At 40.7% G+C, this 57,671-nt stretch carries 34 protein-coding genes and 1 pseudogene (2 of these 35 cut by a window edge); 22 read left to right on the forward strand and 13 right to left on the reverse strand.

All coding sequences use genetic code 11. From position 1 onward, the window contains the following. Positions 1-1,598 carry the 5' portion of a U32 family peptidase gene (locus tag D0T85_RS03545; protein WP_163210312.1) on the reverse strand. It extends 226 nt beyond the left edge of the window, so only the first 1,598 of its 1,824 coding nucleotides appear in the window; it begins with the start codon at positions 1,596-1,598; its stop codon lies beyond the left edge, outside the window. Continuing rightward, positions 1,595-2,512, reverse strand: a complete 918-nt coding sequence (gene metA, locus D0T85_RS03550; RefSeq protein WP_163210314.1) for a homoserine O-succinyltransferase — start codon at positions 2,510-2,512, stop codon at positions 1,595-1,597. The genes D0T85_RS03545 and metA overlap by 4 nt, the downstream gene beginning before the upstream one ends. Positions 2,513-2,616: 104 nt before the next feature. Here metA and D0T85_RS03555 point away from each other — a divergent pair, with 104 nt between their 5' ends. From D0T85_RS03555 to D0T85_RS03575, 5 genes are all read left to right on the forward strand, one after another. Continuing rightward, a complete protein-coding gene (locus tag D0T85_RS03555) occupies positions 2,617-3,291 on the forward strand; it encodes a hypothetical protein (protein ID WP_163210316.1) in 675 nt (224 codons plus the stop codon). Positions 3,292-3,302: 11 nt separating this feature from the next. Next, on the forward strand, positions 3,303-7,262 hold the full coding sequence (locus D0T85_RS03560) for a hybrid sensor histidine kinase/response regulator transcription factor (RefSeq protein ID WP_163210318.1): 3,960 nt from the start codon (positions 3,303-3,305) through the stop codon (positions 7,260-7,262). Between the two features lie 151 nt (positions 7,263-7,413). Next, a complete protein-coding gene (locus D0T85_RS03565) occupies positions 7,414-9,858 on the forward strand; it encodes a glycoside hydrolase family 2 TIM barrel-domain containing protein (protein ID WP_163210320.1) in 2,445 nt (814 codons plus the stop codon). A 28-nt stretch (positions 9,859-9,886) separates the two neighbouring features. Beyond that, entirely contained in the window at positions 9,887-12,949 is a 3,063-nt protein-coding gene (locus D0T85_RS03570) for a TonB-dependent receptor (protein WP_163210322.1), read from the forward strand. Between the two features lie 10 nt (positions 12,950-12,959). After that, positions 12,960-14,738 (forward strand): RagB/SusD family nutrient uptake outer membrane protein, encoded by a 1,779-nt coding sequence (locus tag D0T85_RS03575; protein WP_163210324.1) that lies wholly within the window; start codon positions 12,960-12,962, stop codon positions 14,736-14,738. A gap of 311 nt (positions 14,739-15,049) precedes the next feature. Here D0T85_RS03575 and D0T85_RS03580 read toward each other — a convergent pair whose 3' ends face one another. The 8 genes from D0T85_RS03580 to D0T85_RS03615 form a co-directional block, all read right to left on the reverse strand. Next, complete coding sequence (locus D0T85_RS03580) at positions 15,050-16,201, reverse strand: leucine-rich repeat domain-containing protein (protein ID WP_163210326.1); 1,152 nt, start codon at positions 16,199-16,201, stop codon at positions 15,050-15,052. Positions 16,202-16,229: 28 nt separating this feature from the next. Then, positions 16,230-17,258, reverse strand: a complete 1,029-nt coding sequence (locus tag D0T85_RS03585; RefSeq protein WP_163210328.1) for a DUF4249 domain-containing protein — start codon at positions 17,256-17,258, stop codon at positions 16,230-16,232. Positions 17,259-17,262: 4 nt separating this feature from the next. After that, positions 17,263-19,941, reverse strand: a complete 2,679-nt coding sequence (locus D0T85_RS03590) for a TonB-dependent receptor (protein ID WP_163210331.1) — start codon at positions 19,939-19,941, stop codon at positions 17,263-17,265. Between the two features lie 62 nt (positions 19,942-20,003). Further along, positions 20,004-20,789 carry a hypothetical protein gene (locus tag D0T85_RS03595; protein ID WP_163210333.1) on the reverse strand — a complete coding sequence of 262 codons (786 nt, stop codon included), beginning with the start codon at positions 20,787-20,789 and terminating at the stop codon, positions 20,004-20,006. A 12-nt stretch (positions 20,790-20,801) separates the two neighbouring features. Next, on the reverse strand, positions 20,802-21,668 hold the full coding sequence (locus D0T85_RS03600; RefSeq protein ID WP_163210335.1) for a FecR family protein: 867 nt from the start codon (positions 21,666-21,668) through the stop codon (positions 20,802-20,804). Between the two features lie 1,105 nt (positions 21,669-22,773). After that, entirely contained in the window at positions 22,774-23,259 is a 486-nt protein-coding gene (locus D0T85_RS03605; protein WP_163210337.1) for a hypothetical protein, read from the reverse strand. Next, a complete protein-coding gene (locus tag D0T85_RS03610; protein ID WP_163210339.1) occupies positions 23,256-24,566 on the reverse strand; it encodes an AAA family ATPase in 1,311 nt (436 codons plus the stop codon). Before D0T85_RS03610 ends, D0T85_RS03605 begins: the two co-directional genes overlap by 4 nt. Before the next feature lie 89 nt (positions 24,567-24,655). After that, positions 24,656-25,204: an RNA polymerase sigma-70 factor gene (locus D0T85_RS03615; protein WP_163210341.1), complete on the reverse strand. Its 549-nt coding sequence runs from the start codon at positions 25,202-25,204 to the stop codon at positions 24,656-24,658. Positions 25,205-25,384: 180 nt separating this feature from the next. Between D0T85_RS03615 and D0T85_RS03620 the strand changes: the two genes are divergently transcribed. From D0T85_RS03620 to D0T85_RS03630, 3 genes are all read left to right on the forward strand, one after another. After that, the gene (locus tag D0T85_RS03620; RefSeq protein WP_163210343.1) at positions 25,385-25,555 is read left to right on the forward strand and encodes a DUF362 domain-containing protein; all 171 of its coding nucleotides are present in this window, start codon (positions 25,385-25,387) and stop codon (positions 25,553-25,555) included. 197 nt (positions 25,556-25,752) lie between these two features. Next, positions 25,753-26,052, forward strand: coding sequence for a hypothetical protein (locus D0T85_RS03625; RefSeq protein ID WP_163210344.1), 300 nt, complete (start codon positions 25,753-25,755; stop codon positions 26,050-26,052). Further along, a complete protein-coding gene (locus D0T85_RS03630) occupies positions 26,043-26,327 on the forward strand; it encodes a type II toxin-antitoxin system RelE/ParE family toxin (protein WP_163210346.1) in 285 nt (94 codons plus the stop codon). The genes D0T85_RS03625 and D0T85_RS03630 overlap by 10 nt, the downstream gene beginning before the upstream one ends. 252 nt (positions 26,328-26,579) lie before the next feature. Here D0T85_RS03630 and D0T85_RS03635 read toward each other — a convergent pair whose 3' ends face one another. Continuing rightward, on the reverse strand, positions 26,580-31,001 hold the full coding sequence (locus D0T85_RS03635; RefSeq protein WP_163210348.1) for a hybrid sensor histidine kinase/response regulator transcription factor: 4,422 nt from the start codon (positions 30,999-31,001) through the stop codon (positions 26,580-26,582). A gap of 71 nt (positions 31,002-31,072) precedes the next feature. Then, positions 31,073-31,993: a LysR family transcriptional regulator gene (locus D0T85_RS03640; protein WP_163210350.1), complete on the reverse strand. Its 921-nt coding sequence runs from the start codon at positions 31,991-31,993 to the stop codon at positions 31,073-31,075. A 591-nt stretch (positions 31,994-32,584) separates the two neighbouring features. Between D0T85_RS03640 and panB the strand changes: the two genes are divergently transcribed. The 10 genes from panB (at position 32,585) to D0T85_RS03690 (ending at position 44,526) form a co-directional block, all read left to right on the forward strand. Continuing rightward, the gene (panB, locus tag D0T85_RS03645; protein ID WP_163210352.1) at positions 32,585-33,406 is read left to right on the forward strand and encodes a 3-methyl-2-oxobutanoate hydroxymethyltransferase; all 822 of its coding nucleotides are present in this window, start codon (positions 32,585-32,587) and stop codon (positions 33,404-33,406) included. A 291-nt stretch (positions 33,407-33,697) separates the two neighbouring features. After that, positions 33,698-34,462, forward strand: a complete 765-nt coding sequence (locus D0T85_RS03650) for a ParA family protein (RefSeq protein ID WP_163210354.1) — start codon at positions 33,698-33,700, stop codon at positions 34,460-34,462. Between the two features lie 98 nt (positions 34,463-34,560). Then, the gene (locus D0T85_RS03655; RefSeq protein WP_163210769.1) at positions 34,561-35,448 is read left to right on the forward strand and encodes a ParB/RepB/Spo0J family partition protein; all 888 of its coding nucleotides are present in this window, start codon (positions 34,561-34,563) and stop codon (positions 35,446-35,448) included. Then, positions 35,449-36,204 carry a DUF5683 domain-containing protein gene (locus D0T85_RS03660; protein WP_163210356.1) on the forward strand — a complete coding sequence of 252 codons (756 nt, stop codon included), beginning with the start codon at positions 35,449-35,451 and terminating at the stop codon, positions 36,202-36,204. It abuts the gene before it with no gap. Between the two features lie 30 nt (positions 36,205-36,234). Beyond that, positions 36,235-37,542, forward strand: a complete 1,308-nt coding sequence (locus D0T85_RS03665) for a lytic transglycosylase domain-containing protein (protein ID WP_163210358.1) — start codon at positions 36,235-36,237, stop codon at positions 37,540-37,542. Positions 37,543-37,708: 166 nt separating this feature from the next. Next, a complete protein-coding gene (locus D0T85_RS03670) occupies positions 37,709-39,952 on the forward strand; it encodes a bifunctional (p)ppGpp synthetase/guanosine-3',5'-bis(diphosphate) 3'-pyrophosphohydrolase (protein ID WP_163210360.1) in 2,244 nt (747 codons plus the stop codon). Between the two features lie 64 nt (positions 39,953-40,016). Then, complete coding sequence (locus D0T85_RS03675) at positions 40,017-41,270, forward strand: carboxypeptidase-like regulatory domain-containing protein (RefSeq protein WP_163210363.1); 1,254 nt, start codon at positions 40,017-40,019, stop codon at positions 41,268-41,270. A gap of 171 nt (positions 41,271-41,441) precedes the next feature. Beyond that, positions 41,442-41,984 carry an RNA polymerase sigma-70 factor gene (locus D0T85_RS03680; protein WP_163210365.1) on the forward strand — a complete coding sequence of 181 codons (543 nt, stop codon included), beginning with the start codon at positions 41,442-41,444 and terminating at the stop codon, positions 41,982-41,984. Between the two features lie 91 nt (positions 41,985-42,075). Next, a complete protein-coding gene (locus tag D0T85_RS03685; RefSeq protein ID WP_163210367.1) occupies positions 42,076-42,924 on the forward strand; it encodes a FecR family protein in 849 nt (282 codons plus the stop codon). A gap of 114 nt (positions 42,925-43,038) precedes the next feature. Then, positions 43,039-44,526, forward strand: coding sequence for a carboxypeptidase-like regulatory domain-containing protein (locus tag D0T85_RS03690; protein WP_163210369.1), 1,488 nt, complete (start codon positions 43,039-43,041; stop codon positions 44,524-44,526). Positions 44,527-44,831: 305 nt separating this feature from the next. On the opposite strand, the pseudogene D0T85_RS03695 reads toward D0T85_RS03690, so the two are convergent. Further along, positions 44,832-48,773, reverse strand: a pseudogene (locus D0T85_RS03695) (two-component regulator propeller domain-containing protein). Positions 48,774-49,128: 355 nt separating this feature from the next. Here D0T85_RS03695 and D0T85_RS03700 point away from each other — a divergent pair. From D0T85_RS03700 to D0T85_RS03715, 4 genes are all read left to right on the forward strand, one after another. Beyond that, positions 49,129-52,323: a TonB-dependent receptor gene (locus D0T85_RS03700; protein ID WP_163210373.1), complete on the forward strand. Its 3,195-nt coding sequence runs from the start codon at positions 49,129-49,131 to the stop codon at positions 52,321-52,323. 12 nt (positions 52,324-52,335) lie between these two features. Beyond that, on the forward strand, positions 52,336-54,336 hold the full coding sequence (locus D0T85_RS03705) for a RagB/SusD family nutrient uptake outer membrane protein (RefSeq protein WP_163210375.1): 2,001 nt from the start codon (positions 52,336-52,338) through the stop codon (positions 54,334-54,336). A 94-nt stretch (positions 54,337-54,430) separates the two neighbouring features. After that, a complete protein-coding gene (locus D0T85_RS03710) occupies positions 54,431-56,743 on the forward strand; it encodes a family 20 glycosylhydrolase (protein WP_163210377.1) in 2,313 nt (770 codons plus the stop codon). A 10-nt stretch (positions 56,744-56,753) separates the two neighbouring features. Continuing rightward, positions 56,754-57,671, forward strand: partial view of a glycoside hydrolase family 2 TIM barrel-domain containing protein gene (locus D0T85_RS03715; RefSeq protein ID WP_163210379.1) — the 5' end (the start) only. The gene runs 2,151 nt beyond the window's last position; the window shows 918 of its 3,069 coding nt (coding positions 1-918); the start codon lies at positions 56,754-56,756; its stop codon lies beyond the right edge, outside the window.

Raw genomic sequence — 57,671 nt, forward strand, 5'->3', positions numbered from 1 at the left:
CTGGCATAAAACTTGGTTGCCAGTGTATTCGAAACATTCCCTAAATAAGTTAATGAGGTTTGTGGGTAAGGATGTGCCGATGGTTTATTAGGTGCAACTTCTTGCTTGTATGTTGTTTTACGGGCAGAGAGTAGCTTTTCTACAGCTTGGCGCCTGAGGTCGGCCAAGGCAGATGCCGGAATAAACCAGTTAGCCGAAAAATCTATATCAGTACGCTTAGCATCGAATGGGGTATTGCCCAGCTTGGCTAACTGTGTACGAATGTTTTCGGCTTGTGGGGTACGGGCTATTTCCTTTTCTTTGGGTAAAACAACGGTGATGCTGTTGTCGTCTTCGTCGGTTAACGACAGAGAAAAGCCAAAGTTGTTTTCGGCAAGTAACGCCGAAACAGCAATCTTTCTTTCGGCAGATGGGCGACTAAGTATTTTTTCGAATTCCTGATCCTGATTGCGGTATAACAATACCCCTTTACTGATAATGGGCATGGTTTGCGGATAGAGTTTATTACCGTCTACCCTATTCACCCGGAATCCCTGAAGCTTACCGGCATGATCTATAAAACAAACACCATCGCCGTTATTGAACGATTTTATTCCGGCAACGGTGAGGCATCCTTTGCGCACTTCTTTTACACGCCCCATTTCTTCCCCAAGCGATTTGGGCGTATCGAAGGAGTGTATATCAGGGGTGCGCCCATGAAGAAAGTAATTGGTAAAGCCTCTGCTGAAACTTTTATCCAATTGAGGTTTAAAAGTATATTGCGATTTCCCCGAAGATGAACGGATAAATTCCGGTCTGCGTTTCAATATCGCATCCAGTTTTTGCCGGTACACTGCGGTAACATTCTTTACATAGCTAATATCTTTTAAACGGCCTTCTATTTTAAAAGAAGTTACTCCGGCATTGAGTAATGCTTCCAGTTCATCGCTTCGGTTCAGGTCTTTCAACGAAAGAAGGTGTTTGTTTTGGGCAATCACTTTCCCCTCGGCATCGGTCATTGTAAATGCAAGGCGACAGAACTGGGCACATTCGCCACGGTTAGCACTTCGTCCGTAACAGGCCTGGCTAACATAACATTGTCCGCTGTAACTAACACACAATGCTCCATGTACAAAAGCCTCTAACTCAACATTTGCAGCATCGCGAATGGCAGATATTTGTTCTATGGACAGTTCGCGTGCCAGTATCACTCGCCTGAATCCGGCATCGGCCAGAAACTTTACTTTCTCGGGTGTACGGTTATCTGTTTGGGTGCTGGCATGCAAAGGTATGGGTGGAAGATTTAGCTTTGTTATGCCCATATCCTGAATAATCAGTGCATCAACACCTATCTGGTAGAGTTGCCAGATTATTTTTTCGGCATCTTCTAACTCATGTTCATAAAGAATGGTGTTAAGGGCTACATACACCCGGGCACGAAAGGTATGTGCATAAGTTACCAGATTGGCAATATCTTCTAACGAATTACCAGCAGCAGCACGGGCACCAAACCGGGGTGCACCTATATATACCGCATCGGCACCGTGGTCAATGGCTGCCATTCCACCTTCCAGGTTTTTAGCAGGTGCAAGAAGTTCAATCTTCCGGATAGACTTCATCGTATATCTTCAATATTATATGGGGTTTCCTGATAAACGTAATAATTCAACCAGTTAGAGAACAGGAGATTAGCATGAGCCCTCCAGCGCACCAATGGTCCTTTATCGGGATCGTTATCTTTATAATAGTTCAATGGAATTTCTATGGGGAGTCCTTTAATCAGATCGCGACGATATTCCGTATCCAATGTATTGGGCGAATATTCGGAATGGCCGGTAACAAAGAACTCGCGTCCACCACGGGCCATAACCATATATACGCCCGAATCTGTTGAGTCCGACAACAAAGTAAGTTCTTTATTTTTAAGAATATCTTCTTTGCGAACTTCGGTATGCCGGCTATGGGGTACATAAAATACATCGTCGAACCCCCGGAAAATAGGAATCAAAGCGTTGGTCATGGTATGTTCAAATATACCGAACATTTTCTTTTCTAAAGGATATTTAGGTATGCCATAGTGATGATACAGTCCAGCCTGTGCTGCCCAACAGATGTAGAGTGTTGAGGTTACATGTGTACGGCTCCAATCAAAGATTTCCTGCATCTCGGCCCAATAAGTAACCTCTTCAAAGTCCATCTGTTCAACTGGGGCACCGGTTATAATCATACCATCGTATTTTTGTTTTTTTATCTGATCGAAGTCGGTGTAAAAAGCCTGCATGTGTTCAATGGGTGTATTCTTTGATGTATGGCTTTTTATCTTCATAAAGGTTATCTCTAACTGCAACGGGGTGTTAGACAATAAACGGATCAGATCTGTTTCTGTTGTTATTTTTAATGGCATCAGATTGAGAATCACAATCTTAAGCGGACGAATATCCTGTTGGGTAGCACGCGATGCGTCTATCACAAAGATGTTTTCTTCTTTAAGAAGTTCAATTGCCGGCAGTTTATCGGGTAAATTAAGTGGCATAGAGGTTTACGATTGGTTATTAAAACTGCAAAAATAAGGAATTTAAGTGTAATCAACGGGAAATTATATCTAAATTTGTACACTACTATCAATTGAAACCTATTATGACAAAGCTAAAATCGCTAACCCTCCTACCTCTTCTTGTAGTAATTACTGTGTATGTTATGGCCTGTGAAAACGATGATGAAGAGTATACGCCATTGTCGCTACCCCATGTATATTTATCTAACAACGAAATAACGATTGCCGATATTGTTGGTATACCCAATAACGTTACTATCAACAAATTAAAGGTGGAAATCACGGGTGCCGACTGGGAGATAATTGATGTTATTGAGTCGACTTATTCCGATGGGAAGTTCGTTCTTTCGCTTCCCGATCCGTTGCCCGATAGTCAGCTCCAGAAAGTTGTACGCGATAATGCAAGTGATTATGCCGGTCACTGGCGTGCTGAAACCAACAATCCCAAAGCCAAAGTAGCAAGACTTCTGGACATTGTTGCTTATAACAACGATGAACCAGTAGGTGTATTATGCCTTACAGACTGGCCACAGGAAGGCACAATTGTAGGTAAATCGTGGATCTATTACCACTATTCCAACCAGACTTACACTTTATCGGGAACGTATGGGTCGTATGTTCACCAAGCATCATTCCAAAAAGGTTGGAATGCTTATGCCAACACCAACGTATCTGAGGAAGCCGATTACGGTAGTGTTATTTGCACTACCGAAATACCAATGGCAACAACGTATATTTGGTATTTTAAGGGTTATTGATTTTTAATATTATGAAACACTTCTTGATAATTTTACTTTTATCTTCATTCTATATTCCCCTTTGTGCACAGCATATTGTAGCCCGGCAGATGCCCTTCTTTCATGAACTCTCCTCCAACGAAATCTGGGATGTTGGTCAGGACAAAGAAGGCTATCTCTGGATTAGCACAACAAACGGATTGGCCAGATACGATGGATATAAATTACAATTCTTCCGGTCTGATTACAAATCGCCTGCTTTATTAACAAACAACTCCATTATATGCATATCCGACAATGGGCCATACGTTTGGATTGGAACCCAACGAGGCATTAACCTGTTTGATAAAGAAACCTGTAAAATACATCCTTTTCCTGACCCCATACTTCTGGATAAAAACATCAATGGCATAATTGTTGATGGTGGTAACTATACCTGGGTAGCCACCGACGGGAAGCTGTATAAGTGTACTCCGGAAGCACAAATCATAAAAACATATCCCCTAACTAATCAACAGAATCCCGAAAACCTGTTGGTTATAAACTCAATCTATGTTGATAAAAACAATCAGCTCTGGGTTATGGCCTATGATAGTGGTCCGCTCCGGTATGATGCGTTGACCGATTCCTTCGTTGCTTATCCTGGACTTGGGAATAACACTGTTTTTGTTATGTTTCAGGACCAATCAGGTAACTACTGGCTTGGCACCTGGGGAGATGGACTCTGGCAGTTCTTTCCGGAGGAGACAGGAGAACAATGTTATAGAAAACATCATATCATAAATTCTCGAACTGGACAAAGCGAATCGCTAATCTATAGCATAACACAGGATGATACATTTGGCTACTTTTGGATGCTTTCTTACAATGAGCTATATGCACTCAAACTCACAGCAGATGGTATACTGGAGCAGGTAGACATTCACGATTTGGTAGATACCCATATGATGTACACCCGTATATTCAAAGACAGGGATGGAAACCTGTGGCTTAGCTCTTACGATATGGCATACACCATCTTCTTCGATGATTCGAAGATTGATAATTATCCATTGCCTCAACTAAAAGAACGATTGGGCTGGGATGCCAACCTTCTGAACTTATGCGGCGAGGGAAATATCATGTGGATAAGTCAGGATCGCTATGGTCTGTGTCTGTATGATATGTCTCAAAACACCTTCTCTTATAATGATATACAGAATTATTCCAGTCCACTGGAAACACTCGTTATGGAAAAGTCTATTTTGAAGAAAGGAATATGGGCCAGTGATAGGAATAATTCGCGTGTAATGCGGCTCACCCAGCAAAACATGAAGATACATATAGAAGAAGATGTCTATCTGAATACGATTGTCTCCCACCCGGGAAACGTGAGCCAACTCATTGAAGACCATCAGGGAAACCTGTGGGTGTTAACCTCGACTCACCTTTTGGTTAAACCAGTTGATGGCGGAAAATGGATTGTTGCCACCGAGGAACTTCCGATGTTCCGTTTGGCAGTAGATGACAGTGGAAATGTATGGGGTGCATCTTCCAACCGGAACATATATAGTCTGGATTGCTCGACTGGCGTTATAACCTCCAGAGTTAAAACTCATGCCCCAATGCTACAAGAACAGGAAGCCATAAGCCACGCCTGTATTGACGCAGAAGGATGCATCTGGATGATAACCTCATTGGGACACATCTACAAATCGGATAAAGAAAAGCAGACATTCGAAAGTATGTCCCTCGAAGATGATATAGAAGATTGCTCCGTATTGAGTTTGCTGGCAGATAAAAACAGTGTGTGGATTGTTACCAATAAACGTATCATTCAATATGACATGGACAGAAAAACCGTACGCAACTATTCCACTTCGGACGGAAATATATTGGTTAATGTATTTAGACACAAAGCTGTAGAAACAGATGGAGAGGGAGGACTGTATGTTGGTGGGCACGGCGGATTCATCCATATCCAATCTGGTGCTGCGTCCTCGTCCGATGGAAAGTATTATCAACCTGTGGTTACTGATGTGAAAGTAGACAACAAAAGTATCTTCTTTACCGAACCTTATACGGATGATAAACAACCAAACACCATCAACCGGGTCTATCTTAAACCCGGCGACAGGAATATCGAAATATCTTTCTCCTCCCTGCGCTATACCTTGAACCCCAAATCCCGAATCGCTTATATGCTGGAAGGCGTAGATAACGATTGGGTATACCTCGATTACAATAAACATGTGGCTTTTTACAACCGGATTCCTAAAGGCACATATCGCTTTTGGTTGAAGTCGGAGTATGAATATGGTAAATGGACAGACGACGAAGTATTACTGACCATCGAGCAATACCCAGCCTTTTATGAAACCTGGTATGCTTACCTTTTCTATGTTGTGCTTGTTGCCTTGTGCATTTATTTGATATTGCGAACCTACTCACAACGCATCAAAAGAAAGAACAGCATCAGGTTCAGGGAAGAGTTGAACCGTACAAAACTTGATTACTTTACGAATGTTTCGCACGAGCTACTTACACCACTTACCGTAATTTCTACCGCTACCGACTATATTGAAGCAACAGATGAGTCCAGTAATAAACAGACTATGATATTGAAGTCGAATGTTGATAAGCTGAAACGGTTAATTCAACAGATACTGGACTTCAGGAAGATGGATATGGGAAGGATGGCGTTAAACGTATCTTATGGAAATATCAAAGACTTTATTATTGATATTTGTCAAACAAACTTTTTGCCACTTGCCCAAAAGAAGGATATAGACTTGCAAGTCAGTGTGGATGTTTGCGAACTATATGGATACATTGATTTTGATAAACTAGATAAAATCCTGTACAACCTGCTTTCTAACGCCATAAAATACACTCCGCAAAACAAGCAAATCAGAGTCATTGCCCAGCTTGAACAGAAAGACGACGGGAATGTTCTTGTTATTAAAGTGGAGGACGATGGAATTGGTATTTCACCTAAAGAAATTGAACATATCTTTACCCGGTTTTACAATAACCGGAAAAACAAAGGAATAGAATCCAACGGAATCGGGCTTTCCCTGACAAAAGACTTGGTTACCCTACATCACGGAACCATAGCCGTTAAAAGCATTCCGAATAAAGGCACCTGTTTTACTGTAGTATTACCTGTCGACAAAGATGCTTACACTGTCCAAGAGCGTCTGGATGAAATGGTAGCCGAAGAACCGGATGGTATATTCTCTAACGATACCGAACGCTCTACCATTCTTTTGGTTGATGATAACACCGAACTGTTATATGTCATGAAAGGGGTATTCAAGGATAAGTACAATGTAGTGACCGCCACCAATGGCCGGCAAGCATGGGATATGTTGAACAACACGGCCGTAGATGTAGCCATCTGCGATGTCATGATGCCTGATATGAACGGATGGGAACTGTGCAATCGGATAAAAGCTGACCTGCGTTTTAATCATATTCCTGTTATCATACTTACAGCAAAAAAAGGTATCGACGACCGTGTAGCAAGCTACGAAGCCGGAGCCGATGGGTACATTGCCAAACCATTCGAATCGAAAGTGCTCTTTGCCCGTGTAGATAACCTGTTGAAATCTTATAAGATGCGTCAGACAGCTTTCCGGAAAGAAGAAAACATCAATCTGGAAGGTTTAAACTATCAGTCGGTCGATAAACAATTCCTGCAATCCATCATCGATAGTATTGAGCAGCACCTGGAAGAACCGGAGTTTGATCTGGAACAACTTTCGTCGAACATGAATATGTCCAAATCGACTTTATACCGGAAGATTAAATCAATGACCGGACTAACTCCATTGGATTTTATCCATAACATAAAAATGAAACGGGCCTGCATGATGCTGCTTAGCCATCAAATGAACATATCGGAAGTAGCCTATGCAGTAGGTTTCAATAATCCCAAATATTTCTCTAAACGTTTCAAAGAAGAGTTTGGGGTAACTCCATCCGAGTACCAAGCTCAAAACGGATGTTAACTTCAGATTGCCATAATCCTGTCATTAGGGTATTCAATCCTGTCATGACAGGATTTTAATACCCCTGTGACCTTTTTCAACCCCTTCTTGCTGAGCAGATATTGCTTCTTTTGCTTGACTCATGTTATGATCAAAATCAAATCTTATATTCATGAAACAAGCAAAGAAATCACTTTTTGTATTCCTAATTATGTTAGCCACCATTCATGTAGCGGGAAACGCACAGATATCCGGGCGCAAAATCCTTTTTAATAAAGATTGGAAATTCCAGCTTGGAAGCGTAGCGAACGCCGAACAACCATCGTACAATGACAGCAAGTGGAGAACTCTCGAACTACCCCACGATTGGAGTGTTGAACCGCTACCTGTGCAACGCGATGGTATCACTGTGGGACCATTCTCGCGCATGAGCGAGGGGAACTGGGATACCGGACAAACCATTGGTGGTGAAGGCTGGTACAGAAAAACGTTTATCCTTTCGCCCGAAGATGTTGAGAAACGACTTATTCTCTACTTTGAGGGTATCTCCAACCAATCCGAAGTTTGGATTAATGGCAAAAAAGTCTATTATAACCCTTACGCCTATACATCCTACCGGATTGATATAACTGGTTATTGCCATGCTCCGGGTGTTGAAAATACCATTGTTGTTAAAGCAATCAATACAGGACTGAACAGTCGTTGGTATGTGGGTTCTGGTATATTCCGCCATGTTTGGCTAATCAGAACCAATAAAATTTACCTGGACGAATGGGATACTTTCTTTGATGCTTCCGAACTTAAAGGTAAAGATGCACTGGTGCAATTCTCTACAATAGTACATAATCAAAAGCAACAGCAGGCTATTGCCGATTTACAGATTAAAGTCTATTCTCCAACAGGCAAAGAGGTCGCCACTGTATCCCGGAAACTGACGATGGATGCAGAAACACCTGTTGCTACTTCTTTCACAATTAAGAACCCTGAGTTGTGGTCGGTAGATACTCCTGTGTTATACACTGCAGAAGTGACTGTTTCATCGAACGAGAAAGAATATGATAAAATCACTGTTCCTTTTGGTATCCGAACAATTGATGTATCAGCAGAGAAAGGTTTCCAGCTTAATGGTAAATCAATTAAGCTAAAAGGCGGATGTCTTCACCACGATAACGGTTTACTAGGTGCAGTAACCATCAACCGGGCCGAAGAGCGGAAAGTGGAATTGATGAAAGCCAATGGATACAATGCTGTGCGATGCGCCCATAATCAAGTGTCCGAGTATTTTCTGGAAGCATGCGACAGGTTAGGAATGCTGGTTATTCATGAAACCTTCGACCAATGGCAACAATCCAAGCGCGATAACGATTATGCTCAGTTCTTTGATGAATGGAGCGATAAAGATCTGGCAGCATCTGTTCGTCGCGACCGCAATCATCCTTCCATCATTATGTGGAGCATTGGTAACGAGGTAGCTCAGCGTGCCGATGAACCTCAGGGAGATATAATTTCTAAAAGGCTGGTAAATACCATCTGTAAGTATGATGATTCGCGCTTTACTACAATAGGTGCCAATGACTTTTGGGATAGACGCCACTTTACTTGGGATAAAGATGCTCACCGAGCATTTAAGAATGTAGATATAGCAGGATATAATTATGTATGGCGCAAATATGAAAGCGATCATGAGGCTGATCCGAAACGTATTGTTTATGGAAGCGAATCTTATCCGAAAGAAGCAGCTCAAAACTGGAACCTGGTAGAAAAGCATCCGTATATCATTGGCGATTTCGTTTGGACATCCATTGATTACCTGGGCGAAGCTGGTCTGGCACATGCATTGGAACTGGCATCGGAAGAAAGAGACCCACAATTTATGAGCTGGCCTTGGTATAATGGCTGGTGTGGAGATATTGACCTCTGCGGTGACAAAAAACCGCAGTCTTATTATCGCGACATTGTTTGGAGAGAACGTGAAATAGCTATGGCTGTACGCCGTCCGGTGGCTCAGGGGAAGAACGAAATAGTGAACGGCTGGGGATGGACAGACGAATTATTGAGCTGGAACTGGCCCGGTTTGGAGGGTCAGCCCATGCGCGTAAACGTTTATAGTCGCTCGCCTAAAGTAAGATTGTATCAGGATAACGTTTTAATTGGCGAGAAAGAGGTTCATCCCGAGTTGTACACTGCTACATTCGAAATAAACTACAAACCCGGCGAGTTGAAAGCAGTGAATGTGAACTATAAAAAGGAAACAGCATCGACCATACTGAAAACTTCTGGTGTTCCTGCTGCTATCCGGTTAACAGCAGACCGTAATCGCATAACAGCAGATAAGAACGATTTATCTTATGTCAAAATAGAGATTGTAGATAAAGATGGAAATCTAGTGCCCGATGCAACGCTTCCGGTTACCATAACATCCAGTGGAAATGGTCGAGTAATTGCTTCCGGTAACGGTGGATACGATGATATGGAAAGTTTCCGCTCATTAACACCCCGCACCTTCCGGGGAAGGGCGATGGCTATCGTTCAACCTACCGAAGAAAAAGGTCAGATTCAACTAACCGTATCATCCGAAGGACTTCCAACAAACTCAATTTTAATAGAAACATATTGATGTTATTTTAACTTTAATACTATTGCTTATGATTAATTACAAAAAATGGCCGAGGCTTCTCTGCCTCTGCATTCTTTTCGTGTTCATGACGATTCCTGTCTTTGCACAACAACAAGTGGCAACAGGTACAGTGAAAGACCCGGCAGGCGAAACAATTATCGGGGCTAGCATTCAAGCAAAAGGTACCTCTAATGGTACGATTACCGACATAGATGGGAAGTTCAACCTGTCTGTGCAGTCGGATGCGGTGTTGGAAATCAGCTTCATCGGTTATAAAACAAAAGAAGTAAAAGCTGTTTTCGGCAGAGACATGGCTATTGTTTTGGAAGAAGCCACCGAAATACTCGACGAAGTGGTGGTTGTGGGGTATGGCGTTCAGAAGAAAGCGACCTTATCTGGTTCTGTGACCAGTGTCAAAGGAACTGAAATCGTAAAATCTCCGGCAATGAATGTCAGTAACAGTTTGGCTGGACGTATGCCCGGTGTGGTTGCTATATCCAACAATAGCGAGCCCGGCTACGATGGCTCAACGCTTCGTATACGTGGTGTGAACACGTTTGGCAAAGCCGATCCATTAGTTGTAGTCGATGGTGTTCCCGGTCGTTCGCTCGAACGTATCGACCCTGCTTCTATCGAAACTATTTCGGTAATGAAAGACGCTTCTGCTGCTATCTATGGTGCTCAGGCAGCCAATGGTGTGATTCTGATTACAACGAAGAGGGGCCAGAAAGGTAAACCAACGGTTAAGTTTTCTATTAATCAGGGATACTCCCGCCCAACGAAGATACCCGAAATGGCTAACTCTGCCGAATATGGTACATTGTTGAATGAAATCGACAAATACGCCGGGCAAACCGAACGGTACACTCCAGAGGAAATTCAGAAGTTCCGTGACGGTTCCGACCCTTGGTCGTACCCCAACACCGACTGGTTTGCCGAAACATTGCGCTCGTGGTCGCCCCAAACCAATGCCAATGCAACGATTGAAGGTGGTACGGAAAATATGAATTATTTCGTTAGCTTTTCTGCCAAAACGCAGGATGGCATTTATAAAAAAGGAGCTACTTCGTACGATCAGTACGACCTGCGGGTCAACTTAGACTGGAAGCTCAATAAGTACATCGATGTCTACATGAATGCTTCGGGGCGTATGGAAAAACGTCAATATCCTATGCGTTCGGCCGAAAATATCTTCCGCATGTTGATGCGTTCTAAACCCAATATGCCTGCTTATTGGCCAAATGGTATGCCGGGACCTGATATTGAGTTTGGCGATAATCCAGTAGTCATTGTAACCGATGCTACAGGGTACGACAAGGACAAACGCTATGTGGTAAATGGCGATTTCGGCATAAATGTCAAAGTTCCCTATGTGGATGGTTTGACCTTAAAAGCAACAGCTTCATTAGATAAAACCTTCCGTTTCCGTAAAAGATGGGAAACTCCCTGGTACCTTTATTCGTGGGATGGTGCATCGCACGATGCCAACGGAGAACCGGTTTTGGTAGAAGGGAAAAAGGGATTCAGCGACCCGCGACTGACCGAGAATGCAGAGGATAACCACAATATTTTGTTGAGCGGTTTTTTGAACTACAATAAAACCATTGCTTCGGATCATTCCATCAATGTTATGGCTGGTGTTGAACGCATTACTGGAGGAGGCGATTCGTTCGAGGCTTTTCGCAGATACTTCCTCTCCACTGCCATCGACCAGTTGTTTGCTGGAGGACAGGATGAAATCAACAATACTGGAAAAGCGTATAAAGAGGCCCGTCTCAATTATTTCGGAAGGGTGAACTACAGTTACAAATCGAAGTATCTGGCCGAATTTGTGTGGAGATATCAGGGTTCGTATATCTTTGATGATGACAATAAGTTTGGTTTCTTCCCCGGTGTATCTCTGGGATATGTTATTTCGGAAGAAAAATTTTGGGAAAAACTTAAACCAGTTGTCAGCTTTGCCAAAATAAGGGCTTCTTGGGGACAAACTGGAAATGACCTGATTGATCCGTATCAATATCTCACATCGTATGACTACAATAACCTGATGTACATTACCAACGGTGGAGCGAGCAATAATCAAGCCTTGCGTGAAGGTGTTGCACCCAACAGTAATGTAACTTGGGAAAAAGCGACACAACAAAACATTGGGCTCGACCTTCAGTTCCTCGATGGTGATTTAGCTTTTACTGCAGACTATTTTATCAACAAACGTAAAGACATTCTGTGGAAGCGCAACGCCTCTGTTCCGGGAACATCCGGTTTGAGTTTGCCCGACGAAAACCTTGGTAAAGTAAGAAATAGAGGGATTGACTTTAGTCTCAGCTACCATAAACGCTTCAACGATTTAACATTAGGAGTGGGTATAAACGGTGTGTATGCCAAAAATAAAATTATTTTCTGGGACGAGGCTCCCGGTGTGCCCAACTATCAACAGTCGACCGGCAGTCCAATTGATGCTGGCTTATACTATAATGCCATTGGAATTTTCAGGGATTGGGATCATGTAAATTCTATGCCACATTGGGCAGGCGCCCGTCCGGGTGATATTATCTTCGAAGATTACGACGATAACGGTATAATTGATGGCAACGACCGTGTACGTATGGATAAAAGCAAAAATCCAACTTTCACGGGTGGTCTGACTATTGACTTGGCGTATAAGGGCTTCGACCTCTCTGTATTGTTTCAAGGAGCGGCCGGTGGCGTGTTCTATCAAAGTACCGAGTCGGGAGATTTTGGGAACTTCCTGAAGAGTTTCTATAATAAGCGATGGACAGAAGATAATCCGACCGCAAGCTTTCCACGTACATATAATCGCTCTAATGAGTATTGGATAAATCAGGAAAACACCTTCTGGGTACACAAGAGTGATTATATTCGGTTGAAAAACATTGAACTGGGCTATACACTACCTCAAATATTGACCAAGCGGGTGAATATCGAACATGTACGTGTCTATGTGAATGCTCATAATCTATTTACATTCAGTCCGGATATGAAAGACTACGATCCGGAAAACACCAGCAGTAGAGGCTACAACCACCCGCTGAATAAAATTGTGAATGTAGGACTAAATGTAACCTTTTAATACATATGCCATGAAACAAATCAATATATATATTCTGTCAATCCTGTTGTTTATAACTTCATGTAGCGATAGCTTCCTGAAAGTTGACCCGCTCGACAAATATTCGGATGCTGCAGTATGGTCGGACCCTGCTTTGGTTTCTGCCTTTGTCAATAACATCTATCTGGGACAATATTACGGCTTCCATACCCTGATGTTGTCTTCTTTGTGCGATGAGTCTATGGAAGTGTGGGCATGGGAAACCCAACCCATCCTGAAGAGTGAGATAAGTCCTAGTTATGTAGGTGCCCTTGGCCCCAATTTCTGGATTATGGCTTATCACAACCTCTCTTGGGACAAGCTGTATAAGAATATCCGCAGTTGCAATGCTTTTTTCGAAAACGTAGAGAAGTACAATCTTGAAGGTGATGAAATAAACCGTTTGAAAGGTGAAGTTCACTATCTGCGTGGCTATTTCTATTTCTGGCTGATGAGCATGCACGGTGGAGTTCCCCTGATTGATAAATCCTATACCACATCCGATGAATTGCTGGTAGCCCGTAATACACTCGAAGAAACAGTTAAATTTATTGTTGACGACCTGAATGAGGCTGCCCGAATCTTGAATACATCTACCGATAAAGCCCGCGCAAGCAAAGGTGCTGCTTTGGCTCTAAAGTCAAGGGTGTTACTATATGCAGCAAGCGACTTGTTCAATTCGAATGCTTCATGGTCGGCAGGCTATGAGAATCCTGAATTAGTGAGTTATACAAGTGGTGACCGCAGAGCCCGTTGGGAAGCAGCAAGAGATGCTGCCAAAGACGTGATGGAACTGAATATGTACGGATTGCATGGTCAGAAAGTATATACTAACCCACAAGAGGCAACTGATAACTACATCAATATCTTCCTGAATCACGGTACCAGCGAGGACATCATGCTTACTTACTACGATTATGTAAACCATGGAAGCGGTGATTTCCAGCAACCAAGAGTTGGATTATTCAATAGTCCGAATGGATTTCACGGATGGGGAGGCAATACCCCAATTGGTCAATACATTGATGCTTACGAGAATATCGATGGAACTAAATTCGATTGGAACAATCTGGCACAAAAGGCCAGTCCATACACTGGTCGCGACCCTCGTTTCTATGCCAATATATTGTATGATGGCGCAAGTTGGCGACAACGGCCCGACGACGTAATTGGTTCCGATCCTGTTGGCATTGTTCAAACTGGTTTTTACGAAAACGCAAACGGTTCATATACACCCGGCCTCGACACCCGTCAAGGGCCTATTGAAGACTGGAACGGTACATATACGGGATATTACATGCGTAAATTCCTAGACCCTGCCGTCAACCATCAATACGAGATACAAAGCTATCCCTACCGTCAGATACGTTACGCAGAAGTGTTGCTTAACTACATAGAGGCATGTTTGGAACTGGGTGAAGAAGACGAAGCTATTAAAAAGCTGAACCTTATCCGTGAAAGAGCTGGAATGCCCGATATTCCTGCTGGTGAGACGGGTGCAGCCCTGAAAGAACGCTACCGCAACGAACGCCGAATTGAGCTCTCGTACGAAGGACACCGCTTCTTTGATATCCGGCGTTGGATGATTGCACCCGATGTACTCAAAAATGCGCAAGGTATTGACATCCGTTATCCATACGGAAGTACCCAACCAATTTATACAGTGACCGAAGTTCAGGAAAGATCATGGAACAATAAAGCTTATCTACTTCCAATATTACTGGACGAAATGAATAAGAATAAATTGTTAATACAGAATCCTGAGTATTAGGTAAATCAACACCCCGGTTACTTTGCTCACCGGGGTGATTGTTTTTTTTCTATTATTTTTCATACATCAGGGAATCCCTTTGGGATTCAATTTGAATAACCCCCAGCGAAGCGACTGGGGTGTTGAATAGTATCTTCCCTGTGGTACTTTTGTATCTTGCCTAAGATACTTTTGTGCCTTGCCTGTGATACTTTTGTACCACAGGCGTGATACTTTTGTACCACAGGCGTGATACTTTTTTCTCAAGGGTAAAAAAACGTTGGTACTGTAATACTTTGATTCTCAGTAGACAATAAAATCACCACATGGTTCTATTGCTTCTCTACCGTTATTCTCCATCCTTTTTTAGTGATAATCTCTTTTTTACATCCTTCTGCACCCGGGTTGAAGTTATATTGTATACTGCTATACCGGGGTGGAGGGAGAGCTCTTGAGTTAGGGTATTTAACCTGAGCATTGGGGAGTGCAGTAAAAATAGCATTTAGTGCTTCGGCGCCGAATGCATTCGAACTGATGTACACTTGTTCTAATCTGGATTTCTCGGGTATCTTTAGTTCCGTTAACTGGTTATGCATACCCGAAAAAGCATGAATGTAAGGACATGGAGTAAGGTCGATACTGGTTAATTCGTTTCCATCGCACCGTAGTTCATAAAGGTCGGGATATAAGCTGAGGTCTAATGTTTTAAGTTTGTTGTTTGCAACCATCAATACAGACAAGTGATTCTCTGCTATCTTCAGTTCTTCCAAATCGGTTTGGTAACAGTAAATATAAGCTAGTCTTTTATTCTTCTCTACATCCAGCGTTGTTATTTTTACTGCCTGAATACTTAAATCTATCAGTTCGGTGTTGTGGGTCAGATCTAGTTCTTCGAGCCCAACAAAAGCCAGAGTTAGGTTTTCCAGTTTTTTATGTGCCGATAAATCCAGCGATGTTAGTTTGGGATGTGTATAACAATAGAACTGTTTTAATGCAGTACACTTGCTGATGTTGAGCGATGTTAGATTTTCCCAGTTACCAAGGTTCAGGTGGGTTAAACGCGGACAACCCTCTAGCTTAAAGTGTTCGATATCCGAAAAACCATCAAGCATCAAGCTTTCCAGTACCGGACAGTTATCTACTTCGAGGTTGGTGATGTCTTGCATCAACGATGATAGATTTAAAAAGGTAAGATGCTCCGACCATATTTTAACGTTATATGTACCCGATGCCCTGTACCGATGCATGCATTGCTCGTTGTGGGGAATCTGATATTTGTTTTCTGTTCCGTCGCCCCAATCAATGGCAACATATTCGCCACCGGCATAAATAAAAAGGTTTCGCTCATTGGCGGTATTAACGGTAAAACTAATGGAGTTTAAAGAGGTTAACTCTGGTACCTCAAAGTCTGGGTTCACATCGTCTTTACTGCATCCTATACAGCAAAAAGAGATGCAGAACAAAAAAGAGAATACTTGTTTCATTGCGTTTAGTTTTTAATTTTTAATATAATTAATCCCAAGAGGGTTCTTCGTATACATCTATTTTCAAGTCCTTTATAACAGGTATTGTTATTGCGCTTTCCGAGCTGAATCCTACTATGCCTACACCATTCTTTACATTTCCCGGTATTATAGGAGGGCCGTCGAGATAATTTTCGTATATATCCGAGTCTATGTGGTTGAGGGTTCGCAGGTAGTAATATTCGGCTTCGGTTATGCTTAATAAACGTACTGTAAGATAGGCATCCAATGTTTTGGGTATAAAGCTATAATGACGGTAAAAGTTTGTAAACCAGGTTTGTACCGTCATTGTGTATTCTTTGTTTTGAAACATATTATCATCGAACACGCCGTATTTGTTTTCTACCCGTTCAAACAATCCATTATCCAGTTCTTCGGGGGTTGCCGGTTGACCCTCGGTCAATACCAAGTCGTTCCATGGCCAAAACTCTCTGGCCGTTTCGTAAGCAATTGTGTCGTTTCCTTCGTACGAAACACCTTTAATGGCTTTATGCTGTTCAACAACAATCCGGTAATGGTTCTTTTCATTCTCCCTGTCTTTGAACGTTATAAAAACAAATATTCTTTTCAATATAGAGTACATGTCGTTCATGGAGAGTGTTACATTGATGGTATCTAACTGAAGGATATCCATTTTATCGGGAACTGTTTCTTCTACCCATGCATGATGTTTGCCATCTGCCGTACGTGCTTCAATACGCACCTTATCGCCTGGTTTGAAACGACTTTTCAGGCTGAATCTTTTTTGCTTGTCGTATTCATATTCCGGTATTATTGCTTCGGCAGTTTCGTTCAGTTCGTTGTTAATATAAACTTCGACTGTTGCATCGTCTACATGACCAATATTTATTTTCCCTGTATAGTTGAGGTATAGAATGTTGGTGGGGCTATCGGTATTGATAAACCCATTCATGGTTAGTTTAGGCGATATTCCTTCCGATCTGAATGGGATATCGTTTTCGCAGGCTGTTAGCAACAACAATAACAGCAGAAAAAGAGTTACTATATGCTTCTTCATAACGTTAAAATTTATAGGTATAGGTAATTGAGGGAAAAAAAGGTAAAATGGTCAGCTTGGTTATAACCTGCTCGTATTCTCCTGTTTCTCCATCAAAATAGCCTGCTTTGTTCACAAAATTAGGATTCATGGCATTATACACATTGTACACACTTACATTGATGGTTCTGAAACCACGTTTGGTTTTCTTGTGGAAGTTAACACCAACATTCAACCGGTGTGTGGGTGGCAACCGGTAATTGTTGCGGCTTTCAATATAATCTTCAAAGTGTAAATCGTTTGTGGGGTTTATCCAGTAATTAATGGTTGCAGGACCATCGGGCCGAGGAACTGCAATAACCTCTTGTGCCAGAGTGGCTGTTGCCCCCGACATAAATGTCCAGGATACTCCTACATCTATTTTGTTACTGAATTTATGATTCAACATCAGGTCTATGTTGTGCCGCCTGTCGTATTTAAAAGGAAAACGTTTGCCGTTGTTGATGCCGTTTTTTGCAAACTTCCTGTCGCTTTTAGCCAATGTGTACGATAGCCATCCGGTGGTTTTGCCTACAGTACGTTGTATCATAAACTCTATACCATACGATCGGCCTTTACCCATTTCTACTTTTGTTTCCCAGCTCGACGAGTTGCCCATAACAATGCTTCCGTCTTTATACTCCAATACATTGTTCATGTTTTTGTAATAGGTTTCGGCCGAAAACTCCCATCCGGGTATGCCTGTGTAGTATGCACCAATAGAGTACTGATGTGCATTCATGGGTTTAATCTTTTTGGTTACCGGTACCCATAAATCGGTAGGCATGGAAATGGGGGCAGAGGTGAGCAGGTTTATGTACTGATTCATTTTTGAATAAGAGGCTTTCAGCGCCACATTCTTTTTAATCTGGTAACGGGCTGCAAAACGGGGCTGCAAAGAGAAATAAGCTTTTCCCTGTACAAAGAATGCCGAGGCATGCAAACCAATATTGGTGCGTAGCTTGGGGCTAAGGTTGATATTGTCCTCAGCATACAAAGACAGTTCGTGCGCATAGAGCTGGCTGTTCGAGTTGGCTCTAAAAAGTGTATCCTCCTTTAAGCCGTCTTCAACAAGAGATATTTTGGTATTTATTGTTTCGGGTTTAAAGTTGTGAAACAAATAACCGCCTCCAAACTTTATGTGATGTTTGGGGCTGGGTGTGTAATCAAAATCGGTTTGCAACGAAAGGTCGTGTATGCCCGAATCGTATTTAGTATGATAAGTGGCCTGATTGTTTTTATATTTAGTGGTAGATTTGGTGTCGATATTCAGATGATACCGGTTGAAGGCCAATGTAGTGTTACTAAACAGTTTGTTGTTAATTATATGATTCCAGCGCAAAGCAGCAACAAGGTTTCCCCATCTTGCTGTTCCTTTGTCTTTAGAGTAGGTTAAGTTTGTATCGCTTCCCCATTCATCGCTGAAGTCGGATACCAAGTAATCATTACCATGATAAAAACTAAAAAACAATCTGTCTTTATCGGAAAACTTATGATTTACTTTGGCATTGATATCATAAAAATAATACCCAACGTCCACATCTTCGTTCATAAAAGGGCGGCTAACCAAATCAAAGTATGTACGCCGCAAAGAGATGTTGAACGAAGTTTTATCTTTCACAATAGGTCCCTCCAGATTAAAACGGCTGGTTAACAGGCCTATACTTAACGATCCATGATACTTATTCATGTCTCCATCGTTGGTTCGTACATCGATAACCGACGAGAGACGTCCGCCAAACCTGGCCGGAAAGGAGCTTTTAAACAGTGTTACTTTCTTGATGGCCTCGGGCGTAAAGACAGAAAAAAAACCAAGTAAATGGTCTACATTGTAAATAGGAACGCCATCCAGTAAAATAAGATTCTGATCGGGACTGCCTCCCCGCACATACAGTCCTGCCGATCCGTCGACCCCTGCCTGCACGCCCGGCATTGACTGAATGGTTTTCATCACATCCGATTCGCCAAGAATTACAGGGGTGTTCTTTATCTGTGTCATAGGGATATCGATGGCACCAGTGTGGATGGCATTGATTCCCGCTTCAACTTTATCAGATAAAATAACAACTTCTTCCAGCTCATTATCTGTATTCATTTGTATATTCAGAAGCGTATCTTTATTCAGCTTAAAAGAAAACTGCCGTGTGTTGTATCCCAGATAAGAGAAATGCAACTCGGTATCTCCCTCGGGAAGTGTAATGGTATAGTATCCGTAGGGGTTGGTGCTTGTTCCTCTGAATCTGAGTTTATCTAATATGTTTACTCCAATCAGTGTTTCGGATGAGGTTTGGTCGGTAACATATCCGCTAACTGTAAACTTGCGCACTTCTTGCGACACACTTTTTTGCAGAAGTATGTGTTTGCCGGATATTTTGTAAGTTACTGCTTCGCCTTGAAAAACAAGCTGAAGTATTTCCTCAATTGTTTTGTTTTGTACATTCAGACTGATTTTCTTTGTTACCTTTATTTTCTCACTATAAATAAAGGAGTAAGTGGTAGATTTCTCTATCGTTTTAATGAATTCTTCTAACGTGGCATCTTTTATATTGATGTTTAGTTTTTGATTTATATCCTGCGCGTAAAGCTGGTTTCCCCACAAAAGCACTGACAGGAATAACAGTGTTATATATCTGAAAGATGGATAGGGCTTATAGAATTCTGTCATAATTGGTGTTCAATAAATGTATAAGGGCAGACACAAAGTCTAAACCCCTTATACGTTGTTGCTTACTGGCTGATTGGCCACTCCTTAGAATAGTTTAGTTTTTTGTAGTTGTATATTTTCAATTCTTCGTCGTTAATTTCGGCACTGAAACTAATAATAGAGCTGTTTCCTGTTCCACTGGCCATACCTGTATCGCGGACTTTTGTTGCGCTATGAGGTATTATTGCCGAATATGTTTTTTCATTTGTATTTATTATTAACTTCATATCCTGGTTGTTTGGAAAAACAATTGCTTTGAAAGCATCTATATTACTGTCTTCCTGATATGGAATAACATCCTGACTGTAAGCCTGTTCTATATGTATATTAGCTCCCACCGGAAGATTGGTAATGTTGAATGTTAACAACGAATTGAAATGATAAACAGATAAATCGGTTAAATCTTCTTTTGCCTCGCCAGTGTAAACAAACCGTAACCTATCGCAATTTCTGAATTTCAGGGCAGTACTTTGATCCTCTAAATTGGGAGGTAACTTTGCATCGGTTCTTGTTTTACCATAGTCTTTAGGTGCCATCTGAATAATTATATTCCCGGTTTTTGCCCCATAAGGAAAATGATAGTATCCCCCTTGAGGAGATGTGATAAACAGTTTGTTGCCTTCTATCTCGAAATTATATTTCTCGGAACCAACATATACAATCCAGTCTTTACGGGCAGACAGGTCGAAGTTTGCTGTGGCTTCGATTGTATGGATGGCTACTCCGTCTTTAGGAGATTCTTCCGGGTTTTTCTCACAACTTGCAAGAAGCATCATAAAGAGAAACAGTTGAGGCATTTTAAGTTTCATAGTCAAGTTTTTTTAATAAATTATAATCTTGTTTGGTTCAGTTTTTTGGTAATCAAATTCTCCTACAGCTTTCAACAGATCAAGAACATCTTCTAATGGTTCTTTATCTACAAAGCGTCCTGTCATTTTAAATGTTTCAAGTTCGGGATTCTCAATACTGATAGTTACCCCAAAATGGTTGGATAGCCGACGGGTAATTTCTGCCAGCGTGATGTTAGAAAAGATGAGTGAGCCATCTCTCCAAACAATTTCACTGGTAGCATCTTCTTCATTGTTAAGGGTTAGCTTTTTCTGTTCTTTATTATAGGTAGCACTTTCGTTAGGCTTAAGTATAATTTGTTCGGTAAAGTTGTTATATACTGCTACCGATCCTTCAAGGAGTGTTGTTTTTACTTCCGGATCGTTGGCATAAGCCTCGACATTGAATTGCGTTCCAAGTACTTTTACATTTACATGCCCTGTTTCTACAATAAACGGTTGCTGTTCGTTGCGGGCAACTTCAAAATAGGCCTCTCCGGTAAGTGATACTCGCCTTTCGCCTTCCTTAAACTTTTCCGGATATTGCAGGGTGGTGAAGCGATTCAACACCACTTCCGATCCATCGGGCAAAAGTATGGTCTTTGTTTCGGCAAGGGTAGATTCTATAATCATATTCACTGGTTGCCGGTGATTGTAAACACTCCATCCTGCTATACAAAGCAGCACAACTGCTGCCGCCGATACTGCAATGCGCAATAACCGGTAGCTACGTTTCTTGGGGAATAATGTTTTCTGAAGTATCTTGTAGCTTTCGTCCGCAGTGTATTTCCCTTTGGGAGAATGGGTAGCGGTTGCTAGTTTTTCTATGAGTTTATCAAGGTCTTCGTCTGTATGCTTCATGATTATTGTTGCTTGTTTACAGATAAAGACAAGGGTATATTAAAAAACTCCCTATTGGGGGAGTGCGAATAAATGTTAATTGGTAAAATAGGGCTGTAGCCCACATAGCTCACTGGAATACTCATAATTTGTTAAGTCTTTAGTTACCGCAAAGATACAAAGCTGCCAATTGGGGGCATGCAAGTTTTGGCCAATTTTGGTTTGTTTTGGTCGAAAATGGTAAAAATTGTCATTTAATTATTCATCAGGGGCTTTTATATGCCTGGAATGGATACGCGGATGAACGCAGATGAAGCAGATTTACGCAGATTTTTAAGTTTTCATGTGCCACCAATAATCAAAAAATGCAGTTCATTTGCACCTCAAATGCAGTTCATTTATACCTCAAATGCAGTTCATTTAGCATGCAAATGCAGTTCATTTAGGGTGCAAATGCAGTTCATTTGTAGTTGAGAGTTGAGAGTTCCATGTAGTTGAGAGTTGAGAGTTCCATGCGGCATCGTAACTCTCAACTCTCAACTCTCAACTCTCAACTAAAGCATCAGCATCAGCATCAGCAGTTTCTTTTTTATCTTTTTCTACTGATGTTTTCTTTTCTCTTCTTTTCTTTTCTTTTGTTGCAACGAAATTCAACGACCGTTACTTTTGGCAGCCTTCTGTTTGTTGGAGCTTTTCTTTCTGTTTTCGCGGCAATAAAACGTATTCACTGTGTAATTGTGCATAACGCGTGTAACATATTCAGACGGAATTGACAGGTTATTATTTTCCATTCTATCTACAGTGAATGAACCGTGGTTGTACAACACATCATCAATCTATTTACAACGAATGTGCAATGATTCACCAGTTAACCAGCTAATATTTTAACCGCAGAGTTTTGCGGATTAACGCAGAGTTTTTAATATCAAAGCGGATGTGCATTTCAGAGATAATCTCTAATATCAATGTGTATTGTATTTGCTTGTGCTCCACAATAATGAAATTTAAGCGTATCATAAATGCAATGATAGCTTAGAGGGAGATTCTTAACTTCAAGACAACGATCTACAGGAACAATTCTAAATCCATCAGTAACCAGATTTACTCCAAAAACAAAATCCTTTTTTTAGGGTTCTTCATCACTCAACAAATTCATTTTACTGAGCCATAATTTATCATCTAAAGTTGGTTCGAGTGAAGCTATCAATCCGCGAAACTCTACTTTCGATTTATCATATCCATCCACCATATTCAACAAAATATTAAGTTTAATATAAGTGGAGGTTATCTGTTTGCGGGCATCTAATAACTTACCTGTATCAAAGTTTGATTTTAATTCTATCAAAAAGAAATAAAACTTTTCATTGTATTCAAAGATAATGGCTCCATCGCAATCGTTGTTAAAGGCCTTTTGTTGAGTTACCTTTCCTAAAAAACCTTTCATATCTTTCACTATAGCTGTTTGAAAAGATAAGCAAAGAGCTGGAGTTACAACCATCTCTGTAAGTTTTGCTTCCTTACCGGATTCTGTTATTGTTACAGGTGAAACCTGTACACAAGGATAAAGAGGAAAAATCCGATTCCAGTTATTTTTCAATTCATCCAGATTCATTCCCCTTGCATCAATTGGTTTAACTCTGATTTTAATTTCTGACTATTGCTAACATCTTCAATAATAACTTGTTGAAAAGTATCATATGGAACCCCCAGAGTAGTATCTTGTTCCACAATTTCAACAGAACCATCTTTTCTGCGTTGTAGTAAATATGCACCTACTAATTCCGGATTAAGAACAATGTCTTTAGAATAGTTATATTTGCTACATAAAGATTCAAAATCTTTTTCGGATAACAAACCTTTCAATTTGTGCAAGGTAATAAGATCATTGATCTTACGAACAAAATAATCACTATGAGTTGTTATTTGAAAATGCGCACCTTCCATTACTATGGCAGATATAAGTTCGGCTATTTCTACCTGTTTTTGCGGGTGTAAATGAGCTTCGGGTTCTTCGAACAATACAGAGCTATTAATTTGACCTCCTTGTAAAAACAAAGCTAAAGGGGCCAACTCTTTTACTGAAGATGCGGCCGCAGATACTGGCATTTGCGCTTCTTCAAGAGTAGAATAAACTAATTTATCGTCAATATATTTGAGATTTCCATTATTTATCTTGGTAATCATGCCTAACAATCGTTGATTGTTTTCACTAACGCTAGTCCAATCCACGAATTGAAATTCTTCCATACGTATAAGAAATTCCTCATACATTCCTGCAGTAGCAGTTATCTTATCTTGAGAGCTTAATGTTAATCCTATTAATGCACCTCTTGATGGTGGCATCAAGAAAGTAGCATCTATACAATCTTCGGAACCAAACAATTGCTTTTGGAGAAAATCTCTTAGTAGCAATGTGAAGAGTGTTCCTCCCCAACTAGTTCTGCCCTCTGTGTAGCGTATCCGTGCAAATTGGTCTTCAAATTTCACCTTTAAGAAGTGTTGTTCCTTATTATTTATTGTAGCCACTTCTACTTCGTAGGTAAATAAGAATTCTTCCAAATTCAACTCCCAGTGAATCTTTATATCAGCCTTAAGAGAATTATGCCCCAGAATATATCCCAGATACCGAACCGCATCCTGATTAACCCAATCATATAATTCGGATGGATTAAACCGTACTAGCCCTGCTTTGTCTTTTATGTCTTGAGTAGAAAGATCTAGAATATATCCTTTTGAAACAAAGAAGTTCTCCAATCTGTTTCCTGCCAATAACAAATAAAAATAATGAGTAAGAAAAGCTATATAACTTTTACCTAATCCAGATTCACCCGAAAAAATCATAAATGGTTTTAATTTAAAGAAAGAGTCTCTTATAGCTCCTAAACTTTTAATCTCAAATTTTATGGGTATAGTGTTCATTGGTTTCTTATTATTAGTGATGCAAACTTAAATAAAATCTTCGATTTATATGTCAATTACATAAAAAGATTCACCACTCCTTATCTAACTTAAAGATAAGAAGCCAACACCTCTCTTATTGTTTTCAATGCCTTTTGTAGTTGAGCATCTACTGTTTTTGTACTGATTCCCATTTGTTCGGCAACCTGTGCATAACTTTGCTTTTCTTCCTTTATGCGTACAAAAACCTCCCGGCAACGCTCCGGTAACTGATTGAGTGCTTTTAAATAGACGGTAAATAACTCTTCCGAAATCATTGTTTCCTCGGGCGAGGATTGGGTAGATGCTTTTTCCATACCATCTTCGAACAAGACGGTATCGTTTCGTGATTCTTTTGCCAGGTAGTTTAGTGCTATGTTCTTCACCAGGATAAAGCAATAATCTTCTATGCTGGCTATTTCGGTCAGGGTATTCCGCTTTTCCCAGAGTTTTGTAAATGCCTCAAGCACAATCTCTTGCGACCACTCTTCATTCTTTGCATAGAAATAAGCAATACGGTAAAAGCGATCGTAACAGAGATTATAAAATTCCCTGAAAACTAACTGCGACCCCGATTCTTTCAATTTATATAGCAGTTTACTTATTTCTGTTTCAATCATTGTGATGTCTATGCGAAACTTCTTTCCGGCTGCAAAGATAAGTTATTTAAACCACTCGTCTATTTAGAAGCGATACAAATTAGAGTAATTTAAAGGAGCAGATTGCGAGAAGTAAAATAAAAGGTTTATTTTTGCTCTACAAAAGAGTACTAATTGATAACTAATTTAAATTTAAACAAAATGGCTTACGTAATTACTGACGATTGTATTGCTTGCGGTTCATGTATTGATGAATGCCCAGTTGAAGCAATCTCTGAAGGCGATATCTATACTATCAATCCTGATGTATGTACAGACTGCGGTACTTGTGCAGATGTTTGTCCTTCTGAAGCAATTCACCCGGGAGAATAATACAATCTTAAAACAAGATAATAAAGGCTACTCGTTTTGGGTAGCCTTTATTTGTTTCTATATGTGGACTAAAACGCCAATTTGGCATTGTATTTTCACGAAAAACCTGTTGTAAAACCGTTTTTAGGGTCTATTCTATATAAAAAAGTTCATTATCTTTGTTCGCACCTATTGAATAGAAATATGAACGCGAAAACATGGAGACAATTATTACTTTAAGAACAGACGAACACATTGTGGATATTGAAAATGTGCTTGATAATATCCGGATGCTGAAAGGAGTGAAAAGTGTAAAAGTTACAAAAACTACTAAAAAGAAGAAAGAGAAGGAGATAGTTATTAAACATGAAATTGCACATGTTCCAAATGTGCCACACATACTCGACGAATTAATTAAAACAATTCGAGAGAATGAAGCAAACCATGATCCGGATAAAAGTATTCCAAATGATGTAGTAATGCAACAAATAAAAGAAAGGATGAAACAATGGAGCTAAAATGGGAACCAAAAGCATTAGAACAGCTGAAAAATTTAACCGATCATAATCTTCGTACACAAGGCAAAAGAGCAACCACACAAATAATAGATGATATTCAGCAAGCTATTATCATACTTAGCAATTATCCTAATATGGGACCAGTGGTACCTGCCTTTAAAAATGGAGAATATTCCTATCGAAGTACAGTTATTTATCCCGGCTATAAAGTGATTTATAGAATAGAAGATCATATCATATATATCTATTCTATCTGGAATTACAAGGGGGATTAATGAGTGATGAGTTTTGAGTAGTGAGTAATGAGTTTTACGATGCCGCATGGTTACTCACAACTCATTACTCACCACTCAAAACTCACTACTCATTTACTCGCAAAGATTGATGAGAAGAAATCAAGAATCGACTCAAGTATTACAAATAGATCGTTTGCCCCGCCTCTGTCTTTTCTCTTAGTTTTTCTTGGAGCAGGCCTTTTATTGAGTTCGTAATGGTACCCTTTACTTCTTTTCCGTTTAAACAACATACTATGAATTTTGATTTTTCTCTTTATACTCGGTAGGGGTCATTCCATACTTCTGCTTAAAGCATTTGCTAAAATACCTCGGATCATTAATACCTACCATATACGAAACTTGCGAAATACTGTACTCGCCTGTTTCTATTAACTCAGCTGCACGTTTAACCCGCATTTCTTTGATAAACTCAATAGGCGCAAGCCCAGTTAGTGCCTTTAGCTTTTTGAAGAAAACCGAACGACTCACAGCCAGTTCGCCCACCAAATCGTCTACTATTAACTCACCATTATCCATGTTTGCCTCCATCAGCTCAACCAGTTTATCAATAAACTTACGGTCGTTGGGCGACATTTCGTTGGTTGGTTGGGTATCCTTTTTCTTTTGGGGCGAAGCGGTCATTAACGAGCTTCTGTATAGTTCCTGTATTTTTTTGTGTTGCAATAACAGGTTTTCTACACGTGCTTTCAGGTATGTAGAGCTGAAAGGTTTGGTAATATAATCGTTTGCACCATACTCCATACCCTCTAACTTGCTTTCCAGGTTTGATTTGGCTGTGAGCAATATAATAGGAATATGACTGGTAGAAAGGTTGTTGCGTAACTCGCGGGTTAATTCCAGACCATCTTTATCGGGCATCATCACATCACTGATAATGATATCGGGAATAAGGTTGATGGCTTTTTCAATACCTTCCTTTCCGTTTCTGGCTTCGGCAATGCGGAAGGTTTCGCTAAAGATGGTACGCAGGAAACTACGTAACTCATCATTATCTTCAACTAACAGCATTAATCCCTTGTTGGGGTCTTCCTGCTGATCGGCCGATACTATTACATCCTGCAAAATTCCTGCCTCGGTTGGATGTTGTTTATCGGTTTGAGAACCGGCAACATAATCGGTTAACAAGTATTCTACTTCATCATCGAAATGCTCACGCCCTTTTATAAAGTCGACTATAAAAGTACTTCCTTCGCCTAAAACAGAGTCGACAACAATCGTTGCTTTGTGCATTTCAACCAGTTCTTTAACCAACGACAGTCCGATACCCGAGCTTGATTGATTAAAGAGATTTTTATCCATCAGGTGCTCAAACCTTACAAAGAGCGAATCTTTTTTGTTTGCTGCAATGCCTATTCCCTGATCTTGTACACCTACCGATATTGTTTTCTCGTTTTCGTGAATATATACCTTAATCATCTTACCCACCGGGGTAAATTTAAAGGCATTAGAAAGGAGGTTGAATACAATCTTTTCCAGCTGATCGGCATCGGCCCATAGATAGAGGTTGTTCTTCTCGGGTTCGAAGATGAAGTCTATATCATGCTCATCGGCCAGTGCTTCAAAGTTATTCATGATGTTACGTACAAAAGCCACCAGCTCAATGCGTTGTACTTTCAGTTTCATCTTTTTGTTTTGTATCTTCCTGAAATCCAGAATCTGGTTTACCAACCTGAGCATGCGGTCGGTATTGCGTTCTACCAGTTGCAGCTGTTCTGTAGCTTCGGGAGTAAGCGGGGTATTCTTTAATACATATTCTACCGGACCGGCAATAAGTGTAAGTGGGGTTCTTAACTCGTGCGAGATATTGGTGAAGAACCGCAGCTTAATGTCCGACACTTGCTGCTCGATAGTTACTTTGTGTTTTAAACGGTAGATGGTGAAGAGAATATATAATGTAATAAAGAACAGGGCAATAATACCCAAGGCATAGAGCATATAGGCCAATGGGGTTTCCCAGAAAGAGGGCAGTATAGTTATGGCCAGGTTATGGGTATTATCCATCCAAACGCCATCGCTGTTTGTTGATTTCACTTTGAAAACATACTTCCCTTTACCCATGTTGGTGTATGTTACAATACGCTGCTTGTCAACATAAGACCATTCGGTATCTACCCCCTCTAACATATAGGCATACTGAATTTTTTCGGGCGCTTTATTGTCGATAGCTGCATACTGAATAGATATCACATTCTGTTTGTGCGATAAGGTCAGTTCGCTGGTTTCGTTTATAATATTCTGTAGAATACTTTGTTTGCCGGGTCTTACTTCTTCATTATGAATCAGCAAACGCGAAAAGGTAACAGGCGGCACATAACTGCTCTTTGATATGGAACCCGGATAAAAAGAAATCCATCCGTTACTGGTACCAAACAGCAATTGCCCGTTGCGGGTATCGGCGCTTGCTGCCTCATTATAGCCGGCATGCATGTCCAGGTTTTCATCTTTATAGCTGTCGGCTCTTGCTTCGGAGGGGAGGAATTTACAGAGTCCGTTTTCTGTACTTATCCAGATGTTGCCTTCCTGATCTTCGGTTGCTGCAAGCAGGATATCACTTGGCAGTCCGTTATCGGTAGAATATTTCTGAAAGGTAGCAGTGCCGTTTTCATTCAGCGAGAGCAACTTGTTTAGTCCGCCGCCAAATGTACCAAGATACACTTCTTTGTTTTTGGTTTCGCGAATCCAGTAAACATCATTGTTGCTGAGGCTGTTCGGCTCGGCCGGGATACGCACATGATGATTGAACCGGATAGACTCCGGATTAACAAAATCTTTATGGAAAGTCAAAGCCCCCAAGGTGGTACCCACCCAGATATTTCCTTGCGAATCGGAAGTTACATAACGAGCGCGGTAACATTCGTCGATAGGATATCCTTTCAGGTGGTTCTGGTGGTGGATGAAAACAACGGTACCGTTTTCTCTTTCTTCCATATAGTTAAGTCCGCCTCCAAATGTAGCAATCCATATTCGGCCGTTAGCGTCCTCGTGCATACAATAGATGTTGTTATCGCTCAGGCTATACAGGTCTTTGGGGTTTGAGGTAAAATTCCGTATATTAAAATGTGTACCAACACTTTGCAAACAGTATATACCATTACCTTTGGTCGATATCCAGATTCGGCCGTTAGAATCTTCCATGATATGATAAGCAACACCCAGAATGTGTTCACCGGTCTTTGAGAATGTTCCGTTTGCTGTAAGATAGCCCAGGAACTCTTCGTTTTTATCATAAACCCGTATCTTTCCATCGCGAAGTCCCATCCACAACCTTTCGTCTTTGTCTTGGAAAAGAGAACGAACATCGTTACTCAATGATTCGTAATTCAACGGGTGGGGTGTTTTCAGATGGAAGCGGTCGGGCAAGAAAGTCACTTTCTCTAATCCTTTAGAGTGGGTGCACATCCATAGGTTTCCCTGTTTGTCCGACATTACAAAATGCAGCTTATTAGAAAAACGCCAGTTGTCTTTTCCCGGTTCGTTGAAGAAAGGCAGCAATTTACCTTGCTCCCTGTCGTAAAGCGAGAAACCACCGTTAAAGGGATGCACCCAGAGATATCCGTTAATATCCTCGTGTATAAAGAATGCCGGTTGCGAGCGGTGAGCGCCACCTTCCTCAATAACAGGTATTTCGTGTTTTATTGTCTGGGTAAAAGGGTTGAAGTGTGTTACCCCACGGGCATCGCTAATATCGAACCAGATTTCCTTCATACGGTCAACATAAACAGATACGATGCGATTGCCGGGCATATCCTTGTGAGTAGACTTTTTATAATGGACTGTTTGGTTTGTTTCGATGTTCCAGGTAAAGAAACCATTATCACGGGTAGCCACTACAAAATCTTTATCCGAATAAGAACAAATAGAGATAATATCCGAATCGGATTCGAGTTCCATTAATTGGAAGCTCTGTGTTGATTTCTCGTAAATCCAAATGCGGCCTTTACCTGTACCGAAGTAAATATGCTGTGCATCTTCGAACATACATTCAAAAGACTGTTTCTGCCGGGAGCGCGACTGTGAATCAACAAAGTAGAGTGTGGGGCGAATAGAGTCGGGGCTTATCCTTCCTATTCCATTATCGGTTAACAACCATTCGTTTCCCGAGCTGTCTTCTTTTACATCATGAATGTTCATTGAAGGAAACAATCCGGATTGCATGGAGTAAAGCTCCGTACTCACCTCATGGGTTTCGGGATTGGTTTTTACGCGAATAGCCCCATCGAACTCGGTTAATAGCCAGATGTTTTTTCCTGGTAGAATCCGGATTCCGGTATACGAGGTGTTGCTGCCTTTCTCGTCGGCAGGTACCTGCAAGAATATCTCTTTCTGTGTATCGAAGCGGTAAACTTTATTATCATACGTGGTTAGCCAGATGTAGCCGTAAGCATCTTCGGCCATGAAATCTACCCGGTTGTTACTGAGGTTAACGGTGTTATGTCCACCTGCTTTATAGGTTGTAAAGTTATAGCCGTTAAATTTGTTGATGCCATCCCACGTGGCAAACCACATAAACCCTTTACTATCCTCAAGTATATACATTACAGAGTTTTGCGAAAGCCCCTCGCCCGAAGAGTAATGTGTAAAGGAGCAATTCCATTGCGAATACCCTGATAAAGGGAATAACAGGAGATAAAGTATGATGTATATGTGCTTCATGAAGTGCGCTGTACTTTGCTGAATAAATAATTAGTATGCAATAATACAAAAAAAATATTAGACCTCACTACTCACCACTCAAAACCCAAATGGCGGTATTTGTAAAGTACAGGGCTATTGCTTAGGTTTTCTTCGAACATCTTCATAAAAACTTCAACTGTTTTTTTCTGATAGCCTCCCTTACGCCAATATACAGCGGCTGTCATTCCTGTGTTTTCGGATACTAGCTTGATTGTTTTTATTTTGGTATGATCTTTTTGGATAGATTGAGGCATAATAGATATCCAGTGTTTGGTACAAACCAGTTGGTGGAGGATGTTTACGTCATTGAGTTCCAATTGCATATCCAAGGTTTGTGCAACTTCGGGAAATCGTTCTTCCAGAATATCCCTGACGTGCATCCCTCTTTCGGGTAATGCCAACGGATAACCCACCAGCGACTCTAACGGAACCTGATCGTATTTAGCTATCGGATGGTCTTTATGGGCAATAACAGTAAGCTGTGTGTCGAACAGTTCTATCCGGTCCAGCCGATTGTCTCTGATAGGGGCGCCAAAGGTGAGTACAAAATCAAGTTCGTTAGCATGTAACATTTCGAACAGGCGCCGGGCCGACTTGCTGACAATCTTTACATGTATGCCGGGATATTTTATGGAGAACGGAACCAGTGTATCGGTAAGCAGGGAGCATAAACTGAATATCCCTCCTATTCGCAATGAACCGATCCGCATTTCGTTAACATCTTGTACGGCGGTTGCGGCTTCGCGCATATTGGCTATCACCAGGCGGGCATAAGGCAATAGCTTCTTTCCGGCTTCGGAAAGTTCTACTCTTCTTTTCTCTCTGATAAATAACTCTACGCCAAGTTCTGTTTCCAATTGTTTGATTTGCACAGATAGCGAACTTTCGGCAATGCAAACAGCTTTAGATGCTTTGGTGAAGTTCTGAAACTCGGCAGCTTTTATAAAATACTTCAATTGTCTAACGTCCATATCAGTTCAATTTGTGCTCAAAGATATTGATATTTTTACAATAATATAGTATCTATAATATTAGAAGAAAAAGAGACTGCTATTGCTAATGTACAAAAGTACATACAAATGCAGACTACTAAAATCCAACGTCCGTTGAATTCCGTTGCAACAATATAATATAATATATCATAATATAATATATCAGAAGAAAAAGAATAGAAAAAGAAACTGCTGCTGTTGATGATGATATAAATGCACGAAGGCACGAAAGAATGAAAGTGCGAAGGCATAAAAAACACTTTCGTCCTTTCGCGCTTTCATCCCTTCGCGCTTTCGCGCCTTCTATCCTTTCGCGCTATATAGACGAGCAGTCTTGGTCTATATAGCATCGACTCCTCGAGCTATATAGCATTGACCCCTGAAGCTATATAGCATTAGTCTCTTGGTCTATATAGCATTATGCAGGGAACATGATAACATTGCATGAAGGAACAAATTGGATTAATAGGCAAAACCTATTGGTTGATAGTTTTTTCTCATCAAAAACATACTGATTGTACCGTTTTTCGGCTTAGCTTTGTCACCGAAATCATAAATTGAAAAAACAAAATGGCAGGATATTTAGTAGAAGACAATCGTAAGGTTACTACATTGCGGTTGCGCGAAATGAAAACGAAAGGTGAAAGAATAGCGATGCTCACTGCATACGATTATACCATGGCAAAAATATTAGACGAGGCCGGTTTGGATGCAGTACTGATAGGCGATTCGGCAGCTAATGTTATGGCAGGGTATTCAACAACGGTACCAATGAAGATTGAGCAGATGATTTATCATGCCGGATCGGTGGTACGTGCAGTAAAGCGGGCATTAGTGGTTTGTGATATGCCTTTTGGTACATACCAGGTTAATGCTACTGAAGGGGTAAAAAATGCAATCCGCATTATGCAGGAAAGCGGATGCGATGCCCTGAAACTGGAAGGCGGAATAGAGATTATCGAAGTAGTGAAGCGGATTATTGATGCTGGAATACCTGTAATGGGCCATTTAGGACTTACCCCTCAGTCGATAAACAAATTCGGAACATTTGGTGTACGCGCTAAGGACGAGGCTGAAGCACAGAAATTGATTAGTGATGCAAAAGCTTTGGAAGAGGCCGGATGCTTTAGCATTGTTCTGGAAAAAATTCCGGCTAAACTGGGCGGGATTGTAAGCAAAGAACTCAGCATTCCAATTATTGGCATTGGAGCAGGCAACGAGGTCGATGGTCAGGTACTTGTTGTTCAGGATATGCTTGGAATGAACAAAGGCTTCAATCCAAAGTTCTTGCGCAAGTACGAGGATTTGTACAGCCGCATTATAGATGGGGTAGGTAACTATGTTTCGGATGTGAAACAAGCTGCGTTTCCAAGTGTGGATGAGCAGTATTGATTGAAAATCGAGGTTGTGTCAAAAATACTAGACTTTTGACACAAGCCTCAAGTTGTTATAAATCGTAAATCCTCTTAACCTTAACACTAAAATCAATAAATATTCAGTGGAAATAATTATATTTGCCCTCCTTAACGAGATGACTTTTAGAAAGTTCTGTTAAAAAGCAACTTATAGTTATTAACAAACTGGGTGACTTATCAACAGAATTCGCAAAAGTTAGTCTAATTTCGTAGGAGCTCTGGCAAAATATCGTTTATTTCGCTACATATTTAATACTATATAATTATTATGGGAAAAATAATTGCTTTAGCCAACCAAAAAGGTGGCGTAGGGAAAACGACGACTACTATAAACCTGGCCGCATCGCTTGCCACCATGGAAAAAAAAGTATTGGTTGTGGATGCCGATCCGCAGGCAAATGCCTCATCGGGTTTAGGTATCGATATTAAAGCGGCCGATTGCACTATTTACGAATGCATCATTAACCGGGAAGATGTAAAAAACGCAATACAGAATACCGATATTGATACATTGAAAGTAATCTCATCTCATATAAACCTGGTTGGAGCCGAAATAGAGATGCTGAACCTCCCTAACAGAGAGAAAATATTAAAAGAAGTTCTGGCACCTTTAAAAGACGAATTCGATTTTATCTTTATCGACTGCTCACCCTCATTAGGATTAATAACTATTAACGCACTCACTGCTGCCGACTCGGTTATAATTCCTGTTCAGGCAGAATACTTTGCCTTGGAAGGAATCAGCAAACTACTAAATACAATCAAGATAATTAAATCAAAACTAAACCCAAAACTGGATATAGAAGGATTTCTTATCACCATGTACGACTCGCGCCTTCGCCAAGCAAACCAAATATTGGAAGAAGTTAAGAATCATTTTGCCGAACTGGTATTCGATACAACCATTCAGCGTAATGTAAAACTTAGTGAGTCGCCCAGCTATGGTATACCCACAATTTTATATGATGCCGACTCGGCTGGAGCAAAGAACTACATGGCTTTGGCAAAAGAATTGATTGAACAGAATAAGTAGCTAGTAATTAGTAGCTAGTAGTTAGTAATTGCAACAAAGATTACTAACTACTAGTTACTAACTACTAGCTACTAGCTACTAACTACTAACTACTAAAAATTATGGCACAGAAAAGGAACGCTTTAGGCAGAGGATTGGATGCACTGCTTTCGATGGACGATGTAAAGACCGAAGGTTCTTCATCAATCAATGAAATAGAACTGTCGAAGATATCAGTTAATCCCAATCAGCCCCGTCGTGAATTTGACGAAGTTGCCTTGCAGGAACTTTCTGATTCGATAAAAGAAATAGGAATCATTCAACCAATTACGCTGCGCAAATTATCCGATGATGAATATCAGATTATTGCCGGCGAACGTCGTTACCGCGCTTCGTTAAAAGCAGGACTCACCGCAATACCGGCTTACATACGTACTGCCGACGATGAAAATGTAATGGAGATGGCGCTGATTGAGAATATTCAGCGCGAAGACCTCAACTCGGTAGAAATTGCATTAGCATATCAACACCTGATAGAACAGTATAACCTTACTCAAGAGCGCCTGAGCGAACGTGTAGGTAAAAAACGTACAACCATTGCCAATTACCTCCGGTTATTAAAATTACCGGCACCCATACAGATGGCTTTGCAAAACAAAGAAATTGATATGGGACATGCCCGTGCACTGATTGCTTTGAACGATCCGAAACTACAAGTGAAAATATTCGAAGAAATTCAGCAACATGGCTATTCCGTTCGTAAGGTTGAAGAACTGGTAAAATCATTGAACGAAGGCGAAACTGTAAAAAGCGGCAGTAAGAAAATCGCAGCAAAAGCGCAACTGCCCGAAGAGTTCGATATACTTAAGAAACATCTCTCGGGTTTCTTTAATACAAAAGTACAGTTAACATGTTCCGATAAAGGGAAAGGTAAAATAAGTATTCCGTTTAATAATGAAGAAGACCTCGAACGGATCATGGAAATTTTTGATTCGTTGAAGAAATAAATGTCGAAGAAGATTAAACGATACAACCTAAACGTAGCCCTGCTATTTGGCATATTGCTGATAGCAGGGATTGATGTGTTTGCACAACAAACCATTGTGCCTAACGATTCGCTTGTTGTAGACCCGGCATTTACTGCCGTTGCCGACAGCTTGAAGCAACTAAATGAGGCTAACCTCGAAGAACTGGAAAAAGTAGAAGATATAATTGATGATCGGCAGTTAACAACGTTAGCTGCGGATTCAATTACTACTCAACCGCCTGCAAAGGTTTGGATACCCGATGCTAACCGTGCCACATGGCTGGCTGTGGTTTTTCCGGGTGGAGGACAGATATATAATCGTAAATACTGGAAACTACCCATTATATATGGCGGCTTTGCCGGATGTGCCTATGCCCTTAACTGGAATAACAATATGTTTAAAGACTATTCGCAGGCATATTTAGATATAATGGATGGTGATCCTAATACCAAAAGCTATGAAGATCTTTTCAGGGCTACAGGGATCACCGAAGGAGAAAGCTCGTACAGCCAACGTATTAAACGTGGGAAAGACCGTTTCCGAAGATACCGGGATATGAGTATCTTTGCATTTATTGGCGTATATTTGATATCGATTATTGATGCATACGTAGATGCCGAATTATCTAACTTTGATATCGGTCCGGATTTGTCAATGCGCATAGAACCAACCATAATTAGCGATAAAAGATTTTATAGCAATGCCATTGGCCTACAATGGAGCATAAGATTTTAGATAAAAACGAAAGAAAAGAAGATGATGAACATGAGAAATTTACAACGATTTACCTGTCTGGCCATGTTGTTAGCCGCTTCGGCTACATGCCGGATAACCGCACAAACACCACAAAGTGTAGATGTAATTGTAAGAGAAAACGGAGCTGAACGCCACGATACGATTGATCTTCCGGTAAGTATGACCTATCCTATAGATAGTCTTTTAAGCGACTGGAAAATACGAACCTTTGTTGTATTGGACGATGATGGATGCGAAACAAGCAAACAAAATCCCGTATTCAGTGATTCGGTATATATCGACAGGCTTTCGCGAATGCCTACAGTAATGGAAATGGCCTACAATGATGTTGTACGTCGTTTTATTGATCAGTACACCGGACGTTTGCGCAACCATGTAGCATTTATGCTTAGCGCGTCTAACTTCTACATCCCCATATTCGAGGAAGCACTCGATGCGTATGGTCTTCCATTGGAGTTAAAATACCTTCCTATCATTGAATCGGCTTTAAACCCTTCGGCCATCTCACGTGCAGGAGCTTCGGGCTTGTGGCAGTTTATGCTGAAAACAGGAAAAATTTACGGACTGGACTCGAACAGTTTGGTCGATGAGCGTCAGGACCCGATAAAATCGACCTGGGCAGCCGCAAGATACCTGAAAGAGCTTCACAATATTTATAAAGACTGGAATCTGGTAATAGCAGCCTATAACTGTGGGCCTGGAAACGTAAACAAAGCCATTCGCCGTGCAGGTGGAAAAACAGATTACTGGGAAATATACAACAACCTTCCAAAAGAAACCCGTGGTTATGTTCCTGCATTTATTGCTGCCAACTATGCAATGACTTACTATTGCGACCACAACATTTGTCCGCTCGAAACAAACATCCCAGCCGATACGGATACTTTAACAATAAGCAAACGACTTCATTTTGAACAAATTGCCGATTTATGTGGTATCAGTATAGACCAGCTACGCAGTTTGAACCCTCAGTATAAAAAAGATGTAATTCCCGGAGATATAAAACCATATACACTACGCTTACCTCACACCGAAGTGTGTGCCTTTATTGATAAGCAAGATACAATCTATACACATAAAGCTGATGTACTTTTTAGCAACAGAAGAAGGGTAGAGATAGCAGGGGCTTCGTCGTCATCGTCCAGAGGAACAGCAACTCCGGCCAATGCCAAACTCACTTATCATAAAATAAGGAATGGAGAAAGCCTGTCGACAATCGCAGCTAAGTATCGTGTAAGTGTAAATAATATAAAACGCTGGAACAATATGAGGAATAATAATATTGTGGCTGGCAAGACGTTGAAAATTTATAAATAGTAGCTAGTAGTTAGTAGCTAGTAGTTAGTAGTAGTTAGTAGTAGTTAGTAAGAATACATACAGCATTGTTACTAGCTACTAACTACTAGCTACTAACTACTAACTACTAACTACTAACTACTAACTACTAACTACTAGCTACTAACTACTAGCTACTCTAACAAATATGAAAGAACATATAGAAATGACCGATGATGAACTGATTGAACAATCATTTCAGGAATTAATAACCGATTATCTGTCTACCAAGCATCGCAAGCGGGTTGAGATAATTACCAAAGCATTTAATTTCGCAAATCAGGCCCATAAGGGCATCAAGCGTCAATCCGGCGAACCTTATATAATGCATCCGCTGGCTGTAGCCAAAATAGTATGCACTGAAATAGGGCTTGGGTCAACCTCTATCTGTTCGGCTTTATTACACGATGTAGTTGAAGACACCGATTACACAGTCGAAGATATCGAAAACCTTTTCGGTCCTAAAATAGCCCAGATTGTTGATGGGCTAACCAAAATATCGGGGGGCGTATTTGGCGACAAAGTATCGGCACAAGCCGAGAACTTTAAGAAACTACTTCTTACCATGTCGAATGACATCCGGGTAATCCTGATTAAGATAGCCGATAGACTACACAATATGCGTACACTCGGTTCGTTGGCTGCTAATAAACAATATAAGATTGCCGGCGAAACCCTATATATATATGCCCCACTGGCCAATCGGTTGGGATTGCATCGCATAAAAACCGAGCTCGAGAACCTGAGCTTTAAATACGAGCATCCCGAAGAATACAAACAAATAAAAAGTAAACTCCAGGCTACAGCAGCCGAACGTGAAGAACAATTCCGTGCATTTACCGGTCCGATAAAAGACCAGCTAGATAAAATGGGATTGAAATATCAGATACTAGCCCGGGTAAAATCAATATACTCCATCTGGAAAAAGATGGAAACCAAGCATGTTCCTTTCGAAGAGATTTACGATATCCTGGCAGTACGCATCATCTTTGAACCCCGTAAAGAAGATGAAGAACTGAATGATGCCTTCGATATTTATGTATCCATCTCTAAAATATACAGGCCTCATCCGGATAGGTTGCGCGACTGGGTTAGTCATCCTAAAGCCAACGGCTATCAAGCCCTCCATGTTACCCTGATGGGAAAAGATGGACAATGGATAGAAGTGCAGATTCGTAGCGAACGAATGAACGATGTAGCCGAACAAGGATTTGCCGCCCACTGGAAGTACAAAGACGGTGGTGGTGGAGAAGACGAAGGCGAATTAGAAAAGTGGCTTCGTACGATTAAAGAGATTCTGGACGATCCGCAGCCCGATGCAATGGATTTTCTGGATACCATAAAGTTAAACCTTTTTGCTTCGGAGATATTTGTATTTACTCCCCGGGGAGAAATTAAAACCATGCCTCAAAACTGTACCGTGCTTGATTTTGCTTTCTCGTTACACTCGGATATTGGTAAACATTGTATTGGTGCCAAGGTAAATCACAAGTTGGTACCACTGAGCCATAAGTTGCAAAGTGGTGATCAGGTAGAAGTGCTTACCTCTAAATCGCAACGGGTAAAACCAGAGTGGCTAACTTTTGTAAGTACGGCAAAAGCCCGTTCAAAAATAAATGCACTACTAAAGAAAGAGCAACGAACCTTACAGCGAAAAGGTGAAACACTATTGAACGAGTTTCTCCTGGCCGAAGGTATTCGTCCGGAAGTAGTAAACATGGATAAGCTTCTACAAGCACATAATGTAGCAAGCAAAGAAGAATTCCTAACATTGATAGGCGGTGGAAAAATAGTATTAGCCGATGTTGACCGCAATGTATTAAAGTCTAAACAGGGAACCAACTGGAAAAAAATTCTTTCCTTTTCTTTCGGTAAAGATGGAAAAGAGAACAAGAATGCAGCGGCAAATGAAGAAGAGCCGGTGGAAAAAATCAATCCGAAGAAGATTTTAAAACTTACCGACGATACACTACAAAAAAACTATGTAATGGCAACCTGCTGTTGCCCGATCCCTGGCGATGATGTGCTTGGTTATCTGGATGATAACGGTAAGGTTATTATTCATAAACGTCAGTGTCCGGTTGCTGTAAAGCTTAAAAGCAGTTACGGAAACAGGATTATTGCCACCCAATGGGAAGTGCAAAAGAATCTTTCTTTCCTGGTACACATTTACATAAAAGGTATTGATAGGGTTGGGTTATTGAGTGATATAACACAGGTTATTTCCTGGCAGCTGAATGTAAACATCCGCAAAGTAAATATCGAAACGATTGATGGCATTTTTGAAGGTAAAGTACAACTGTACGTGCATGACGTAGATGACGTAAAAGAACTTATTTCAAAACTACGCAAGATTTCGAATGTAAAGGAAGTGACGAGAGTGGAAGAATAAATAGGGTTTTTATCTCTTCGCCGATCATATTAATGTAACGGCATTATTTAAAAACTCAAATAGTATGAAAACAATTAAAACCACAGGGATTTTCTTGTTACTTGCTATGCTTATTACCTCCTTACCGGTAATGGCAGATGGCAGTAAAGACAAAGAATACATCACCATTAACGGTGTTGTTCGCGACAAGCAAAACAAAAGAAAACTTGAATACGTAAATGTATCAGTATTAGGAACAAGTATTGGTACAGTAACTAACATGGATGGGGGATTCTCCATCAAAGTAGCCGACGATGTAAAATCCAGAACACTGGAAATATCACACTTAGGATACCGCAGCCAGAAAGTAACCATTGGCGAAGAAGATATAGAAGAACTCAACATCTATCTTGAAGCCAATGCAAATACCCTGCCCGAAGTTTTGGTAAGAGCACTCGATGCAAAGAAACTTGTAGAAGAAGCTGTAAGTAAGATAGCCGTAAACAACAGTAAATCGCCTAACATGCTTACAGGCTTCTATCGTGAAACAGTGCGCAAACGCCGAAGCTATATTAATGTTACCGAAGCCATTATTAATGTATATAAAACACCGTATACCGAAGATGTTAACCGGGATCGTGTTCAGGTGTTTAAGGGACGTCAGCTGGTAAGTCCTAAGCAAGGCGATACACTGATTGTAAAATTACAGGGCGGACCTAACTATGCCATATTTCTTGATGTAGTTAAGAACCACGAAATACTGTTCGACGAACAAGGTATGCGCGATTATAAATTCACGATGGGCAACCCCGTTATGCTCGATCAGCGTCCGCACTATGTGGTAAACTTTGAGCCGCAGGCAGTACAACCTTATCCTTTATTTTATGGCAAACTTTATATCGACGAAGAATCGAAAGCATTCACTCAGGCCGAGTTCAGCTATAACATGAAAGATCGTAATAAGATTACCCATGCCATATTGAAGCGTAAACCATTCAATCTGCGATTCAAACCGGAAGAAATTACCTATCTTGTAACCTATAAGCAGGAGGGCGGAACAACCTACCTTAATTATATGCGGAACGAAATAAAATTCAAGTGCGATTGGAAACGCAAACTCTTCTCGACCAACTATGCCGTTGTAAACGAAATGGTTGTAACCAACAAGAAACTGGAAGATGTTAGTTCAATACCGGGAAAGGAAGCATTTAACTTCAAACATGTTCTTTCGGATAAAGTAGGTAATTTCTACGACGAGAACTTCTGGGAAGGATACAACATTATTGCTCCTACCGAATCGCTGGAATCGGCCGTAAACAAACTCAAGAAACAGTTTTGAGTAGTGAGTAGTGAGTAGTGAGTAATGAGTAATGAGTTTAACATGTGGTATCGCTAATTCATCACTCACTACTCATCACTCACTACTCACTACTCAAAACTCATCACTCATTACTCATTACTCACAACTCATTACTCACTACTCAAAACTTATTATTATTTTTGTCCGGTTATGCTGAATGATATATCTGTTTTAAAGAAAATAAAAGAAGGAAACATCAACGCTTATGAGCATGTTTTCAAGCTTTATTATTCTGGGTTGATGATATACGCATTCGGCATAATCGGGCGAAAAGATATAGCAGAAGAAATTGTTCAGGATGTATTTTATAAGATATGGAAGGAACGCGAAAACATTCAGATCCTCCATTCTATAAAATCCTACTTGTACGGTGCAGTGCGCAACCAGTCACTTCAATACTGCGAACATCAGGAAGTTAAGGAAAGATACAAGCAGAAAGTACTGTTGGCAAATGTTGAAGCTCACGAAGATAATCCGGAAGAACAGTTTCTGATCAAAGAACTGGAAGAGATTATAAACAAAACATTAAAGCAATTACCACCTAGGCGGCAGCAGATATTCAAACTGCATCGTTTTGAAGGTAAGAAATACAAAGAAATAGCTGACGAGTTATCACTTTCTGTAAAAACCATCGAGGCAGAAATGACGAAAACTTATCAGGCATTGAGAAAAGAAATAGAAAAGTATATTTAAGAAGCAAGAATAAAGAATTAAGTAATAAGAATCTTTGCAGCATGTATTCTTACTACTTACTACTTAATTCTAAATTCTAAAACAAATATTTATGAAGCTAAAACAAATATTAAATAACGATACGGAGAAAGCTTGGGAAAGCTTGAATCAACGTCTGGAGGAGGATGGATTGCTCGGGGTGGAAACTACCCGGAAGCCGTTACGCATTCAATTAAGAACGGTGTGGTTGTCGGCTGCCAGTGTTGCTGTTCTACTTATTGGAATTGTATCGTTATTCCTGATGCAAAACAACAATCCAGCAATTGAGACTCTTGTATTGCATAACGGACAAGGCGAACCCACTTTGGTTACCACTCTTGAAGATGGATCGACTGTTTTTTTGAGTGAAGAAACCTCTATTGAATACCCCACCCATTTTGCAGACAATAAAAGAGAAGTATATTTAACCGGCGATGCCTTCTTTGAAATAGCCAGAGATGAAGAATGCCCATTTGTTATTGACACTAAAACAGCTTTAATAGAAGTACTTGGAACATCGTTCAGCGTGAATAGCAAAGCGGATGATGCTTTCTCGCTTTCTGTTCGCAGTGGTGAAGTGCGGGTTACTTCAAAGATAACAGGAGAAAGTTCTCATGTAAAAGCGGGCGAAACAGCTTTGGTGAATTCGGAAAAACTGAGAACCATTCCAACCACCAACCCTGAAACGTTTTATATATACCTGGACTGGATTTATTTCAAAGATCAAACCCTCTCCAATGTAGTACGTATAATCAATGAGAGAAACAAACATACTACACAATTAGCTTATCCTCCCCAAATAGCCGGACGACAATTTAATGTAGTTCTCTCCAACGAATCGCCTTTAGAGATAACAGAGATTATTTGCACAGCACTAAACCTAAGCTATACCCAAAAACAAGATACTATTTATATTGAATAAATTGTTATGATATTATTTAGAACACAGAGGTACAGAGGCACAGAGATGTTACATAGAAAACAAGGCATAATTAAACTCTGTGCCTCAGTGTCTCTGTGTTCTAAAATTATAGTATTGTTGTTATTTGCTGCAACAAGCGTATATGCTAATAACAGTGATATTCTTGATCGTGAGATTCGTATTTCCCTTTCAAAAGCTACCAAATACCAGTACCTCCGGTCTATCTCCGACGAAATTGGCTATCAGTTTGTGTACGATAGTTCTGTAATAAACAACGATAAGGAGATAGCCATCTCTCCCGGGCTTTATGTGTTGCGGGAGGTTATTCCCATCATTGCCGAAAGCAACCATATCGACATTAAAATTGTAGGGAAGCATATCGTACTCAGTATGGTTGCGCCCAAATTGGTAAATCCGGCAATAGCTGTGAAGCCGGAAACACCTCCTTATACGGTGATTACCGGCAGAATTTTTGATTTGTTTTCTAAAGAGATTATTTCTTCTGCTACATTAATCATAACCGATGCCGGCATAGGAACTGTTAGCAATCAGGATGGAGTTTTCCGTCTGGCTATTCCCGATTCTTTAAAAAGTAGTACAATACGTATCTCACATATCGGATACGTAAACCGGGAGTTTACCCTCAGGGAAGTTACGGATGGTCGCATCGATCTATCACTCGAACCCAAAGTAATCCCTTTGCAGGAGGTTGTAATCCGGGTTATCAATCCCATTCAAACCATACAGAAGATGCTGGATGAGCGTAAGTACAACTATGCATCAAACCCGGTTGATTTAACGGTGTTCTATCGCGAAGCCATTGAGCATAAAAAAAAGAATGTCGATTTAACCGAAACTGTTCTCAACATCTACAAAACAGGTTATGACTATGAGCACTCCAATGATCAGGTAAGGCTGATGAAGATGCGTCGTATTATCGACCAGCAGGAGCGGGATACCATACTTACTAAAGTAAAAGCGGGCATTTATTCGGCACTTATGTTGGATGTGGTAAAGCATGTCCCCGATTTTCTCGAAGTATCTCCAGCCAATGAGTTTGCCTATACTTTTGCCGACATGAGTGTTGTTGATAACCGCCTGGTATATGTTATCGCCTTTGAACAAAAGCAGCATATTAAAACTCCACTGTTTAAAGGGCAGTTATACATAGATACCGATAACTATGCCTTGTTAGAAGCCCATATTGAAATCAATCCGGAGTATGTTGAAAAGGCAACTTCGCTTTATGTGGAGAAAAGAAGCCGCAACTTCCGGCTCACGCTTCGCAAAGCTGCATATACACTCTCTTACCGTCCGGGGCTGGATGGACTTCACTATTTAAATCATGTACGGGGCGATCTTGAATTCCGTGTCAGGCGGAAACGCCATTGGTTCAGTTCTACTTTGAAGGTCTGGTTTGAAATGGTAAACTGTAAAGTAGATACAGAAAATGTTCAGCCTATACCCCGGCAAGAGCGTTTCTCGCCACGAAGCATCCTTTCGGAAACAACGCATGCGTACGATCCGGATTTCTGGGGTGGTATGAATGTTATTGTACCCGAAGAGGAACTGAAGGAGTTTATTCTTAAGAATCTTCAATAAACGCTATACTAGCCTTCGGTTCGGGTCTGAAATGAACTAAAAACACAGAGTCACAGAAACACGGAGCTTTTCCTTGTGCTGAACACGGAGGCTTCGCTTTTGTCGTGCAAAAGCGAAGCCTCTGTGTTTAGCACTGGTAATCAAAAACTTACAGTACCAACACTTTTTTGCCTGTGAGAAAAAAGTATCACGCCTGTGGTACAAAAGTATCACAGGCAAGATACAAAAGTATCACAGGCAAGATACAAAAGTGCCACAGGGAAGATACAAAAGTGCCACAGGGAAGAGTATTTAAAGACTTCATGCTATTGGGATGATTGAGCTTTGTTCTTCTTATACGAAGTTGGAGTTTCTCCAGTATATTGCTTAAACGCAGTACTGAAATATTTTAGGCTACTAAACCCTACTCTCTCTGATATTTCGGTGAAAGTTAGGTTAGTGCTTATCATTAGCTGAATAGCTTTTTCCATTCTTATTTTGTTTATATATTCATTGGTAGCCATGTTGGTTAAGGCTTTCAGCTTGTTGTAAAGTGAAGCCCGGCTCATACCTATCTCTTTGGTAATAAAAGGAATATCCAGGTTGTTGTTATCTATATTTTCACCAATAATTCTGTTTAGCTTTATCAGGAATGCTTCATCTACCCCACTAAAGGAACTTTCTTCGGGTATAGGAACCAAACCTGCATTTAGATATCTGTTTCTTATTTGTTCACGAAACTTCAACTTGCTGCGCAGTACTTCAATAAGCACTTCTGCGTCAAAAGGTTTCCCCAAATAAGCATCCGCACCATTTTTATACCCATCCACACGACTTTGTGCATCATCTCGTGCCGTTAATAGTACCACAGGAACATGGCTGATATCAATATCTTCCTTAATGCTTTTGCAAAGTTCATATCCGTTCATTTGGGGCATCATTACATCACTCACAACAATGTCGGGTATATAACTTTTGGTTAGCCTGAGGGCTTCTGCACCATCAGAGGCTATCCATACTTTCTTAAAACAGGGGGTTAGAATGCTTTTCAAGAACTCAGCTAGTTCCTAGTTGTCATCGACCACCAAAACGGTATAGGGTTGAGTGTTAAATATTTCCTCCTCTTTGCTTTCTTTATTGGCATCATTACCCATCAGCTCGTTCAGATAAGCTTTGGGTTCGCAAATTATTTCTTCGCATTGTTGTTTTAATGGTAATTCGAAAAAGAAGACAGCACCACCATGCTGATTATTGTATGCTCCGATAGAGCCTTTGTGCAATTCAACTAACATTTTAGAATAAGATAATCCTATTCCTGTTCCGCTCTTTTCGCCGGCACCTTGATAAAAAGAGGTAAAAAGTAATTGAGCATCTACTTGTTGTATCCCCTTTCCCCGATCGGATACGGAAATACGCACGCGGTCTGTTTCGGGAAGTCGTTTCGACTCAACAATAATTTCTGTATTTTCCGGACTATGCTTTAGCGCATTAATCAGCAAATTGTTCAGTATAATTTCACATTTATCTTTATCAAAGCTTACAGTGTCAATCTGTAAATCGGGTTGAACAGTAATTTGTATATGCTTGGCCTCGCTTTCAATACTGAAATCCTGTAATATCTGCTCAATCCATTCGTTAAGACGATGTGGCTGTATTTGCAACTTACTTTCTCCAACCTCCATTTTACGTACATCAAGTACCATATTAATAAGACTTTTCATACGTTGCGCCTGCCTGTAAATTAGTTTCAGAGGCATATATTGGGGTGCTTCTGCCGAAAACGATTTCAGTATTCTGTTAAGTGGAACATGAATCAATGTTAATGGGGTACGTAGCTCGTGGCTGATATTAATAAGAAAGTTCACTTTTTCTTCGTATATCTTTTGTTCGTGTTCTTTCATTGCCCATTTTAGTTTTTCTTCCTTACGCTTCAGCATCCACCAAAATGCAGCAAAAACAATTGTAACAATGCAGCATATACAAATAAAAATAAACCACCATGTACGATACCAGGGAGGAGTAATCTTCACCATCAACAATTGTTGCAATGGGGTCCAACTTCCATCTCTTGTCATACACGAAATCATTATCTGGTAATTGCCTGGCGGCAAGGCATACATCACTAATTCTGGGTTATTCGATTCTATAAACTGCTCATCCAATCCTTTTATCTGGTATCTATATGTTTTTTTTCTGAAAAGATCTTCATCTTTTGCCATAACACGAATCGCAATATTACTGTTCCATGGAACCGAAATTCTCTGCGGACAATTGTTTTGTTCATTGCTTGCTAATTTCCCGTTAACAAGGATATTCGACAATCTGAATTGTGGCATTTTATCTGTTACAGATGGTATTTGGTTATCAATATAAAGCAACCCATTTGTGCCACCCATATACACATCTCCCTGTGTTGTAATTAAACGAGGTTCAGCAAAATACTCATCAATAACAGCACCATCGGATTTACTAAACAGGGTTAACTTCTCCTCTTGGGGTAACCATACAAATAGCATATTGTCTGCTCCAATCCATACTCTATCTTTCTGGTCGCAAACTACCGATGAAACTCTGGTAAACAAGGTTGTTTCAATATACTTTTCTGTTTGTTTAACTGGGTCGTAACTTGTTAATCCTAAGGTGTTTCCTATCCAAAAGCGCCCATGCTCGTCCATCGTTACAGCATTCATTGTTACCCCTTCTTTGGCAGTAAATATTTTTTTGAGATGATTGCTATAATTATTTAGTTCGTAGATATGGTGAGGATCATAGAAATAGGTAGAGTGCTCGTTATAAGCAATTGTCCTAAACGACCCCTGAGCTATTGTTATATCTTCATCTTCGGAGGCAATTGTGAATTCTTTCTTGTTGATATTGTAGCTATATATATGATCTCCCAAAAGCAACACGGTATCAGGCCCATTCTGATATAAATGTACAGTCTTACCCCTATTGCACAAACGTTTGTTTGTTTCTTCATCAATGATAATAAATGGTGTTTTAGTTCCTGTTCTGGGATCAAAAACAAATATTCCTTGCGAAAATAGAGAGAGTAATAATCTCCCAGATGTAAATCCACAAATCGAAACCACCTTATCATTCCAAGTAGTAGGATAATGAACAAATTTTTCTGTACCCGGATAAAATTGGTTGAGCCCTCCGTTTGTTCCAACCCAAATATGGTTGGGGCTTTGCTGATAAAGGCTTAATACAATGTTATTGCTCAAACTATATTCATTGCCGGGCCATACATTCGAGTATGTTTTGATGTACACTTCGAACAATGCAATCAAACCACTGTGAATGCTTCCAATCCATACATTGTTATTGTAATCGTTATAAAGACACATAACCGAGTTGTTGGGTAACGAGTGGTTTTCTCTTCCCGGAATATGTTTCAGTAATGTAAACTGATTGGTTTGTGGGTCGAGTATATTAATACCGCCTCCATCTGTTCCAAACCACATTTTTCCTTTCCGTTCAACAATGGTTAATACAATATTATTACTCAAAGACGAATTAGCTGTAGTGTAGGAGGCTATTAAATTTCCATCTTGTCCATAACATTGCACACCTCCATTGTAGGGGGCTATCCACAACCGTTGACTGGAATCAACATACATAGCAACAATCTGAAGTTCATTGTCGAATGGGGGTTTATTCAGTTCACCGGTTCGTAAATCAATTGTACGCATACGCATTTGCCAACGGGCACCACAAAGTACAGTATGCGGATTGAGCATACACAATGAGGTAACATTGAAAGTGTATCCTAATTCAATTTTACACAACTCTTCAATGCACGATTTCTTGTAGCTATAAAAATAAATCTTATTTGAACTTCCAAATAAAACCCCATCGGGAGTATTACATGCCGAGAAGGCTGTTATATCTTCTCCTTCTTCGTTTTTTTGTGGTATAAAGTTGTCTTCCCAATAATGATAACGAGCAAGTCCTTTATTGGTCAAAACCCAAAGATTTCCTTGCTTATCTGTTATCAGTTGAAAAATCCGGTTACTGGGAAGCGAATGAGCAATAGTGGGATTATGGTTGTATTGTTTGAAATTCTCTCCATCAAACCGCCCTAATCCCAATTGCGTTCCTACCCATACATAATTATATTCATCTTTAACAACACACTGTATGGTAGATGATAAACCCGCTTCCTGTGGAATCTGTTTATAATAGTACTGCTCCGCTTGAATTGCAAATATGTTAACAAAGCAACTAATTGCCACCAACAAAAAATGTTCTCGAAGTCGTGTCATAGATTAAGTTTATAGATTCAAATTTAAGGTATAGACTGCAAATATGAGACAATTTAATGATTATCGGAAACTATTTAGTGTTTTTCGGAACAAAGCTATCCGGATACGCCCTTATTTTTGTCTCCTGAAAATGAGCAACAATCTGATTGATAACTCATTCTTAAGGTTTAATTGTTGTTTTACCAAGTTCTAGTCAAACTGAGAAATTGAAGATACCACAAAGAATAATGAAGGTAAGAAGAAAGGCATAACAAAAACAGAAATATAAGTTTGACTAGAACTTATTTTTTAGTGATAGTAACAAGTAGAGGGCTTTTATGCTCTCTTAGATTAAATAACCTTTAATTTTATTATTATGTTTAGAAACCTAAAAACAATTGGAATTTTATTATTCCTTTTAACTGTTTGTGGAGGATCTTTGCATGCTTATTCCGAAAGCGGAATATCCGGTATGAGAGTGGTGCAACAAAGTGGCACGTGTACCGGTATTGTAAAAGATGGAACAGGTGAAGCTGTGATTGGCGCATCTGTAATGGTAAAGGGTACTACCAATGGTACCATTACAGGTTTGGATGGCGATTTCACATTGAACAATGTAGAGTTGGAAAGCACAATCGTTATTTCTTTTATAGGATACCAAACAAAAGAAGTACAATGGACAGGTACTCCACTAAAAATTACACTGCAAGATGATTCGCAAATCCTTAGTGAAGTTGTGGTGGTGGGTTATGGTACACAAAAAAAAGTAAATGTAACGGGTGCCGTTAGCATGGTCGATTCTAAAGTTTTAGAATCACGCCCAGTACAAAATGTATCCCAAGCCTTACAGGGTCAAATACCAGGTTTAACCATGTCGGTAGGAAATGGTGGTGGTTCCTTAGATAGTTCACTGGGTATCAGCATTCGTGGTGGCGGTACTATTGGATCGGGGTCTAGCGGAAGTCCATTGGTATTGATTGATGGAATCGAAGGAAATATGAATACAGTGAACCCTAACGATATTGCTACTGTATCTGTATTGAAGGATGCTGCTTCGGCTTCTATTTATGGAGCGCGTGCTGCATTTGGTGTTATCCTTATTACAACAAAGAATGGGAAACAAGGAAAAACAAGAGTAAACTATACAGGTAATGTGCGCTTTTCTACAGCTATTCAGGTTCCGGATATGACAAATTCAATAGAATTTGCCAACTATTACAATGTAGCTTCTACTAATGGTGGGGGATCTCCGGTGTTTTCGGACGAGGTTATGGCAAATATGAAAAAATACATCAATGGTGAGTTTACAGATCCAACAAAGCCAGAGTATTATGGTACAACAATTAATCCAAGTAATAACAGATATCAAAACTACACCGGTTCGTTTGCTAATACCGATTGGTTCGACGAATTTTACAATAGTGGCGTACCCTCGCACGAGCACAACTTGAGTTTTAGTGGTGGTAACGAAAAAATAACCTATATGTTAAGTGGTAACTTCCTGGACCAAAAAGGTTTGTTACGCCATGGAGAAGACCGCTTTAACCGTTATACATTAAATGGTAAAATATCGGCTGAACTTACAGACTGGTTAACAATGAACTTTACTACCAAATGGACACGCGAAAGCTACGACCGCCCTACATATATGACCGGATTGTTCTTTCACAATATTGCTCGCCGTTGGCCAACTTGTATCACTGTTGACCCGCACGGAAATTGGGCATCCGATATGGAAATTATCCAAATGAGGGAAGGCGGTAAACAGAACAGCCGGAAAGACTGGAACACCAACCAATTACAGTTTATTTTTGAGCCTATCAAAGATTGGCATATCACAGCAGAAGGAAGCATGCGCCAATACAACCGCCAACAACATTGGGCAGTGTTACCAATTTATGGATATGATGCCGACAACCAACCCTACCTGTTATCATGGAGTGGTGGCGCTGCCGGATACTCGGAGGTACAAGATTCGAGCGAAGGGCAAGATTATTTTTCAACGAATATCTACTCTGATTATTCGAAAACAATTGGAGGACACTATTTCAAAGTAATGGGAGGGTTTAATGCCGAGTTATACAAAAACAGAAACCTGTATGGGTTTGGTACCGACCTGATTACATCAACCGTTCCCGAACTTAATACAACTCAAGACAATCAAAAAGCCTGGAACAGTGCTAGCGAGCTTGCCATAGCAGGTTTCTTTGGCCGGTTGAACTATAATTATAAAGAACGTTATATATTGGAGGCTAACTTGCGTTACGATGGATCGTCTCGCTTTGTTGGCGATAAACGTTGGGGACTGTTTCCATCATTCTCGACTGGTTGGAATATTGCACGCGAAGAGTTTTTTGCTCCATTAGCCAAAACTATTGGTACTTTGAAATTACGTGGCTCTTGGGGACAACTAGGTAACAATGCCCTTGATGCGTATTATCCATTCTTTCAATCAATGTCTACTGGTGTAAATTCATCAGCGTGGTTAATTAATGGGTCAAAGCAAAACACTTCCTCCCTACCAGGTATTGTAAGCAGTTTGCTCACTTGGGAAACTGTTGAAAGTTGGGACGTAGGTTTCGATTGGGGTATGCTCAACAATCGGTTCACAGGTTCGTTCAGTTACTACAACCGTCTTACCAAAGACATGGTAGCCAACTCACCAAATTTGCCCGGTATTTTGGGTGCTACACCACCGAAACTAAATAATGCCGACTTAAAGTCGTATGGTTGGGAATTGGAACTTTCGTGGAGAGATCAAATCAAGGACTTTAAATATGGTGTACGTTTTGTGTTAGATGATAATAAAGAGAAAATCACCAGATACTACAATCCAACCGGTGCATTGAATACTTACTATGCCGGACGTATGGTGGGCGAAATCTGGGGGTATACTACTGTAGGTATCGCTCAATCGCAAGAAGAGATGGATACACATCTTGCAAACAACAAACCTAACTGGGGTTCTGCTTGGACAGCGGGAGATGTTATGTATAAAGATTTAGATGGCGATGGTAAGGTAAACAATGGAGCAAATACACTAGACGATCATGGTGATCTAAGGGTTATTGGTAATAACAAGCCACGTTACAAATATGGTTTTACGTTGGATGGTTCGTGGAAAGGACTCGATGTTTCCATCTTCTTGCAAGGCGTTATGAAACGCGACTACTGGTTGGCTGGTCCTTACTTCTGGGGAGCATCAGGTGGTATGTGGCAGTCTACTGCCTTCAAAGAACATCTCGATTACTGGAGTCCCGAAAATACAGGTGCCTATTATCCAAGACCTTATTTCAGTACTACCAAAAACCAAGAGACACAAACCCGTTATCTACAAAATGCTGCTTATTTGCGCTTGAAGAACCTGCAAATAGGTTACACACTACCTAAAGCATGGACACGCAAGGCTAACATGGAATCGGTACGTATTTATTTCTCGGGAGATAACCTGCTAACACTCAGCGATATTAATGGAGTATTCGATCCTGAAACTCTTGGAGGAGACTGGGGTGATGGTAAACTTTACCCCCTGCAAAGAACTATCTCATTTGGTTTAAATGTTAACTTCTAAAAAATACAAACTATGAAATTAAATTTAAAACATACTATCGTCTGTTCACTAATTGGTGTGGGCAGCATCGGGTTAAGCTCGTGCGATGATTTCCTCGACCGCGAACCCATAACCAATGTCACTCCCGAAGCCTATTTTGCAACAGTAGATCAAGTAGCTTCTTATCTGGATAATTATTACAACGGCCATTTAGTTAACTCGCAGGGGCAAAGCTTGTTTCATCCCACAGCTTGGAATGCCGGTATGGCAAACAACGACCAAAACACTGATAATTTGGTAAAGGATGATGGTAGCTTAACTTATTTTGCAGGTACATGGCAGGCAAGTGCCGGACAAACACTTTCAAGCGATTACAGTAAAATTCGCGTGTGGAACTATCTAATCAACACCGTACTTCCGAAAGAGGCTGACGGAAGTATATCAGGAAATTCGGAAAACCTGAAACACTACATTGGCGAAGCTTACTTTTTCCGGGCAATGGCTTATTACAATGCATTGGTAAGACTTGGCGACCTACCTATTATAACAGAAGTATTGCCTAACGACGAAGTATATCTGCAAGAAAATTCTGTTCGCGCTCCACGTAATGAAGTGGCACGTTTTATCTTAAAAGATCTGGACGAGGCTATCAGCCGTTTGAAAGATGCCGGATTTCAGAACAACCAGCGAATTAACAAGCAAACAGCACAATTGTTTAAATCAAGAGTAGCCCTATTCGAAGCCACATTCGAAAAATACCATCAAGGTACTGGTCGGGTGCCAGGTGATAGCAATTGGCCAGGTGGTACATTTAATGGAAATATTGCAACTGAAATAGACTTCTTCCTGAGCGAAGCAATCAGTGCAGCAAGTGCAGTAGCCGATGTAGCTGTGTTGACTGAAAATAGTCATCAAATTAATCCGGAATACAATGAAATCTATAGCTGGAATCCGTATTTCGAAATGTTTAGTCAACCTTCTTTGGCTAATGTGCCCGAAGTATTGTTGTGGAAAGAGTACAATAAGAGTCACAACATCAGCCATTGTGCACCTAACCGTTTACAGTTAGGAGACCGCAGTGGTATAACCCGCAGTTTTATTACTTCATTCCTTATGAAAAATGGTCTTCCTATTTATGCTCAGGAGTCTGGGTACAAAGGCGATATCAGTATTGATTTAGAATCGGAGGATCGCGATGAACGTATGCAACTTTTTGTATGGGCCGAAAGCGATGTGTTGAAATCGGACCCAACCGAAGCATCAGTACGCGAGGACGAAGAAGTAATATTATTCGGGAAACCCGGCATTACAAATGGTGCTGAGCAGAATCGTGACCTTACTGGTTATCGCCAACGCAAGCACTACACATACGACCATAATCAGAAATCGGGTGACGAACTTTTGGGCACCAATGCTTGTCCTGTATTCCGTTCTGTTGAGGCCATGTTAAATTACATAGAAGCTTATTATGAAAAGAATAATCAACTAGACAGTAAAGCCGAAAATTATTGGAAAGCAATCCGTCAAAGGGCAGGTGTAAGCGAAGACATAACACTCACCATCAACAGTACCGATATGAGCGAGGAGGCCAAGTTGAACGATTTAGGTGTATGGTCGGGAAGTAATATGGTAGACGCAACACTGTACAACATTCGTCGCGAACGTCGCTGTGAATTTATTGGTGACGGAATGCGTTGGGATGATTTGAAAAGATGGCGTTCGTGGGACAGATTGTTTACGCAACCTTATATCGTAGAAGGTATCAATTTATGGGATGCAGCTCATAACAATTATACTGGCGACGAAGCAATTGTAGCCGATGGTAGTACCAGTTCTAATGTATCATCATCGTCGGTGAGCAAATATGTACGCACTTTTCAACGTTGGGAAACGAATAATCAGTTGTACAACGGATATACATGGCGTAAGGCCTATTATCTGAACCCAATTGGTATAGAAGAGTTGAAATTGGCTCCAAGTTTATACCAAAATCCATATTGGCCAAGCCAATCTGCTGGTTTAGCCGAGGAATAGTAAATTCGTTTATTATTAGGTAGTGAGTTGCCATGTGACATAGCAACTCACTACTCACTCACTATTACACATTTCTTCTTCACATAAAACCTCTATGAAACAACTATTTAAGTCCTCACTTGTAGCACTATTCTATAGTTTGATTGCAAGCACAGTTTTCGCTCAGCAAATACAAGTTCCGTTGATACCCACACCAGCAAGTATGCAGTGGGGCGAGGGGACATTTACCTTTACAACCAGTACAAGCATTACTGTAGAGAATGAAAGTCAGACTAAAATCGTTCAGGAATTCATTACTCTCTTTACCCATGCAGCCGGGTTTACCCCCAAAATACAGCTTGGTGGCAAAAAAGGCGATATTCGCCTGTTCACCGATAACACCTTGAAGAATGAAGCCTATCGGCTCGAAATCACACCCCAAAAGATAACTATACACGCCTCCGGAAGCCCCGGCTTTTTCTATGCCCTACAGAGCATCCGTCAGTTGTTACCTGCCGCAATTGAACAAGATAACCTTGCTCTGGGAATAGACTGGAAAGTACCGGCAGTAACCATTGTAGATGAGCCCCGCTTTGGCTACCGTGGAGTGATGATTGACGTGGCTCGCTTTTTTACCCCCAAACGTGAGCTACTCCGTATAATAGACTGCATGGCAATGCTTAAGCTTAACACATTACACTTTCACCTGACCGATGACAACGGCTGGCGCATTGAAATAAAGAAATATCCCCTATTAACCGAAATAGGTTCGCAGCAAGTAGAACGCCCGGGGAAGCTATTCCCTGAACGACTGAATGCCCGACAGGGAGAGCCAACCATACCAAAAGGATATTACACACAAGAAGACATCCGGGAGATTGTGGCCTATGCTGCCACTCGCCAGATTGAAGTTATTCCCGAACTAGAGATGCCGGCACACAGCAATGCCGCATTGGCTGCTTATCCTTTGTTAACTTGTCCTATAATAGATAAATATATTGGCGTGCTGCCCGGTTTGGGTGGCACTCATGCCGATATCATCTACTGTGCCGGAAACGACAGTGTTTTTACCTTCTTGGAGGGTATTGTAGATGAGTTGGTAGAACTCTTCCCTTCTCGCTATATTCATTTGGGAGGAGACGAAGCCAGAAAAACACATTGGAAACAATGTCCTTTGTGCCAGAAGCGTATGAAAGATGAAAAACTGGAAGACGAAGAAGCATTGCAGGGATATTTTATGGCACGCATGAGCAAGTACGTGCAAGCAAAAGGCCGTGAAGTGATGGGATGGGACGAACTTACCAACACACGTATCCCCGAGGGAGCCATAATTTTTGGCTGGCAGGGATTGGGAAAAGCTGCCCTGAAAGCAGCCGAACAAGGTCACCGTTTCATTATGACTCCTGCGCGTATCATGTATCTGATCCGGTACCAGGGGCCACAATGGTTCGAACCGGTTACTTATTTCGGAAATAATACACTGAAAGATGTGTATGATTATGAACCTATAGATAAAACATGGGATTCAAAAACATGTTCTTTGCTTATGGGTATACAAGGATCTATGTGGACAGAGTTCTGCAACAAGCCCGAAGATGTAGAGTATCAGCTATTTCCCCGCATGGCTGCTGTGGCCGAAGGAGCCTGGACACTTCCTGCTCGTAAACAATGGCCTGAATTTTTAAAAGCAGTAGACCGCTATAACGAACACCTTGAAGCCAAAGGGGTAACCTATGCACGCTCCATGTACAACATTCAACATACAGTAACTCCGGTGAAAGGCAAGCTACAGATAACACTGGAATGTATTCGGCCTGATGTAGAAATTCGATATACCACAGATGGTAGTGAGCCAACAGCCAAATCCATCTTGTATAAAGATAAATGGGTTACAACCGAGGCCGTAACTGTGAAAAGTGCTACATTTAAAGGCGGAAAGCAAATGGGAGAAACATTGGTGTTACCTGTACTATGGCATAAGGCCACGGCAGCCACAGTGACAGGAAGCACCAAAGGGCAGGTAATGAGTAACGGAGTGCGTGGAAGCCTGAAAAACTCAGACTTTGAGTGGATGTCCTGGGATAGAAACGATACCATTACCTTTACGCTCGACCTGCATAAAAGAAAAGACATACATAAGCTTACGTTAGGAGTAATGAATAACTTCGGCATGGGAATACATAAACCTCGGGCTATTGAGGTAACGGTTTCTAACGATAACCAAGAATACAAGCAAGCAGCTTTCAGAAGGTTTGAGTTAGCGAATATATTTATGGAAGGAACGTTTATCGAAGATATTTCTTTTGCACTCACCGAAAGCGCACGCTATGTGCGTATTACACTTCATGGTGCCGGAAAATGTCCGGGTATGCATGTGCGTTCCGGACAGGATGCGCGGATAAACATCGATGAAATAATCATAGAATAAGAATATAACAATGTACAAGCAGATTAAACGAGTAGCGTGTTGCCTCTTTCTTGTAGGAACATTTATCAACGCAGTGGCGCAAACGCCCGAATGGCAAAGTCAATATGCAATTGGGTTAAACAAACTAGCACCTCATACCTACGTATGGCCGTATAGCAGTATAGACCATCTGCGGAAAGGAGAACATGAAACATCTCCCTATTACATGAGTCTTAATGGAGATTGGAAATTTCATTGGGTAAAGAACCCCGACCACAGACCCAAAGAGTTCTATAAACCCGATTATTACGTAGAGTCCTGGGCAAACATCAAAGTTCCGGGCAACTGGGAACGGCAAGGGTATGGAACACCCATCTATGTAAACGAAACGTATGAGTTTGACGACAAGCTTTTCAATTTCAAAAAGAACCCGCCATTGGTTCCTTATCAGGAAAATGAGGTTGGTTCCTATCGGCGAACGTTTACTCTACCTGTCGAATGGAAAGACAGACGCGTAGTTATTTGTTGCGAAGGTGCTACTTCCTTTTATTACATCTGGCTAAATGGTGAATTGTTGGGATACAACCAGGGGTCGAAAACACCTGCCGAGTGGGATATTACAAATAAACTGCAAGAGGGAGAAAATACGGTTGCTTTGGAAGTTTACCGCTGGAGTGCCGGAGCCTATCTGGAATGCCAGGACATGTGGAGACTAAGCGGAATTGAACGCGATGTGTACCTATACAGCACCCCTAAACAATATATTGCCGATTATCATGTGACATCTTTATTAGATAAAGAGCAGTACAAAACAGGGGTGTTTGGTTTGGATGTAACGATTCAGGGAGAAGCTTCCTTAAATTCCTCTTTGTTATATCGTGTAGAAGATGCTACAGGAAAAATGATATTGGAAGGTACTCGTAGAGTTCAACCTAAACAAATTGAACAA

Origin of the sequence: Bacteroides sp. 519 (genome assembly GCF_010500955.1) — a bacterium.
Taxonomy (GTDB): domain Bacteria; phylum Bacteroidota; class Bacteroidia; order Bacteroidales; family Bacteroidaceae; genus Bacteroides.

Bases quoted from the DNA above. Each gene is read 5' to 3' on its own strand.
- metA (WP_163210314.1), bottom strand. From the start codon at position 2,512: ATGCCACTTAATTTACCCGATAAACTGCCGGCAATTGAACTTCTTAAA.
- D0T85_RS03555 (WP_163210316.1), top strand. From the start codon at position 2,617: ATGACAAAGCTAAAATCGCTAACCCTCCTACCTCTTCTTGTAGTAATT.
- D0T85_RS03560 (WP_163210318.1), top strand. From the start codon at position 3,303: ATGAAACACTTCTTGATAATTTTACTTTTATCTTCATTCTATATTCCC.
- D0T85_RS03565 (WP_163210320.1), top strand. From the start codon at position 7,414: ATGAAACAAGCAAAGAAATCACTTTTTGTATTCCTAATTATGTTAGCC.
- D0T85_RS03570 (WP_163210322.1), top strand. From the start codon at position 9,887: ATGATTAATTACAAAAAATGGCCGAGGCTTCTCTGCCTCTGCATTCTT.
- D0T85_RS03575 (WP_163210324.1), top strand. From the start codon at position 12,960: ATGAAACAAATCAATATATATATTCTGTCAATCCTGTTGTTTATAACT.
- D0T85_RS03580 (WP_163210326.1), bottom strand. From the start codon at position 16,201: ATGAAACAAGTATTCTCTTTTTTGTTCTGCATCTCTTTTTGCTGTATA.
- D0T85_RS03585 (WP_163210328.1), bottom strand. From the start codon at position 17,258: ATGAAGAAGCATATAGTAACTCTTTTTCTGCTGTTATTGTTGTTGCTA.
- D0T85_RS03590 (WP_163210331.1), bottom strand. From the start codon at position 19,941: ATGACAGAATTCTATAAGCCCTATCCATCTTTCAGATATATAACACTG.
- D0T85_RS03595 (WP_163210333.1), bottom strand. From the start codon at position 20,789: ATGAAACTTAAAATGCCTCAACTGTTTCTCTTTATGATGCTTCTTGCA.
- D0T85_RS03600 (WP_163210335.1), bottom strand. From the start codon at position 21,668: ATGAAGCATACAGACGAAGACCTTGATAAACTCATAGAAAAACTAGCA.
- D0T85_RS03605 (WP_163210337.1), bottom strand. From the start codon at position 23,259: ATGAATCTGGATGAATTGAAAAATAACTGGAATCGGATTTTTCCTCTT.
- D0T85_RS03610 (WP_163210339.1), bottom strand. From the start codon at position 24,566: ATGAACACTATACCCATAAAATTTGAGATTAAAAGTTTAGGAGCTATA.
- D0T85_RS03615 (WP_163210341.1), bottom strand. From the start codon at position 25,204: ATGATTGAAACAGAAATAAGTAAACTGCTATATAAATTGAAAGAATCG.
- D0T85_RS03620 (WP_163210343.1), top strand. From the start codon at position 25,385: ATGGCTTACGTAATTACTGACGATTGTATTGCTTGCGGTTCATGTATT.
- D0T85_RS03625 (WP_163210344.1), top strand. From the start codon at position 25,753: ATGGAGACAATTATTACTTTAAGAACAGACGAACACATTGTGGATATT.
- D0T85_RS03630 (WP_163210346.1), top strand. From the start codon at position 26,043: ATGGAGCTAAAATGGGAACCAAAAGCATTAGAACAGCTGAAAAATTTA.
- D0T85_RS03635 (WP_163210348.1), bottom strand. From the start codon at position 31,001: ATGAAGCACATATACATCATACTTTATCTCCTGTTATTCCCTTTATCA.
- D0T85_RS03640 (WP_163210350.1), bottom strand. From the start codon at position 31,993: ATGGACGTTAGACAATTGAAGTATTTTATAAAAGCTGCCGAGTTTCAG.
- panB (WP_163210352.1), top strand. From the start codon at position 32,585: ATGGCAGGATATTTAGTAGAAGACAATCGTAAGGTTACTACATTGCGG.
- D0T85_RS03650 (WP_163210354.1), top strand. From the start codon at position 33,698: ATGGGAAAAATAATTGCTTTAGCCAACCAAAAAGGTGGCGTAGGGAAA.
- D0T85_RS03660 (WP_163210356.1), top strand. From the start codon at position 35,449: ATGTCGAAGAAGATTAAACGATACAACCTAAACGTAGCCCTGCTATTT.
- D0T85_RS03665 (WP_163210358.1), top strand. From the start codon at position 36,235: ATGAGAAATTTACAACGATTTACCTGTCTGGCCATGTTGTTAGCCGCT.
- D0T85_RS03670 (WP_163210360.1), top strand. From the start codon at position 37,709: ATGAAAGAACATATAGAAATGACCGATGATGAACTGATTGAACAATCA.
- D0T85_RS03675 (WP_163210363.1), top strand. From the start codon at position 40,017: ATGAAAACAATTAAAACCACAGGGATTTTCTTGTTACTTGCTATGCTT.
- D0T85_RS03680 (WP_163210365.1), top strand. From the start codon at position 41,442: ATGCTGAATGATATATCTGTTTTAAAGAAAATAAAAGAAGGAAACATC.
- D0T85_RS03685 (WP_163210367.1), top strand. From the start codon at position 42,076: ATGAAGCTAAAACAAATATTAAATAACGATACGGAGAAAGCTTGGGAA.
- D0T85_RS03700 (WP_163210373.1), top strand. From the start codon at position 49,129: ATGTTTAGAAACCTAAAAACAATTGGAATTTTATTATTCCTTTTAACT.
- D0T85_RS03705 (WP_163210375.1), top strand. From the start codon at position 52,336: ATGAAATTAAATTTAAAACATACTATCGTCTGTTCACTAATTGGTGTG.
- D0T85_RS03710 (WP_163210377.1), top strand. From the start codon at position 54,431: ATGAAACAACTATTTAAGTCCTCACTTGTAGCACTATTCTATAGTTTG.